This window comes from Lentibacillus halodurans (genome assembly GCF_900112045.1).
Lineage (GTDB): Bacteria > Bacillota > Bacilli > Bacillales > Amphibacillaceae > Lentibacillus > Lentibacillus halodurans.
Genome location: NZ_FOJW01000006.1, coordinates 57,672 through 115,190 on the forward strand (window position 1 = coordinate 57,672; position 57,519 = coordinate 115,190).

61 protein-coding genes, 2 tRNA genes, 1 pseudogene and 2 other annotated features (2 of these 66 running past the window's edge) are annotated in these 57,519 nt (G+C 42.9%); of the genes and pseudogenes, 35 read left to right on the forward strand and 29 right to left on the reverse strand.

Annotated elements, in window-relative coordinates; translation table 11 throughout:
• The 8 genes from hisG to hisC all read left to right on the forward strand — a co-directional run.
• Positions 1-525, forward strand: partial view of an ATP phosphoribosyltransferase gene (hisG, locus tag BM195_RS08475; RefSeq protein ID WP_090236548.1) — the 3' portion only. It extends 102 nt beyond the left edge of the window; 525 of the gene's 627 nt are visible here — the last part of the coding sequence; the start codon falls outside the window, past its left edge; its stop codon occupies positions 523-525.
• Between the two features lie 5 nt (positions 526-530).
• Entirely contained in the window at positions 531-1,811 is a 1,281-nt protein-coding gene (gene hisD / locus BM195_RS08480; protein ID WP_090236551.1) for a histidinol dehydrogenase, read from the forward strand.
• Entirely contained in the window at positions 1,804-2,388 is a 585-nt protein-coding gene (gene hisB, locus BM195_RS08485; protein WP_090236554.1) for an imidazoleglycerol-phosphate dehydratase HisB, read from the forward strand. Before hisD ends, hisB begins: the two co-directional genes overlap by 8 nt.
• A 134-nt stretch (positions 2,389-2,522) precedes the next feature.
• Positions 2,523-3,128, forward strand: a complete 606-nt coding sequence (hisH, locus tag BM195_RS08490; RefSeq protein WP_090236556.1) for an imidazole glycerol phosphate synthase subunit HisH — start codon at positions 2,523-2,525, stop codon at positions 3,126-3,128.
• The gene (gene hisA, locus BM195_RS08495; protein ID WP_090236559.1) at positions 3,125-3,835 is read left to right on the forward strand and encodes a 1-(5-phosphoribosyl)-5-[(5-phosphoribosylamino)methylideneamino]imidazole-4-carboxamide isomerase; all 711 of its coding nucleotides are present in this window, start codon (positions 3,125-3,127) and stop codon (positions 3,833-3,835) included. The genes hisH and hisA overlap by 4 nt, the downstream gene beginning before the upstream one ends.
• On the forward strand, positions 3,836-4,594 hold the full coding sequence (gene hisF, locus BM195_RS08500) for an imidazole glycerol phosphate synthase subunit HisF (RefSeq protein ID WP_090236562.1): 759 nt from the start codon (positions 3,836-3,838) through the stop codon (positions 4,592-4,594).
• 5 nt (positions 4,595-4,599) lie between these two features.
• Positions 4,600-5,244 carry a bifunctional phosphoribosyl-AMP cyclohydrolase/phosphoribosyl-ATP diphosphatase HisIE gene (gene hisIE, locus BM195_RS08505; RefSeq protein ID WP_090236564.1) on the forward strand — a complete coding sequence of 215 codons (645 nt, stop codon included), beginning with the start codon at positions 4,600-4,602 and terminating at the stop codon, positions 5,242-5,244.
• Positions 5,237-6,322 (forward strand): histidinol-phosphate transaminase, encoded by a 1,086-nt coding sequence (gene hisC, locus BM195_RS08510; RefSeq protein ID WP_090236566.1) that lies wholly within the window; start codon positions 5,237-5,239, stop codon positions 6,320-6,322. The genes hisIE and hisC overlap by 8 nt, the downstream gene beginning before the upstream one ends.
• A 185-nt stretch (positions 6,323-6,507) precedes the next feature.
• Here the strand turns inward: hisC and BM195_RS08515 are convergent, their stop codons facing one another.
• The 8 genes from BM195_RS08515 to fni form a co-directional block, all read right to left on the reverse strand.
• Positions 6,508-7,269 carry a SurA N-terminal domain-containing protein gene (locus BM195_RS08515; protein WP_090236569.1) on the reverse strand — a complete coding sequence of 254 codons (762 nt, stop codon included), beginning with the start codon at positions 7,267-7,269 and terminating at the stop codon, positions 6,508-6,510.
• A 215-nt stretch (positions 7,270-7,484) separates the two neighbouring features.
• Entirely contained in the window at positions 7,485-8,423 is a 939-nt protein-coding gene (locus BM195_RS08520; protein WP_090237070.1) for a siderophore ABC transporter substrate-binding protein, read from the reverse strand.
• A 27-nt stretch (positions 8,424-8,450) separates the two neighbouring features.
• Entirely contained in the window at positions 8,451-9,209 is a 759-nt protein-coding gene (locus tag BM195_RS08525) for an iron ABC transporter ATP-binding protein (protein ID WP_090236572.1), read from the reverse strand.
• Entirely contained in the window at positions 9,203-10,153 is a 951-nt protein-coding gene (locus BM195_RS08530; RefSeq protein ID WP_090236574.1) for an iron chelate uptake ABC transporter family permease subunit, read from the reverse strand. Before BM195_RS08530 ends, BM195_RS08525 begins: the two co-directional genes overlap by 7 nt.
• Positions 10,143-11,096: an ABC transporter permease gene (locus BM195_RS08535; protein ID WP_090236577.1), complete on the reverse strand. Its 954-nt coding sequence runs from the start codon at positions 11,094-11,096 to the stop codon at positions 10,143-10,145. The genes BM195_RS08530 and BM195_RS08535 overlap by 11 nt, the downstream gene beginning before the upstream one ends.
• A gap of 299 nt (positions 11,097-11,395) precedes the next feature.
• Positions 11,396-12,121 (reverse strand): DsbA family oxidoreductase, encoded by a 726-nt coding sequence (locus BM195_RS08540; protein ID WP_090236579.1) that lies wholly within the window; start codon positions 12,119-12,121, stop codon positions 11,396-11,398.
• 436 nt (positions 12,122-12,557) lie between these two features.
• The gene (locus tag BM195_RS08545; protein WP_090236581.1) at positions 12,558-13,418 is read right to left on the reverse strand and encodes an MBL fold metallo-hydrolase; all 861 of its coding nucleotides are present in this window, start codon (positions 13,416-13,418) and stop codon (positions 12,558-12,560) included.
• A gap of 311 nt (positions 13,419-13,729) precedes the next feature.
• Entirely contained in the window at positions 13,730-14,785 is a 1,056-nt protein-coding gene (fni, locus tag BM195_RS08550) for a type 2 isopentenyl-diphosphate Delta-isomerase (protein ID WP_090236584.1), read from the reverse strand.
• A 170-nt stretch (positions 14,786-14,955) separates the two neighbouring features.
• Between fni and BM195_RS08555 the strand changes: the two genes are divergently transcribed.
• Positions 14,956-15,495, forward strand: a complete 540-nt coding sequence (locus BM195_RS08555) for an HD domain-containing protein (RefSeq protein ID WP_090236586.1) — start codon at positions 14,956-14,958, stop codon at positions 15,493-15,495.
• 164 nt (positions 15,496-15,659) lie between these two features.
• Here BM195_RS08555 and rsgA read toward each other — a convergent pair.
• The 4 genes and pseudogenes from rsgA to BM195_RS08575 all read right to left on the reverse strand — a co-directional run bounded on the left by rsgA (position 15,660) and on the right by BM195_RS08575 (position 19,258).
• Positions 15,660-16,726 (reverse strand): annotated as a pseudogene (gene rsgA, locus BM195_RS08560) (ribosome small subunit-dependent GTPase A).
• A 174-nt stretch (positions 16,727-16,900) separates the two neighbouring features.
• Entirely contained in the window at positions 16,901-17,755 is an 855-nt protein-coding gene (locus tag BM195_RS08565) for a GNAT family N-acetyltransferase (protein WP_090236588.1), read from the reverse strand.
• A gap of 102 nt (positions 17,756-17,857) precedes the next feature.
• Positions 17,858-18,682: an aldo/keto reductase gene (locus BM195_RS08570; RefSeq protein ID WP_090236591.1), complete on the reverse strand. Its 825-nt coding sequence runs from the start codon at positions 18,680-18,682 to the stop codon at positions 17,858-17,860.
• 99 nt (positions 18,683-18,781) lie between these two features.
• A complete protein-coding gene (locus BM195_RS08575; RefSeq protein WP_090236594.1) occupies positions 18,782-19,258 on the reverse strand; it encodes an ArsR/SmtB family transcription factor in 477 nt (158 codons plus the stop codon).
• 107 nt (positions 19,259-19,365) lie between these two features.
• Here BM195_RS08575 and BM195_RS08580 point away from each other — a divergent pair, with 107 nt between their 5' ends.
• Positions 19,366-19,974: a flavin reductase family protein gene (locus tag BM195_RS08580; protein ID WP_090236597.1), complete on the forward strand. Its 609-nt coding sequence runs from the start codon at positions 19,366-19,368 to the stop codon at positions 19,972-19,974.
• A 54-nt stretch (positions 19,975-20,028) separates the two neighbouring features.
• On the opposite strand, the gene abc-f is transcribed toward BM195_RS08580, so the two are convergent.
• The 5 genes from abc-f to BM195_RS08600 all read right to left on the reverse strand — a co-directional run bounded on the left by abc-f (position 20,029) and on the right by BM195_RS08600 (position 24,197).
• Entirely contained in the window at positions 20,029-21,657 is a 1,629-nt protein-coding gene (abc-f, locus tag BM195_RS08585) for a ribosomal protection-like ABC-F family protein (RefSeq protein ID WP_090236599.1), read from the reverse strand.
• A 137-nt stretch (positions 21,658-21,794) separates the two neighbouring features.
• On the reverse strand, positions 21,795-21,914 hold the full coding sequence (locus BM195_RS19135; protein ID WP_425283902.1) for an RAxF-45 family protein: 120 nt from the start codon (positions 21,912-21,914) through the stop codon (positions 21,795-21,797).
• Between the two features lie 295 nt (positions 21,915-22,209).
• A complete protein-coding gene (locus BM195_RS08590) occupies positions 22,210-22,722 on the reverse strand; it encodes a hypothetical protein (RefSeq protein WP_090236603.1) in 513 nt (170 codons plus the stop codon).
• Between the two features lie 60 nt (positions 22,723-22,782).
• Complete coding sequence (locus BM195_RS08595; RefSeq protein WP_211772919.1) at positions 22,783-23,352, reverse strand: DNA-3-methyladenine glycosylase I; 570 nt, start codon at positions 23,350-23,352, stop codon at positions 22,783-22,785.
• A 2-nt stretch (positions 23,353-23,354) separates the two neighbouring features.
• Positions 23,355-24,197 carry a sulfurtransferase gene (locus BM195_RS08600; protein ID WP_090236608.1) on the reverse strand — a complete coding sequence of 281 codons (843 nt, stop codon included), beginning with the start codon at positions 24,195-24,197 and terminating at the stop codon, positions 23,355-23,357.
• Between the two features lie 165 nt (positions 24,198-24,362).
• Between BM195_RS08600 and pepT the strand changes: the two genes are divergently transcribed.
• Entirely contained in the window at positions 24,363-25,592 is a 1,230-nt protein-coding gene (pepT, locus tag BM195_RS08605; RefSeq protein WP_090236611.1) for a peptidase T, read from the forward strand.
• Positions 25,593-25,789: 197 nt separating this feature from the next.
• On the forward strand, positions 25,790-26,803 hold the full coding sequence (locus BM195_RS08610; protein ID WP_090236613.1) for a D-alanyl-D-alanine carboxypeptidase family protein: 1,014 nt from the start codon (positions 25,790-25,792) through the stop codon (positions 26,801-26,803).
• Positions 26,804-26,847: 44 nt separating this feature from the next.
• Here the strand turns inward: BM195_RS08610 and BM195_RS08615 are convergent, their stop codons facing one another.
• Positions 26,848-27,309, reverse strand: coding sequence for an SRPBCC family protein (locus tag BM195_RS08615; protein WP_090236616.1), 462 nt, complete (start codon positions 27,307-27,309; stop codon positions 26,848-26,850).
• Between the two features lie 620 nt (positions 27,310-27,929).
• On the opposite strand from BM195_RS08615, the gene BM195_RS08625 reads away from it, so the two are divergent.
• Both BM195_RS08625 and BM195_RS08630 read left to right on the forward strand, forming a co-directional pair.
• Positions 27,930-28,280: a MerR family transcriptional regulator gene (locus BM195_RS08625; protein ID WP_090236618.1), complete on the forward strand. Its 351-nt coding sequence runs from the start codon at positions 27,930-27,932 to the stop codon at positions 28,278-28,280.
• 426 nt (positions 28,281-28,706) lie between these two features.
• Positions 28,707-29,393 carry a hypothetical protein gene (locus tag BM195_RS08630; protein WP_090236621.1) on the forward strand — a complete coding sequence of 229 codons (687 nt, stop codon included), beginning with the start codon at positions 28,707-28,709 and terminating at the stop codon, positions 29,391-29,393.
• A gap of 92 nt (positions 29,394-29,485) precedes the next feature.
• Here the strand turns inward: BM195_RS08630 and BM195_RS18540 are convergent, their stop codons facing one another.
• The 3 genes from BM195_RS18540 to BM195_RS08640 form a co-directional block, all read right to left on the reverse strand.
• The gene (locus BM195_RS18540; protein WP_342028028.1) at positions 29,486-30,220 is read right to left on the reverse strand and encodes an ATP-binding cassette domain-containing protein; all 735 of its coding nucleotides are present in this window, start codon (positions 30,218-30,220) and stop codon (positions 29,486-29,488) included.
• A gap of 6 nt (positions 30,221-30,226) precedes the next feature.
• Positions 30,227-31,279: an ATP-binding cassette domain-containing protein gene (locus tag BM195_RS18545; protein WP_244535711.1), complete on the reverse strand. Its 1,053-nt coding sequence runs from the start codon at positions 31,277-31,279 to the stop codon at positions 30,227-30,229.
• Between the two features lie 272 nt (positions 31,280-31,551).
• Positions 31,552-32,586 (reverse strand): PTS sugar transporter subunit IIC, encoded by a 1,035-nt coding sequence (locus tag BM195_RS08640; RefSeq protein ID WP_090236624.1) that lies wholly within the window; start codon positions 32,584-32,586, stop codon positions 31,552-31,554.
• A gap of 415 nt (positions 32,587-33,001) precedes the next feature.
• On the opposite strand from BM195_RS08640, the gene BM195_RS08645 reads away from it, so the two are divergent.
• Positions 33,002-33,562, forward strand: coding sequence for a nitroreductase family protein (locus BM195_RS08645; protein ID WP_090236627.1), 561 nt, complete (start codon positions 33,002-33,004; stop codon positions 33,560-33,562).
• 167 nt (positions 33,563-33,729) lie between these two features.
• Here BM195_RS08645 and ddlA read toward each other — a convergent pair whose 3' ends face one another.
• Complete coding sequence (gene ddlA, locus BM195_RS08650; RefSeq protein WP_090236630.1) at positions 33,730-34,836, reverse strand: D-alanine--D-alanine ligase; 1,107 nt, start codon at positions 34,834-34,836, stop codon at positions 33,730-33,732.
• 145 nt (positions 34,837-34,981) lie between these two features.
• Positions 34,982-35,226, forward strand: a binding site (T-box leader).
• Positions 35,227-35,368: 142 nt separating this feature from the next.
• Positions 35,369-35,659 (forward strand) — a binding site (T-box leader).
• A 66-nt stretch (positions 35,660-35,725) separates the two neighbouring features.
• Between ddlA and trpE the strand changes: the two genes are divergently transcribed.
• From trpE to trpA, 7 genes are read left to right on the forward strand one after another with little or no spacing between them, the layout of a single operon-like run.
• The gene (gene trpE, locus BM195_RS08655) at positions 35,726-37,120 is read left to right on the forward strand and encodes an anthranilate synthase component I (protein WP_425283903.1); all 1,395 of its coding nucleotides are present in this window, start codon (positions 35,726-35,728) and stop codon (positions 37,118-37,120) included.
• The gene (locus BM195_RS08660; RefSeq protein WP_090236633.1) at positions 37,104-37,703 is read left to right on the forward strand and encodes an anthranilate synthase component II; all 600 of its coding nucleotides are present in this window, start codon (positions 37,104-37,106) and stop codon (positions 37,701-37,703) included. The genes trpE and BM195_RS08660 overlap by 17 nt, the downstream gene beginning before the upstream one ends.
• A complete protein-coding gene (gene trpD / locus BM195_RS08665) occupies positions 37,687-38,712 on the forward strand; it encodes an anthranilate phosphoribosyltransferase (RefSeq protein WP_090236636.1) in 1,026 nt (341 codons plus the stop codon). The genes BM195_RS08660 and trpD overlap by 17 nt, the downstream gene beginning before the upstream one ends.
• A 1-nt stretch (position 38,713) precedes the next feature.
• Entirely contained in the window at positions 38,714-39,514 is an 801-nt protein-coding gene (gene trpC / locus BM195_RS08670; protein ID WP_090236639.1) for an indole-3-glycerol phosphate synthase TrpC, read from the forward strand.
• Entirely contained in the window at positions 39,504-40,109 is a 606-nt protein-coding gene (locus BM195_RS08675; RefSeq protein ID WP_090236640.1) for a phosphoribosylanthranilate isomerase, read from the forward strand. Before trpC ends, BM195_RS08675 begins: the two co-directional genes overlap by 11 nt.
• Before the next feature lie 5 nt (positions 40,110-40,114).
• Positions 40,115-41,323, forward strand: coding sequence for a tryptophan synthase subunit beta (gene trpB / locus BM195_RS08680; RefSeq protein ID WP_090236641.1), 1,209 nt, complete (start codon positions 40,115-40,117; stop codon positions 41,321-41,323).
• The gene (gene trpA, locus BM195_RS08685; protein ID WP_090236642.1) at positions 41,316-42,089 is read left to right on the forward strand and encodes a tryptophan synthase subunit alpha; all 774 of its coding nucleotides are present in this window, start codon (positions 41,316-41,318) and stop codon (positions 42,087-42,089) included. Before trpB ends, trpA begins: the two co-directional genes overlap by 8 nt.
• 43 nt (positions 42,090-42,132) lie before the next feature.
• On the opposite strand, the gene BM195_RS08690 is transcribed toward trpA, so the two are convergent.
• The gene (locus BM195_RS08690; protein WP_090236643.1) at positions 42,133-42,327 is read right to left on the reverse strand and encodes an SHOCT domain-containing protein; all 195 of its coding nucleotides are present in this window, start codon (positions 42,325-42,327) and stop codon (positions 42,133-42,135) included.
• A gap of 127 nt (positions 42,328-42,454) precedes the next feature.
• On the opposite strand from BM195_RS08690, the gene BM195_RS08695 reads away from it, so the two are divergent.
• The 7 genes from BM195_RS08695 (at position 42,455) to BM195_RS08725 (ending at position 45,025) form a co-directional block, all read left to right on the forward strand.
• Positions 42,455-42,529 (forward strand) — tRNA-Thr (locus BM195_RS08695).
• 4 nt (positions 42,530-42,533) lie between these two features.
• Positions 42,534-42,623, forward strand: a tRNA-Ser gene (locus tag BM195_RS08700).
• A 220-nt stretch (positions 42,624-42,843) separates the two neighbouring features.
• Complete coding sequence (locus BM195_RS08705; protein ID WP_090236647.1) at positions 42,844-43,062, forward strand: spore coat protein; 219 nt, start codon at positions 42,844-42,846, stop codon at positions 43,060-43,062.
• A 137-nt stretch (positions 43,063-43,199) separates the two neighbouring features.
• Entirely contained in the window at positions 43,200-43,796 is a 597-nt protein-coding gene (locus tag BM195_RS08710; RefSeq protein WP_090236650.1) for a spore coat protein, read from the forward strand.
• A gap of 25 nt (positions 43,797-43,821) precedes the next feature.
• A complete protein-coding gene (locus tag BM195_RS08715) occupies positions 43,822-44,259 on the forward strand; it encodes a spore coat protein (protein WP_090236652.1) in 438 nt (145 codons plus the stop codon).
• A 153-nt stretch (positions 44,260-44,412) separates the two neighbouring features.
• Positions 44,413-44,796: a DUF2642 domain-containing protein gene (locus tag BM195_RS08720; RefSeq protein ID WP_090236655.1), complete on the forward strand. Its 384-nt coding sequence runs from the start codon at positions 44,413-44,415 to the stop codon at positions 44,794-44,796.
• 13 nt (positions 44,797-44,809) lie between these two features.
• A complete protein-coding gene (locus BM195_RS08725; RefSeq protein ID WP_090236657.1) occupies positions 44,810-45,025 on the forward strand; it encodes a hypothetical protein in 216 nt (71 codons plus the stop codon).
• A 107-nt stretch (positions 45,026-45,132) separates the two neighbouring features.
• Here BM195_RS08725 and BM195_RS08730 read toward each other — a convergent pair whose 3' ends face one another.
• The 5 genes from BM195_RS08730 to BM195_RS08750 form a co-directional block, all read right to left on the reverse strand.
• On the reverse strand, positions 45,133-46,410 hold the full coding sequence (locus tag BM195_RS08730; protein WP_090236660.1) for a glycosyltransferase family 2 protein: 1,278 nt from the start codon (positions 46,408-46,410) through the stop codon (positions 45,133-45,135).
• A gap of 1,107 nt (positions 46,411-47,517) precedes the next feature.
• Positions 47,518-48,711, reverse strand: a complete 1,194-nt coding sequence (locus tag BM195_RS08735) for a hypothetical protein (RefSeq protein ID WP_090236663.1) — start codon at positions 48,709-48,711, stop codon at positions 47,518-47,520.
• A 13-nt stretch (positions 48,712-48,724) separates the two neighbouring features.
• Positions 48,725-49,555 (reverse strand): hypothetical protein, encoded by an 831-nt coding sequence (locus BM195_RS08740; RefSeq protein WP_090236666.1) that lies wholly within the window; start codon positions 49,553-49,555, stop codon positions 48,725-48,727.
• Complete coding sequence (locus BM195_RS08745) at positions 49,552-50,241, reverse strand: ABC transporter ATP-binding protein (RefSeq protein WP_090236669.1); 690 nt, start codon at positions 50,239-50,241, stop codon at positions 49,552-49,554. Before BM195_RS08745 ends, BM195_RS08740 begins: the two co-directional genes overlap by 4 nt.
• 11 nt (positions 50,242-50,252) lie before the next feature.
• Positions 50,253-50,627 (reverse strand): GntR family transcriptional regulator, encoded by a 375-nt coding sequence (locus BM195_RS08750; protein ID WP_090236671.1) that lies wholly within the window; start codon positions 50,625-50,627, stop codon positions 50,253-50,255.
• 229 nt (positions 50,628-50,856) lie between these two features.
• On the opposite strand from BM195_RS08750, the gene selD reads away from it, so the two are divergent.
• The 3 genes from selD to BM195_RS08765 all read left to right on the forward strand — a co-directional run bounded on the left by selD (position 50,857) and on the right by BM195_RS08765 (position 53,413).
• Complete coding sequence (gene selD / locus BM195_RS08755) at positions 50,857-51,900, forward strand: selenide, water dikinase SelD (protein WP_090236673.1); 1,044 nt, start codon at positions 50,857-50,859, stop codon at positions 51,898-51,900.
• 15 nt (positions 51,901-51,915) lie between these two features.
• Entirely contained in the window at positions 51,916-52,863 is a 948-nt protein-coding gene (mnmH, locus tag BM195_RS08760; RefSeq protein ID WP_244535712.1) for a tRNA 2-selenouridine(34) synthase MnmH, read from the forward strand.
• Between the two features lie 157 nt (positions 52,864-53,020).
• Positions 53,021-53,413: a hypothetical protein gene (locus tag BM195_RS08765; protein WP_090236679.1), complete on the forward strand. Its 393-nt coding sequence runs from the start codon at positions 53,021-53,023 to the stop codon at positions 53,411-53,413.
• A 258-nt stretch (positions 53,414-53,671) separates the two neighbouring features.
• Here the strand turns inward: BM195_RS08765 and BM195_RS08770 are convergent, their stop codons facing one another.
• Positions 53,672-54,772, reverse strand: a complete 1,101-nt coding sequence (locus BM195_RS08770) for a glycosyltransferase family 61 protein (RefSeq protein WP_090236683.1) — start codon at positions 54,770-54,772, stop codon at positions 53,672-53,674.
• A gap of 166 nt (positions 54,773-54,938) precedes the next feature.
• On the opposite strand from BM195_RS08770, the gene BM195_RS08775 reads away from it, so the two are divergent.
• The 3 genes from BM195_RS08775 to BM195_RS08785 form a co-directional block, all read left to right on the forward strand.
• Complete coding sequence (locus BM195_RS08775; RefSeq protein WP_090236685.1) at positions 54,939-56,081, forward strand: polysaccharide biosynthesis C-terminal domain-containing protein; 1,143 nt, start codon at positions 54,939-54,941, stop codon at positions 56,079-56,081.
• A gap of 5 nt (positions 56,082-56,086) precedes the next feature.
• On the forward strand, positions 56,087-56,824 hold the full coding sequence (locus tag BM195_RS08780; protein ID WP_170848201.1) for a sulfotransferase domain-containing protein: 738 nt from the start codon (positions 56,087-56,089) through the stop codon (positions 56,822-56,824).
• A gap of 69 nt (positions 56,825-56,893) precedes the next feature.
• Positions 56,894-57,519, forward strand: partial view of a glycosyltransferase family protein gene (locus BM195_RS08785; protein WP_090236691.1) — the 5' portion only. 301 nt of this gene lie beyond the right edge of the window; the window shows 626 of its 927 coding nt (coding positions 1-626); its start codon is at positions 56,894-56,896; its stop codon lies beyond the right edge, outside the window.

Sequence of the window (57,519 nt, forward strand, 5' to 3'; positions counted from 1 at the left end):
TCGAGAAAACTTGTCTTCCATGATTCAGTAAACAAGGTCAAATTGATCTTTGTAAAAGCGGTTGATGTGCCTACTTATGTGGAAAAAGGAGCAGCGGATCTGGGCATCGTCGGCAAAGATAACATTATGGAAGCCCGGGCAGACGTTTATGAAATACTTGACCTCAAACTAGGGCAATGCAAATTTGCTGTAGCGGGGTTTAATGGTGATCCATTGACCAAAAAGAAGGTGCTGAAGGTTGCTTCCAAATATCCGACCGTTGCAAAAAATCATTTCAATCAGAAAGGAATCCCGATTGATACCATAAAGTTGAATGGATCAGTTGAACTTGCGCCAATCATTGGTCTGGCTGATGTGATTGTAGACATCGTGGAGTCAGGGAACACCATACGAGAAAACGGACTGTCCATCCTCGAAGAATTGGACTCCATCAGCACAAGGTTGATCGTCAATAAAGCAAGTTTCACCACGAAGTCCGAGCGTGTTCATGCACTTATTCATACCTTACAAACCGGTTTGGAGTGACAAAAATGAAGCGATTGACAGTCCAGCAATTTTTACAGGAAAAACAAAATACGGAGCAAACTGATAGCAGGAGCCTGGATGAATCAGTCCTAAACATTATATCCGGCGTTAAAAAAGAAGGTGACAGCGCACTGGTTCACTTTACCGAGAAGTTTGACGGGATCAGACTTAATCAAATTGCTGTTTCAGAAAATGAATTTCTGGAGGCAGAAAAAGCGGTCGGCAGCCAGTTTAACGCTGCACTCCAAAAAGCCCGTCAAAACATTACCGCCTTTCATGCCGGGCAGAAGGAACAATCCTGGTTCATCAATCAAATGGGTGGTATCACACTCGGTCAGAAAGTTACGCCGATTGAACGAGTCGGTGTCTACATTCCTGGCGGGAAAGCTTCCTATCCTTCTTCAGTGATGATGAATGTCATCCCTGCACAATTGGCGGGTGTGAAAGAGATTGTTTTAACAACTCCACCGCAGCCCGATGGGAAAATCAGTCCGTATGTATTGGCTGCTGCAAAGGAAGCTGGCGTTGATAAGGTTTATAAAGTCGGTGGTGCCCAGGCAATTGCTGCACTCGCTTATGGCACCGAAACGATCAGCAGGGTCTTCAAAATTGTCGGCCCCGGTAATGCTTATGTTGCCCGTGCCAAAAAGTGGGTATATGGTGATGTCGCCATTGATATGATTGCGGGTCCCAGCGAAATTTGTATCATTGCCGACGAAACGGCAGAACCCTATTTTGTAGCGGCAGATCTATTATCCCAGGCAGAACACGATGAACAGGCACGTCCCTTGCTCATCACAACGAGCCGGCATATCGCTGAAACCGTTCAGAACGACATTTCCAATCAAATCGATCAGCTTGAACGAAAAACGATTGCCCGCCAATCATTGGAGCAAAACGGCCGCATCATATTGGCTGATACACTCCCTGAGGCATTCGATACTGCCAACACGATTGCTCCGGAGCATTTGCAGCTGATGATTCGGGATCCATTTGAAAATTTGCCGAACATCACAAACGCAGGAGCGATATTTCTTGGGAATTATTCGCCAGAGCCGCTTGGTGATTATCTGGCCGGACCGAATCATACATTGCCGACCGGCGGGACAGCAACTTTTTCGTCACCGCTGGGAGTATATGATTTTGTCAAAAAATCCAGTGTCATTCATTATCCGAATGATGCCCTGAATCATGTTTCCGAGGATATTATATCACTTGCCAATGCAGAAGGACTCACGGCACACGCCAATTCAATTCAAATCAGAAAGGATGAAGACGATGCGTAAAGCTACGATAAACCGGAAGACTACCGAAACAGCCATTACAGCAAATTTCAGTCTGGATGGCCAAGGGAACGCACAAGTTGATACAGGCATTGGTTTTTTCGATCACATGCTGACAGTGATGACCAAATACGGGCTAATTGATCTGACGCTCAGCTGTGACGGCGATCTTGAGGTTGATCAGCATCATTCAGTAGAGGATACAGGGATCGTTCTCGGGCAGGCATTCAAGGAAGCACTTGGTGATAAATCCGGAATAACCCGTTATGCGTCCGTGACAACACCGATGGATGAGGCGCTTTCATTTATTTCAGTGGATATCAGCGGACGGCCGTATCTCGTCTATCATGTCGATGGACTGAAAGATAAAGTCGGGACATTTGATACAGAGCTTGCTGCGGAATTTTTCCGTGGCTTTATCAATCATGCCGGTGTTACATTGCATATTAATCTGGCTTATGGATCCAACAGCCACCACATCATCGAATCGATTTTTAAAGGATTCGGACGCGCTCTCGGTCATGCTGCCTCTCTGAACGATAGAATCGACGGAATCCCATCGACAAAGGGATCACTATAAGAGTAGTGCGGACTCGGCCTCTTTTATTCCGGAGCATTAAAAGCCGAAGCGGGAGAAATCGGTACGTTAGCCATTTTAATTGAAGCTTTATCATGACATTTATACTGCTTACATTTCAGAAAAGGAGGCATCACATGATTGCTATAATCGACTACGGTGCAGGTAACATCAAAAGCCTGCAGTTTGCTTTAACAAAAATTGGCCTGGATGCTCAGTTGACCACAGACCCGGACATTATCAGACAGAGCACGGGCATGATCCTTCCTGGCGTTGGTGCGTTTCGTGATGCTATGAATACCTTAACCGAATTCGACCTGCCAGAAGTGCTTCGTCAAGAAACATCGAAAGGGAAGCCACTGCTGGGTATCTGCCTCGGTATGCAGCTTTTGTACGATAAAAGTTATGAAGACGGCGAATCTGATGGCCTCGAATTGCTGCGTGGTGAAGTCAGCCGGATTGATCATTCGGTCAAAGTGCCGCATATGGGCTGGAACACCCTGACCCATCACAACGAAGACAGTCTGCTGAACAATATTGCGGATAACGCATACGTGTATTTCGTTCATTCTTATGCTGTCAGTTCCTATATTCCGGATGATCTGATCAGCAGCACCCAATATGCTGGAACGGTTCCGGCAATTGTCCGGAAAGATAATCTGATGGGCATGCAATTTCATCCTGAAAAAAGCGGTGCTGTCGGAATACAACTACTGCAAAATTTTGGAGCGATGCTATCATGATCCTTTTTCCTGCCATAGACATCAGGGATGGTAAATGTGTCCGCCTGATACAAGGGGACTACAACAACGAAAAAATATACAATGATTCCCCTGCTGCTGTAGCTCAGCAGTGGGAGAAATGCCGTGCTGCGTTTTTGCATATCGTTGATCTGGATGGAGCAAAAGATGGTATCTCAGTCAATATGGAGACAATCCGTGACATCACTTCTTCCACTAATATTCCTGTTCAGGTTGGCGGTGGCATACGCTCGATGGAGAGAATCAGCACATACTTAGCGGCCGGGGCTGCGCGTGTCATCATTGGAACTGCCGCCATCAATGACAAAGCTTTTTTGAAGCAAGCGATCAATACGTACGGTGATCAAGTTGCAGTATCAATTGATGCACGAAACGGTTACGCTGCTGTTGACGGCTGGACAGCAACGAGTGATGTGAAAGCGGCAGACCTTGTAAAAGAACTCGAAACAATTGGCGTATCGACCATCATTTATACCGATATTTTAAAAGATGGCATGCTCAAAGGACCAAATTTTCAGGAACTTGAAATAGTCAATCAGCTCACCTCCATCAAGGTGATCGCTTCTGGCGGTGTATCTTCCAAAGAGGATGTCCGTCGGCTCAGAAATATGAATCTTTATGGCGCCATTATTGGTAAAGCTCTGTATGATGGCACCATATCGTTTCAAACATTACGGGGGGAATACTGAATGCTGGCAAAACGAATTATCCCATGTATGGATGTTGATAAGGGGCGGGTCGTCAAGGGCCATAAGTTCCGGAACATTCGTGATGTTGCTGATCCGGTCGAGCTCGCCAAACGGTACAATGAAGAAGGTGCGGATGAACTGGTGTTTTATGATATTACAGCTTCACATGAAAATCGGCCGATATTCCTGGATATCGTGGAGAAAACAGCGGCGGAAATAGATATCCCATTCACGGTTGGCGGTGGTATCCGTAGCATCCGGGATATCCATCAGATACTAAGGGCTGGTGCAGACAAAGTTTCCATCAATAGTGCTGCCGTTCAGAATCCTGCATTAATCAGCGAATCAGCTATAAAATTCGGCAGCCAATGTATCGTATTATCGATTGATGCCAAACAGACCGGACCACAGAAGTGGCACGTCTTTATTAAAGGCGGTCGCGAAGATACCAGTTTGGACGCCATTGAGTGGGCCAAACAGGGTGAGCATCTCGGTGCAGGTGAAATCGTTGTTAACGCGATCGATACGGATGGTGATAAGAACGGCTATCATCTGGAGCTGACCAAGGCAATTGCCGGCAATGTCAACGTCCCTGTAGTTGCAAGCGGCGGTGCCGGATCAGACAGCCATATTGCTGAAGTGCTGACAAAGGCAGATGCTGATGCCGCGCTGGCAGCTTCAGTCTTTCACTATAACAAGATACAAATACCTGAACTGAAAGACTACCTTAACCAAAATGGAATTACCGTCAGGAGGTAAAACTGATGTATGATGAACTGCGAAAACAACTCACCTTTGACCAACAAGACTTGATTCCGGCCATTATCCAGGATGCTCATACAAAGGAAGTACTGACACTTGCTTATATGAACAAGGAGGCACTAAACAAGACGCTCGAAACCGGTGAAACATGGTTTTTCAGCCGAAAACGACAGCAACTCTGGCATAAAGGAGAAGCGTCAGGCAATCGGCAAATGGTCAAAGAAATCCATTACGACTGTGACGAAGATGCTCTCTTGGTAAAGGTTAGGCCGCTCGGTCCAGCGTGCCATACTGGAAACAAGTCATGTTTCTATCATACTTTAAAAGACACTGACGCACCTGAACACGTTGAATTAAACGAACTGGCCGCGATTATCAAACAAGGCCGTAGCGAGGCTAAAGAAGGATCCTATACCACCTATTTGTTCCAGGAAGGCATCGATAAAATGCTTAAAAAGATCGGAGAGGAAACAAGTGAAGTGATCATCGGGGCCAAAAATAACGATCATGACGAAATGGTGTGGGAAATAGCCGATTTGACCTATCATACACTCGTTCTGATGGAATTGATGGACGTCTCTATTACGGATATCAAACAAGAACTGGCAAAACGTCATACAAAAAAGACAGGTGCCGTTGATGAATAAATTTTGGAGCGAAACCGTTAAACGCACAGAACCCTATGTACCCGGGGAACAGCTGGATGATCCGGATATTATCAAACTGAATACAAATGAAAATCCTTATGGCCCATCATCCCAGGTTACTGAGGCGATTCAATCCGAACTGACCCGAAAATTACATTTATATCCGCAGTCCAATGCTGAAGAACTCCGCCATGAAATCGGCCATTATTATGACCTTGATAAGGACCATATTTTCATTGGTAACGGATCTGATGAAGTGCTCGCATTTTCGTTTATGGCTTTTTTCGAACAGCATGGCAAAATACGCTTCCCGGCGATTACGTATAGTTTTTATCCGGTTTACGCCAAACTTTTTAATATACCTTATGAAGAAGTGCCGTTAAACCGTGATTTCACCATTTCGCCAGAGCAATTCTTCGGAGCTGAAGGCGGTGTTATCATGGCCAACCCCAACGCACTGACAGGGTTATATTTAAATATGGAAGCCATTGAAGAAATCGCGCTCAACAATCCGGAGCGTGTGCTCATCATTGATGAAGCTTATATAGATTTCGCACCCGTCTCAGCCGCATCTATGGTTAAACGTTATCCCAATCTTTTGATTGTGCAGACCATGTCCAAATCCAGATCACTGGCCGGTTTGCGGGTCGGTTTTGCCATCGGCGATCCTGGCTTAATTGAAGCGCTTATGCGGATTAAAGATTCAATCAACTCCTATACGATCGATCGACTGGCCATTGCAGGCGCCACAGCAGCCATTAAAGACGAAGACTATTTGCGAGAGACAACGGCGAAAATTATCGGTACAAGGGAATGGATAATCCCTAAGTTGAAAAAGCGCGGATTTCACGTTCTTCCTTCCCAGGCTAATTTTATTTTTATCAGTCATTATAAAGAAAAGGCTGAACCATTATATCAAGCCTTAAAACAGTTGGGAATCCTGGTCAGGCATTTCCAGAAAACGGATATCAACAACTACCTCCGTATAACCATTGGTACAGATGAACAGATGGCACACTTTTTAAGAGCAATTGATCATATTGTCCCAACATCTGCTGTTTTAATTGATCAGGGCTAGAACAAGTGTAAGAATCCCTTGCAGGTTGAACCTTAAAAAGGAAATATCTTTATTCATGCTCGCTGCTTTTGCTGTTTCAGCTACACATGGCCAATTATGTTGATTTATTACCCCCAGAATCTGCCTTTTAAAGTACGTCACCAAAAAACCAGGCTCCGAAACGGAACCTGGTTTTTTAATGGGCTTTATAAATTGATGGTGACGTCTGCATTTTCACGAAGCTGTTCGATAATCGTTTGGGTTGCTTCCGTTTCTTTTTGATTTTTGACCTGTGTTTCAAGTTCAGGTTTCATTTCTTCAAATGAAGGGACCTCTTGCTCACCATCTTCGCTCATTTGCTCCTGTTGAGCTTTAAACTGATCATAAGTTTCCTTCAGCTCTTCCTCAGACGGTTCGGTATCACCCGATTCCTCAGCGATCAGTTTATCGATTTTCACTTGTGTTTTAACCTGTGAAATAATTTCATCTTCACCCATACCCTGATCCTGCAAAGCCGTCATGAACTCATCTTTGGACTCAAGTCCATTTTGTTCTGCTAATTCACTCAATGTTTCATCAACGTCTTCATCTGAAGCGCTATAATCACGCTTGTCTGCTTCCTGTGTGATGAGCTCGGTACCAACCATGCCCTCTGCAAGCTGTTGTTTTAATTGGTCCTGATCAAGCTCCTGTCCGGTCATTTGTGACTGCATCGCCATTTGCTGAAACTGTCCCTCGTAGGTGCTTTCAAATTCTTCTTTTGTGATTTCTTCACCATTTACTTCAGCCACAACATCAGGTATTCCTTCCAGATCCGGCTCAGGCATTTCCTGCTGTCCAGAAGCTTGTTCATCCTGATTTTCTTCCTCCGAATTATTTCCTTCATTATCTTCAGCATCATCACCGTTGCAAGCTGCCAGTACAACGGCTAAACTCAACGCCAACATTAACATGATAAACTTCTTCATGGATGGATTCCCTCATTTCCTTTCATTGTTATTTCATTCAAACATATTTTATGGGGATCTAGCAAGTTTTATTATATATGCTTATTTTGAGTTATCTCCCATCATACCGTCATTGATGGCGGTTATAACATTTCGTTTACAATTTTGCCGGGAAATTTACTTATTTCTGCCGTATAATAAGGGATTGACCTAAGCGCCAATCCCTTACTTTGAAATTAATCCAGGCTACCCGAAATTTCGTTTAACATTTCCTGTACAGAGACTAATCCTCCACCGGAAAGATACCAATAATCCGGATTCAAATAGACAATATTATCATTCTGGTATGCTTTTGTTTTCTCAACCAATTCATTTTCAACGACCTGTTTTGCGGATGACTCCCCTCCGACAACAGCGCCTCGATCAATGACGTAAAGCATTTCCGGATCCTGTTCAACAACGTATTCAAATGAAACGTTCATCCCGTGTGTGGAAGCTTCAATCCCCTCATCAACTGCCGGAACCCCAAACACATCATGGATGAGGCCAAACCTGGAGCTCGGACCATATGCACTGATTTTATCATCATTGGCCAAAACGATTAATGCATTGGTATTGCTGGATGATGCTTTTTCGTTCAGATCAGCTATCGACTGTTCAATCTCCTGCAGTTCCTGGTCAATTTCGTCCTGTTTATCAAAAATAGATCCGATTGTTGTGAGGTTTTCCTTGAACGATTCCATATACCGTGTCGTATCAACACCAAGGTGAATCGTTGGCGCAATTTCCTCTAATTGATCATATAAAGAAGCCTGCCGACCGGAAATAATAATGAGATCCGGATCGATTTGTGCAAGTTTATCAAAATCCGGTTCTTTTAAACTGCCGACATTTTCATAGTCTTCACTTTCATATTTTCCAAGATAAGATGGGATATTGCCCTTTGGAATCCCTGTTACCTCAATGCCGAGTTGATCAAGTGTATCCAGTGTTCCAAAATCAAAGACAACAACATTTTCAGGGTTTTTGGGGACATCCGTTTCCCCCAGTTCGTGTGAAACCGTTACCGTCTCTTGTTCACCAGAGTCAGCCCCGCTGGCATCAGATTCCTCCCCGCACGCTGCAGCAAAGATCATTAACATACCTAAAATAGAAAAAAGTAATATCTTCCGCACTTCCATCATCCTCCTTATGCTTATTTTTTATGCAAAGTAAACACAAATTCGTTGATTATTAACGTATTGAATATCAATGTCCATATCATAAATATCTTTGAGTACACATTCGTCAATCACATCACATGTCGGCCCTTGTTTGACAACCTCGCCGTCTTTCAATGCGACGATATGATCGGAGTAGCATGACGCGAAGTTGATATCATGAATGACGATTAATATGGTCTTCCCAAGTTCGTTCACCAGTCTTCTCAATGTTTTCATAATTTGCACAGAATGCCGCATATCAAGGTTATTCAACGGCTCATCAAGCAAAATATATTCCGTATCCTGTGCAATGACCATAGCGATATGTGCACGCTGACGCTGGCCGCCGCTCAGTTGATCCAAATATTGATCCTGAAGTTCGCGCAGTTCCATATAATCAATCGCCTCATCCACTTTAACCCAGTCTTCCTCATTCAGCCTTCCCTGTGAATAAGGAAAACGGCCAAACGAAACCAGCTCACGGATGGTCAGACGGAGATTGATGTTATTGGACTGTTTCAAAATGGAGATCTTTTTTGCCAATTCATTATTCTTTTGCTTGGTAATATCCTTGCCGTCAATCGTGATATCACCGTAATCCTTGGCGATCAGCCTGCTTACCATGGAAATGAGCGTGCTTTTTCCGGCACCATTCGGACCAATAAATGATGTAATCGTACCTTTTTCTACCGAAACAGAGACATCATGAATAACATTCTTCTGATGATACTTTTTAAAGACACCTTTCAGATTTACCATGATTGATTCTCCTTTAACAAAAGATATATAAAGTAAATGCCACCGATAAAGTTGATGATCACACTGACCGTTGTCTGGAACGTGAACACTTCCTCCACAATAAACTGTCCGCCGAGGAGTGCTATTATACTGATCAGCATCGAACCAATGATTAAGTAAAAATGCCTGTATGTTTTTAAAAACTCATAAGCGACATTAACGACCAATAATCCAAGAAATGTGATCGGACCGACCAATGCTGTGGCAATTGAAATCAGGATGGCAACAATGATTAAAAGCCGCTTCACGACATAATCATAGGGAACCCCCAGGTTAATCGCCTGATCTTTACCAAGTGCCAGCACATCAAGATATTTGTAAAACTGGATAAAGTAAAGGGTAACCAGTACCATTAAGCCCAGCGATAAATAGACAAGATTGTCATTCACATTGTTGATGCTCGCAAACATCCGATCCTGGGCCACCATAAATTCATTCGGATCAATCAGCACTTGCATGAAATCGGTAAAACTGCCAAAGAATGTCCCCAGAATCATGCCAATCAGTAGTAGAAAATAAATGTTGTTATGCTCTCCTTTGAATAAAAACCGGTAAAGCATCAGTGAAAATAACACCATGATCCCGATTGACATAAAATAATTGATGCCGCTGCTCATCATCACCAGTGATTGGGAGCCAAACACAAAGATAATAAACGTTTGCAAGAGCAGATAGAGCGAATCCAGCCCTAAAATATTCGGAGTTAAAATCCGATTATTTGTAATCGTCATAAATATCGTTGTGGCAAACGCAATGGCCGATCCGGTTAATAGAATGGCAAAAACCTCGGTAATTCTCCGCGACAAGATATAGCCGATGTTGCCGGTCAGATCGTATAAAATGTAAATGAGGGAGGTGACTGCTGCGATAACGGCAAGGGTGATTATCTTTTTCTTATAGCCCATATTTCTTTCTCCTCAGCAGCAAATAAATGAAAATGCCACTCCCGATAACCCCGACCGTCAGGCTGATCGGGATTTCATACGGATAAATGATAACCCGCCCGATAATATCGCAAACCAAGACGAAGTTCGCCCCAAGCAACGCTGTATGTAGCAGGCTCTTCTTTAAATGATCACCCTGATAAATGGTGACGATATTTGGAATAACCAGCCCAAGAAACGGGATAACCCCGACCGACAGCACGACGGATGCCGTGACCAATGCAACAATAATCAATCCGATATTGACGACCTGCTGGTAGTTCAATCCCAGGTTTTTGGCAAAGTCCTCACCCATCCCAGCTATGGTGAATTTGTTTGCAAACAAATACGCAATAATCAGGATCGGGAGACTGACATACATGAGCTCATAATTGCCGTTCATAATCATTGAAAAATCCCCTTGCATCCAGGAGGACATGTTCTGGATCATATCATTTCTGTACGCAAGGAATATCGCAACAGAACTGATGATATTTCCAAACATCAGCCCGACCAATGGAATGAAAATAGCTTCCTTGAATTTTATTTTCTCGAGAATTTTCATAAAGATAAACGTACCCAGCAGTGCAAACAAAAATGAAATGAGCATCTTCTGCAGCGGACTGGCAGAGGTGAACACCATCAAGGCTACCAAAATACCCAATCTGGCTGAATCCAATGTACCCGAGGTGGTCGGTGATACGAATTTATTCTTACTTAACTGCTGCATAATAAGGCCGCATATACTCATGCTCATCCCGGCAATCAAAATGCTTGCAAGCCTTGGCAAACGGCTGATCATCAAGATTTCCAGCTGTTCTTCAGATAAACTGAAAACCTCCCATGGCGCAATATCTGATACACCTATAAAAATGGAAGTAAATGATAAAATGATCACTGCCAGTACCAGATGCCAAATCTTCATAAAAAACCCTCGAATACACATTAGAATAATTACTATTTTTTATAACTTCTAATTAATAATGAAAATCATTATCAATTAGAAGTTATAAATCATTATAACAGATTATGGAATAACTGCAATATCATTTTGAAAAAAACTGTGAAAAGAATCAATTTCATCATTGTCCTTTTGAAAATACAGACCTGCAACATGTTAATGTTTTGGATCCCTTGGGATACAAGTGATTTAAATGATGAAATTCATTCAAGAAAAAAACCTTTGAAAAGTCTTATGACTTTTCAAAGGTTTTTTTCGTTTCTTTAATCATCCTCTACTACTTCACAGCCTTCGTCAGTACAGTAAGTAGTTTTGGATTTTTTAGGGGTCAATGATTGCAGTTCAGGTTTTTCATTTTCTTCTTCCCATACTTTTTCCAGCACTTCAGTGAAAACTTCCTGTGGCTGAGCCCCAGATACCGCATATTTGTCATTAAAAACAAAGAACGGTACGCCCTGCACACCCAGTTGTCTTGCCTGCTCTTCGTCAGCGCGAACATGAATGGCATAATCATCGACCTTTAATAAGGCTGTTACTTCATCCTCATCCAGCCCAACTTCATTGGCAAGCCTGATCAATGTTGTATGATCACTGATAAGTTCTGATTCAGTAAAATAAGCATGCATCAGACGCTCCGTCATTTCTTTTCCTTTGCCTATTTCGGAAGCATACTTCGCTGTACGATGAGCGTCAAACGTATTCGTATGCTGCATTGCATCAAAATTATATGTTAAACCCAGCTCTGCCGCCTGCCGTCCAAGATCTTCATTCGAATCTATGGCTTTCTCAACACTCATGCCATATTTACCCGCCAGCAATTCATGGATATTTTTGCCCGGATTCATTTCTGCATCTGGATCCAGTTCATAGCTTTTATATTCTACTTCCACATCATCACGATTTGAAAATTCGTCCAAGGCCAATTCCAATCTGCGTTTACCTATATAACAAAACGGACATACAAAATCTGACCATACATCTATTTTCATCAAAAACACCTCATTTCTGACTGCTATTGTAGCACACAGCCAATATGAATCATAAATGTTATGCTTCATGTAAGAGATCGACTTTGAAGAGGTGAACATTCGGAAGTCTGCTGAAAGGAGGCTAGGGCAAAAGAACGTTTATAAAACAAAAACCGAACAAACAAAGCAAGGTATACCCCGCTGCAGAAATATACCAGGTGCTCGTCGTGTTGAATGAGATTTCGGAGAAGCAGCATTCCTCGCAACTCGCAGTTACTCAGTGGATGTTTTACTCGTCGCTTTCCGCGAGTGGCTGGTGGGCCTCCGCGTGCATTCGCACTGCGGGAGCTCACATAGGCCTTTCCTCCCGATGCAGTCTACGTATATCTCCTCCGCTAAAACGGACGATTGGCTCTCTTGCTTTAGTTATGTCCAGCCTCGCTGCTATTTTAATGGGTTAATGCTTATCCTGCTCATCAACATAACGGCCATAGTCGGGTTTAGCCGTTTGATCAAACGTTTGAACAAGTTTTTTTAAGCCCTTTGTTAAATCTTCTCCTTGCATAGCAGTTCCATGACCAGGTATGACCATATCAGGATTTAATGCTGCCAGTTTCTCCACTGATTTCCTGGCAGCTTCCCAATCGGTCGTTAAATACCTTGGCGGTCCGTTTACTTCATCGTTTTGCATGAGAACATTATAGAAGGAATCCTGCCGCACCGTAATAACAGCGTCTCCGGAAAGCAGCAGGGAATCATTTTTCCGATAAAAAGCTACATGCCCTGGTGAATGTCCGGGGGTATGGATCCACTCCCAGTCATCCAGTCCAGGAATTGTATGATCATCAGGCAATGGCTTCACTGCGTTACCTAAATTAATGGGGTCATTCGGATAAATACCAGATATTTTGGCCAATAATCCGCCTTCAACGCCCGTGTCCGGTTCCGGATACCTTTTTTCACCGGTCAGATATGGCATCTCCAGTTCATGAGCATATACTGGAACACCCCATTCTTCCACAAGCTCGATCAATCCGCCGACATGATCAAAGTGTCCATGCGTCAGAATGATGGCAGACGGTTTGCTATGCTCACCAAAACGATCTGCCGCAGCTGAGCGGATGTCATCAGCTGCTCCAGGCAGTCCCGCGTCAACCAGCACCCACTCTCCCCTGTCCGGATAACCAAGAAAAACGTAATTCACAATCTGATCGGTATAATAAAAGACATCATTGATAACTTCCCTCCCTGAACCACTTGTAATGGATGTCATCGGTATAAACTTATTGTCTCGTGCTTCATGCCTTTCTTCGTCCATATGGAAAACCTCCTTTTTCGTATTAGTATTTGGAGGTTTTGGGATTATAATCAGGATTTTTGGGAAGTTCAATATGTCATATGGCCGTCGATTCGCTTGATTTTCAGGCAAATTGTGAAATTTGCTGTTTTTTTAGTAAAGTCTGGTATTTCCAAGTCAAAGTATGATCTTTGCGTCCACTTTTTTGTCTGTTCAATTGGGAATAGATTCGTTTTCTTCAACCATCATCAATTGACTATATTGATCACATTTTTACGCTGTCTCCTGTTAAAACAACAAAAAGCTGTCCACCACTTAAGGTGAACAACTTTTTACGATTCGTATTCAAGTAATGACTTTCCCATTATGGATACACGTTTAGTATTTTTCAAATCATCTAGTGTTCGGGCGCCAATCCCGAACATGGTCATTTTCAATTCAAGCTCAATTTGCTCCATTGTTTCTATAACCGCTGCATCCGATTCGGTTGCGGCCTCCAGCAGTTTCCTGGCAAAACCGATGACATCCGCGCCGATTGTCAATGCCTTTGCTGCATCCATACCAGTTTTCATGCCGCCGCTGGAAACAATCGGTACATCATCCAGTGCACTCCGGACAGAAACAATGCAGTCCTTCGTCGGGATTCCCCAGTTATTGAATGCTTCCGCTGCCGCTTTTTTCAAAGGATCATTGGAACGGAGTTTTTCTACCTGGCTCCATGATGTCCCGCCGGCACCTGCTACATCAATATAGGAAATGCCGGCATCATATAATTTCCTGGCGACGGTCCCATCGATTCCAAAACCGACTTCTTTGGCACCGACGGGAACGTTTAATGCTGAACAGACCTTTTCGATTTTCGGCAGCAGATTTTCGAAATTCAAATCGCCTTCATCCTGTACAGCTTCCTGAAGGGGATTAAAATGCAATACAATCGAGTCGGCACCGGTCATATCGACAATCTGCTGACATTCCTCTGCTCCATAACCATAATTCAGCTGTACCGCTCCTATGTTAGCAATCAGGGGGACCGTCGGCGCATGCTTTCGGATTAAAAACGACTCCTGATGCGCATCGCTTTCCAAAAGAGCCCTTGTGGAGCCCAAAGCTACAGCCCATCTTTTTTCTTCAGCAGCTTTAGCGAGATTCTGATTGATTTTCGCCGCAAGTTCCGATCCGCCAGTCATTGAACTGACAAGGAATGGCGCTTTAATCGGCTTGTCCAGAAAACGAGTATCTGTCTTTATATCGGCAAAATTGATCTCAGGCAATGCATTATGTATGAATGAAATTCCTTCAAGCCCTGTTGACTTGTTGACACCTTCCACATTATCATCTAAACAAAGTCGTATATGCTCTGTTTTGCGCCTGTTAATACCTTCGTCCATGTTCATTCATCCTAACCCTATATAATTTGAACCTTTTTTCCATCGCAACTATTACCTTTATCATACCAATAATCGATTATCAATCAAATTAAAAGCCATCACTGCTATGGCAATTGAATACCGATTGTGCTATTGCTATACTGATTCTAATCTATTGGGGGTGTAGTGCTATGAAACAAGCTGCCAAACATTTCGCAGCAAAAGCCCATGAAGGTCAAACACGCAAAAGCTCTAATGATCCTTATATTACCCATCCGATCCGTGTGGCAGAACAGCTGGAAGAGGCCGGATTCAGCGACGAAATTATCTGTGCAGGCTATTTGCATGATGTCGTGGAAGACACGCCATACGAAATAGAGGATATTGAAGAGGCATTTGGAATCCGAGTTGCAGGACTGGTATCTGCCCATACGGAGGATAAATCAAAAACATGGCAGGAACGTAAACAGCATACCATTGATACCGTCAAATATGCGGCAAAAGAAGTGAAATATCTGATTGTTGCTGATAAATTGGACAACCTCTTGTCGATGGAAAAGGAATATAAACGCCAGGGTGATGCACTGTGGGACAACTTTAATGCAGGCTGTGAATTACAGAAGTGGTACAATGAATCGATCGCTGAAAATATGGGTGTTGGGCTTGAGGAAGATGAAGTTCCCAGTTATTTTCAGGAATTCAGCGATGCAGTGGAGCGAATGTTTGGGTGACGTTTCCTTTTTCAATTTAATATTGTGTTCTCGATTTTATGTTTGAGCTTTTTTGTTATTTTTCACTCTTTCTGCCGGTTCCTCCGCTCTTCTATCGATGTTCCCCCTCCAGAAAAGATATAATAAGGAGCGCCTTCCTGTCAGAAAAGGAAGGCGCCCCCGGTTTACCGCATTTTCCGAAAATGATGATGATCACGCTGATGTTTTGAGATTTTTTTCCATTTATTTTTCTCTTCCATTTGTGCTTTCTTATCCCGCTTCCTTTTTTCATACGCAAGTTCACGCTGCAGCTTGAGATAGCTTTGAAATCGGTCTTCGGATAATTCGCCGTTTGTCAGCGCCTCTCGAACCCGGCAGCCTGGTTCCGTATTATGTCGGCAATCATTAAACTTGCAGGCTGCTGCAAATGATTCGACATCCTGAAAGGTAGTGTCAATGGCTGATTCGCCCTCCCACAACTGCAGTTCACGCATACCGGGTGTATCAATCAGCAGCGCACCATTTGGCAGCCTGAACATTTCCCGGTAAGTAGTTGTATGACGTCCTTTACTGTCTGCCTCACGGACATCTTTTGTACCCTGCATTTCCTTATCCAGCAGCGTATTAATTAACGTCGATTTACCGACGCCTGATGAACCGAGCAGGGCAGCAGTATGGCCATGCGGCAGATATGCCATTAATTCATCAATACCATCCCGCGTTATATTACTGATGGCAATAATCGGAACATTGATCGCTGCCGCTTCCACCTGTAAAATGGCAGCATCAACTTCCTCGGTTGTACATTCATCCTTTTTCGTCAAAATAATGACAGGCGAAGCGCCACTTTCATAGGTGGATAAAACATAGCGCTCAATACGGCGCAAGTTCAAATCATGATTGAGTGAATTGACAATGAAAACAGTGTCAATATTAGCAGCAATCAGCTGCGCCTCGGTACGTGTTCCGGCTGCTTGTCTGACAAACTGGCTTTTTCTGGGCAAAACCCGATCGATGACCGCCTTTTCCTCATCTATCAGTTTCGATGCACCTTTACCCAATCTCCCACTGCCGGGAAGTCAATTGGGGTTGCCGCTTCATTCAAAAATTTGCCGCTCAGATGACCATGATAATCCGTATCACCGTCTGATATTTGATACCTATTTTTTTGAACTATCATCACACGGGCAACACGTTCCGTTTCAACATCCCGAATGGAATCATTCCATCCAATCTTTTCTAACTGAGTCAAAATAGACTTCCTCCCTTAAAATTGGAGGAAAGTCGTACATTACACGGACTGTTCCTCCATTTTGTTGCGTGTGTTCTGATTTTCTGCAATTTGATTAAATACGATCATAAAACACCACTCCTTTCAAAATGGATGAACCAGAATATTGTTATTTTACTAAAACAGCAAAGAATGTTATAACTTTTTCGTAAAAAGTGCAATTTCATGCTCTGCGGAAAACCCGACCGACTGATATAACCCGAGTGCACCTTGATTATCGGCAGATACACACAACTGTATATCATTGATAGATTTAAACGAGAAAAGCCATTTTACTGCAGCCGCCAAAAGTTGTTTTCCATATCCCCTGCTGCGAAATGGCTCGTCCACTGCAATAAATTCGATTGAACCCTCACCATAATTCGGATCAGCTTCCAGATAAGCATAACCCGCCAAACGGCCGTTATCATGCACCACGAACACTCTTTGCCGGTGACTTATCCGCTTAATGATTTCCTGACCACTATAATATGTCCCGGGAAACACACGATCATGCAGGTTTTTAAATACAGCTATTTCTGCCCGGCTCAATTCGTTCAAATCAGCATTTGGCAAGTCACCCCATCGATCTTTAGAAATCGTGAGGATAACCTGATCTGCCTTCTGTTTAAAATGTAGTCTTTCAGCGAAGCTTTTAACAAGGTCATTATCGACATTGGGAAATAAGCTAAAATGTTTAACAGTCGATGGAATATCCTTTAAAATTCTTTCCCATATTGCAAAAGCTACTTCCGAATCATATCCTGGATCAACAAAAGGACCCCAGATTTCTGCACGATCGTCTTCCGCATCCATCCCAATTAATCCAACCAGTCGATCCTTTTCTGCTGCAGCTGTGATATTGGTTATGTCTTCATTTAGAGCGTCCATAACCTCTTCAGGATCGGTTCCGCAAAAACCAATATGGTACTTTTTCTGTCGATTTAACATTGCTATAAAATTGGCTGCCGCTTTCACTGGAATCTCTTTTCCGTTTATGATGGTATACATAAGTTTCTCCTTCAATATGTCATGACAACATACTTATTCGACACCATCTCAGAAAATCCTTTAAAAAACCGGACGCAGTTTACTCTACGCCCGGTGTAACGCTTATCGCTTATTCATTTCATTTGGCTCCGGACCGTTTCGCAGACCACGATCCAATTCAGCAATTTTGCGCATATCGTCTTGGCTCAATTCAAAATCAAATACATTGAAGTTTTCTTCGATTCGTGATGGTGTAACAGATTTGGGAATCACAATGGCATCTGATTGCAGGTGCCAGCGGATGATGACTTGAGCAGGTGTTTTGCCGTGTTTTTCAGCCATTTCCTGTATCACATCATTTTGTAAAACCTCTTTGCCGTTCATTAACGGACTCCATGCCTCTACATAGATGTTATGTTTACTGCAAAATTCCTTCAACTCATTTTGCTGGAGATACGGATGGCATTCCACCTGATTCAGAACCGGTACAACATCACATTCATCCAATAGACGCTGCAAATGTTCGATGTTAAAGTTGCAAACACCAATCGCCTTAACGCGACCATCATGATACAGCTTTTCCATCGCTTTATATGTCTCCACATAGTCATCAAACTCCGGTGTCGGCCAATGGATTAAATATAAATCAACATAATCAAGTCCTAATCGGTCAAGACTTGCATCAAAAGCTTTTAATGTATTGTCATAACCCTGATCACTGTTCCAAACTTTTGTCGTAATGAATAGATCTTCCCGGTTTATACCACTATCCGCGATCGCTTTACCGACACCATTTTCGTTTTCATACACTTTTGCTGAATCGATCGAACGGTACCCAACTTCAAGCGCCTTTGCTACCGCCGGCGTCGCTTCTTCATCCGGTACCTGCCAGACACCAAATCCGAGCTGTGGCATCTCAAGGCCATTGTTTAATGTTACATTGTTCATATAACCGCTTCCTTTCTAGACATGATGCAGTTTAGTTTATCACAGAGGATATATTTTACAAAAATTATTTGATCAATCGTCAGATATTTCTATTGAAAATTAGTGTTTAAACCCTTCCGTTCCTGCAGCAGTGACTTTCAGTGCACGTGATTGCGGTGCATGCTGAATCCAATTGTATTCCAGAAATTTTTTCAACAGCGCATTTCCCAATGCCCTTGAAATATGGTGGCGTCGTTCACTCCAGTCCAAACACTTGCCACAGAACATGCGCCGTTTTTTTCTCAAACGGTCTAAATCAATCTGCAAACCTTGGAAAAAGTTCTCCCCTTTATTCGTTACCTGGTATCCTTTTTCCTTTTCATAAATGAGTCCTTGTTGAATTAATGAATCATCAACAACATTGGCATGCGTCATTTTCGATAAATGATAGCTTGCTGTTTGTGGTGTAATCCCAGCCATGTATGCTAAATCACTGGCTGGATGAAACCGTCCATCCAATAAAATAGTCAGGATAGTCGCTCTGGACGATTCGCTTACCAGTGTCGCAACCTTTGCAACATTTGCATTTGGCTTCATTATATAAGACTCCTACTGAACAAATCGTTATGCATTCCATATTTCAATGATAATCGAACTTTTTATGATTTACAATTGAATTATCATAAAGAAAGGGGCAGTAAATCATGACAACACAATCCACACGAGCAATTAAACCAAACATTTTGTATTATGGAACACCAGTTATTTTACTCACCACACTTAACGCGGATCACACTGTAAATATTAGTCCGCTCTCCTCTTCCTGGGGGCTTGGACAGTACATTATTTTAGGCATGAGTATGAAAGGTAAAGCCGTGGAAAATCTGCAGCAACATCCAGAATGTGTCATTAATATACCGGAACACTCATTATGGAAAAATGTCGAGAAACTCGCTGCCTATACCGCGAAAAACCCTGTACCAAAAGAAAAGGAAATCATGGGGTTTTCATATTGCAAAAACAAATATGACATCAGTGGCCTGACCCCGGAATATTCGACCAACGTCAAACCAAACAGAATCAAAGAATGTCCAATCCAGATTGAGACTGAAGTACGCCATATTCGCATACCGGACTATTCTTCTCTATTTGCCATTGTCGAAACAGAAATGAAACAGTTTCATGCACATGAATCCATTATCAAGGGCGATCATCATATTGATCCAGGCAAATGGCATCCACTAATCTATAATTTTCGGCATTATTATAGCGCCGACAAGGAATTAGGAAAAACATTCAGAGCTGAAACCTGATCATTTAATCTTATGAGAAAACACACGATGGGCAATCCTCATCGTGTGTTTTCTTCATGAACCGTGTCGTTTTTCACGAGCAATCGTATAATGCCCCTCATATTTCGTCAGGTTTCCGTCACCAAGCCAATACGTAACCGGAAAAAGTTTATCAAGGAAGTAGCGGTCATGAGAAACGGCGATAATCGTCCCGCCAAATTGTTCCAGCGCATCTTCCAGTACTTCCTTTGACTCAATGTCTAAATGGTTTGTCGGTTCATCCAACATGAGCAGGTTGTGATTCTGGTGAACGAGCTGTGCCAGCCGAAGCCGCATCTTCTCTCCGCCACTTAAATTCCTTACCTTTTGAAAGACCATTTTCCCATAGAAAAGAAACTTTGCCAAAATCGACCGGGCATCGCCTTCTGTCACATGTACATGATCACGAAATTCATCCAATATGGATCGCTCGCCATCCATTTCAGCCATATGCTGAGATAAATAACCGATTGATACGTTACTGCCCAATTTAAGCTCACCTTTATCTGTTGGCTCCAAGCCTAATAACATGTTCAAAAGCGTCGATTTGCCGCTGCCGTTTTCTCCAACAATAGCAACCCGCTCCTGAAACCGGACATGCATATCAATAGCTGAAAACAAAGGCAAATCACCAAATGACTTGCTAACTGATTCCATGATCACAACATCCTTGCCACTGCGTTTGTTTATTTGAAAATCCAGCCCGATTTTTTTCTGCTCTAAAAAAGGCTTTTTCTTTATTTCTATTCGGGCCAAAGCTTTCTCCATGCTTTTGGCCCGACGATGGAGACCCGCATTGGGCGGGTTGGCCTGGTTTGCCCACTCTTTCAGCCGCTTGATCGTTTCTTTCATTTTTTTGATCTTCTTTTGCTGGTCTTCATATTGCTGAAATTCACGCAATAAACGCTCTTCCCGTTCTTTCACATAACCTGTGTAGCTTGTGTCATATTTAATCAGCTCTCCCTGATCCATCTCCAAAATGGATGTTACGGTTTCATCCAAAAAGTAGCGGTCATGTGAAACAATGACAACTGTTCCATGGTATTGTTTAATAAATTCAGTGAGCCATTCAATCGCCATTAAATCCAAATGATTAGTAGGTTCATCCAGCAACAATAGATCAGGGGATGTCAGTAACAACTGCGCCAGTCCAACCTTCGTCCGTTCACCGCCACTGAGCAGCTGCCATTCCTTTTTCGCCAAATCGTCAATCTGTAAACCGCTCATGACGCGTCTGATTTGCGAATCAATCTCATACCCGCCGTCCTGCTGAAATTGTTCCTGCAGTGTACCATATTTAGCCATAAGTCGCGTCAGTTTATTGGGATCAGTCTCCTTCGACATGGCATGTTCCAGTTCGGACATTTTTACTTTCAGTGTTTCGATCGACGCAAAGACCTCATAGAGAATTGCTTCTACTGTCTTTTCGCCAGCGATTTCCGGCGTCTGTTCGAGCACTCCCACCGTTAAACCTTTTTTCCACGTCAGAACGCCTTCAACTGGCTCTGTTTTTCGGGCAATCAAATCCAGTAATGTTGTCTTTCCTTCTCCATTCCTGCCGATTAATCCAATCCGTTCGCCTTGCTTAAACTCAGTCGTTATGCCGCTAAATACCGTGTTCGCACCAATAGTCTGTGTCACATGTCGGATACTGCATACAATCATGATTCTCTTCCTTCCGTCAGAAGAGACACTGCTGCGGTCAACAAAAAAGACGGCAGAGATACAGCCTCCACCGCCTTATATAAAAATGCCGTCTGTGGTCAGATGTCTCTTACTGGTATTTTTTCCGTTCAGTTGTCTTAAAAAAGGACATACGTATCCGACATACGTATCCCTTGTAAAGAAACATCGGAAAAAAGCGCATAACAAATCCAAAGGTACTCTCTGAATTTAGATATGCCGCTACCAGTAACATTCATCTGATCCACCCCCTTTTAATAATAGTTTATGTAAAAAATGCCAGGAAGTCAACAGCAGTCAATTTCTAAATGTCTAAAAAACCCTTTTCATATCACATTGGTTAAATATAATCTTCCAGTTCATTCACAAGATAATCGATACAATCTTTTCTAAAACTCATCCTCCGCGAGAAAAACGGTGAACTCTCCCGCAGCCTCATTCATCATAGTCAGTTCAGATAGCAGCAACTATGAATTGGAAAGAACAATTCGACAACTAAAAAAGGCCATTTCCCCCAAACAGAAATAGCCTTGCCTATCCGTCATGCCATACAATTTCACCACATTGTGCCTCATGATCAATTGTCACATCAAAATAATGTTTGCTGTAGAAATGTTTCAGCCGTTTGACATGATCGAAGTCGCGTTTAACAATATCACCGGTAATAAATGGTACATTATCCTTGCGTGCCTCTTCCTTCAAATGCTTCATCAGTACTGATCCATAGCCCTTATTTTCTTCGCCCTTGATATCAGCAATATGCAAATTTTGATGACCTTTATACGCTGCCTGAATGGCCGAATGCCATTTGCCGCGATATGGTTTAGAACAATTGTGCAGCATAATTTGGCACGTTTTGGCATCTTTATGTTCATATATGATGACCCATTCTTCATGATCTGTCTGGTCGATACCTACTATGTCCGCATCTCTGGCGATGTTTTTCATGTTTTCCTGCATCCGGAAAAGTTGTATCTCCAGCGTATCAAGTTTGTCCCTTATTTCATCTTTACTTCTACTATCTTCCAAAAAAGCGCTCTGAACCATATTCGCCCTCCTTTCCAAAACGCACACAATGCCGTATTGTACTAGAAAGGCGGGACGGGTTCAAGGGGTTCCACATGCCCGCAAAAAACAATCCCTCGTATGATCATTAACCATCCCTGTCGCCTGCATAAACGCATAGCAAATGGTTGGCCCGACGAACTTGAAGCCGCGTTTTTTCAGATCTTTGCTCATTTGCTCGGATGCCTTGGTCCACGAAGGAACATCAGCATGCGCTGTCCAGTCATTCACGATCGGTTCACCACCGACAAATTGCCAAATATAGTCGTCAAAGCTGCCGTACGCCTGCTGAATTTCCAAAAAGGCTCTTGCATTGGTAATGACCGAATTGACTTTGCGCCTGTTTCGGATGATGCCTTCATTTTGTATGAGTTCTTCAACCTTATGATGATCATATTGACTGACTGTCATGGGGTCAAACTGATCAAATGCTTCCCGGTAGTTTTCCCGGCGTTTCAATATCGTAATCCAGCTCAGTCCAGCCTGCGCTCCTTCAAGGGAAAGCATTTCAAACAATATCTGATCATCATGGGTCGGTCTTCCCCACTCATAATCATGATAATCAATATAAACCTGATCATCTGTCACCCATTCACACCGTTTCACATCCATTGTCATTCATCCTTTATCTCTATCTTATTGTCATCATAGGAAATCCAGTCGCTGAAACTTCCAGGATACAGTTTCACATTTTCATACCCTGCTGATTTCAACGCCAGTATGTTTGGACATGCCGAAACACCGGAGCCACAGGACACGATAATCTCATCATTCTTTGAAAGTGCAGAGAAATGTTCCTCCAGATCCGTTTGTTTTTTCCATTTACCATTCTCATCCAAAACATGTTTCCAAAAGAAGTTTTTTGCTCCGGGGATGTGTCCCGCTTTCTTATAGAGTGGTTCCGTTTTGCCCAAATACCTGTCTTGTGAACGTGAATCAATTAACGTTGCGGATTGATGCTGCAATTTGTCTTTTACCTCATCGATATCCACTTCTTCATTGTCTCGTATCTCCGGATCAAAATCTTTTGGCTCAAGCGAAGGAATTTCTATTGTCACGTCATAACCCTGTTCCACCCAGCCATCAAAACCGCCATCAAGCACATAAACGTCTTCATGGCCCATATAATTCAACAGCCACCATAAACGGGATGCGAACATGTCATTCTGCTGGTCATAAATAACAACTGTCGTATCATGATCAATGCCAATGTTTCCGACCTTAGCCGCGAACATATCCATGTCGGGCAATGGATGAGTGCCGCCATGTTTGGTCTGTTTTCCGGATAAATCTTTGTTCAGATCCAAATAAACCGCTTGCGGGATATGTCCTTTTACATAAGCTTTTCTACCGGCGTCCGGGTCCGTTAACTTGAAACGTGTATCAACGACAACCGTATTTTCAGGGGTGTTTTCCAATCTGTTCATCAGCCAGTCAGGATCAACAATAACAGACATTTTAAACCCTCCCAGTTTCCTGTTTATCATCATTTAATGATTACAATCGTTTTCTTCCCTTCCTATTTTAACCGATGGAAAGTCCGATGAACAGATCCGAGCTCCCCCCTTCATCTTCTATTGTGAAAAATGGTAAAATAGACTGACAAAGGAGATGGATACATAATGAAAAATGAGTTGATTGAACGCTTCACACAGTATGTCAAGGTAGATACTCAATCAGATGAAGCCAGCGATACAACTCCGTCAACACCGGGACAGCTGGAATTGGCCAATCTGCTTGTGAATGAATTAAAAGAAATCGGCATGGACGATGTCTCAATTGATGATAATGGCTATGTGATGGCGACACTGCCTGCCAACACGAAAAAGGACATCCCGACCATTGGCTTCCTGGCTCATGTCGACACTGCTACTGACTTTACCGGCAAAAATGTACATCCGCAAATCGTGGAAAATTTTGATGGCAATGATTTAACGTTGAACGAAGACCTGAATGTCGTATTATCAGCTGTCGATTTTCCGGAATTGCCGGACTATAAGGAACATACACTGATCACGACAGACGGGACAACCTTGCTCGGGGCGGATAACAAAGCAGGCATTACAGAGATCATGACCGCAATGGCATACTTGATCAAACACCCCGAAATCAAACATGGGAAAATTCGCATAGCTTTCACCCCTGACGAAGAAATTGGGCGCGGACCGCATCAGTTTGATGTGGAACGATTCAATGCCGACTATGCCTACACCATGGATGGCGGACCGCTTGGGGAACTGCAGTATGAGAGCTTTAATGCAGCTGCTGCCAAAATCACGTTTCACGGCAATAGTGTCCATCCAGGCACGGCCAAAAATAAAATGGTCAACGCAGGCAAAATGGCCGCTGAATTTATGAACAAGCTGCCTGAACAGGAAGCACCCGAACATACAGAAAAATATGAAGGGTTTTATCATCTCCTATCGATCACCGGTGATGTAGAAAAAACCGTGGTATCCTATATTATTCGAGATTTCGACAAGGATAATTTTGAAGCACGAAAAGAAACAATGCGGAGCTTCACCAATGAAATCAACGCAAAATATGGGAAGGGATCTGCCGAAATTGCCATGAACGATCAGTATTACAACATGCGTGAAAAAATCGAGCCAGTCCAGGAGATCGTGGATATCGCTTACCAGGCTATGGAGAATTTGGACATCAAGCCACTCGTGAAGCCTGTACGGGGCGGAACTGACGGTTCACAACTTTCGTATAAAGGCTTGCCGACACCAAACATCTTTACCGGTGGCGAAAACTATCACGGAAAATTTGAATATATCTCAGTTGATAATATGGAAAAAGCAACGAATGTCATTATTGAAATGTGCCGATTATATGAGGCAAGATAACCATGATGAGATAGCCAGGTTCTTTCCATCGTGAACCTGGCATTTCACATGGCAAAAATCTGCTCCATGCTAAATTTAATCAAACATGTAATCAAAATAACTGTCATTCATTTTCTAAGTAATGCCATAGACCATTCCGAATAGAGCGTGTTATGATGAATCTTGGAAGTAAAATGAGAATGACAGAGGGGAATTGGATGTGCAAAAAAAGCTTCACGGTTGCATTAGCGCTATTTGCCATGCTGCTTCTGTTCACGGCCTGTAGTGATGAAGCATCAGAAGATCAACAGACCGCTGAGCCTGCACCAACAGATGAAACGGAAAGCAAAAATAAGGCAGAACCGGCTGTAAACCAAATACAGCTGCCTCAGGAGCACTTGCAAAAAAACGATACGGGTGACACCGTACAATCGCTGCAGAAAGCCTTGAATAAAGTCGGCTATTCCATTCGTCCAAATGGGACATATGATAACATAACGACATGGGCTGTCACAGACTATCAAATACAGCAGGAGTCATTGCCTGTCACTGGAATTTACGACGACACGACCAAGGATGCACTCAATCATTCACTCGAAAACAATTCAGACATCAAGCCTGGTGCGGGTCTTGAAGCGCCCGGGGATGAATCTGATCAGGTTGATAACCCGCATGAAATCCTGGTACTTGTAAACAAGGGCAATGCATTGCCGGATGGATTTGAACCTATAAATCTGGTTGTACCGGATGTTCACTTCCCATTTGAAGATTTTTTGCCTAAAAAACAAATGCGGCAAGTGGCAGCCACAGCCTTGGAGGATATGTTCGAATCAGCGGATAATGCAGGACTTGAATTATTTGCCCAATCCGGATACCGCTCCTACGAAAGGCAAGATGCCATTTTTGCTGCCAATGTTCAGGAGCACGGTGAGGAGGCCGCCAACAATTTCAGTGCACGGCCGGGAGAAAGTGAGCATCAGACCGGCCTGACAATGGATGTGACCAGTCCGGATATCAATTATCAATTAATCGAGGAATTCGGTGAAACTGATGAAGGAAAGTGGCTTCAGGAGCATGCTGCAGAATATGGGTTCATCATCCGATATCCGGAAGGCAAGGAAAATATCACTCAATATCAGTATGAACCATGGCATTTGCGTTATGTCGGTGAAAAAGCCGCTGCTGAAATCATGAAGAAAAATATGACACTTGAGGAGTATTTAGGGGAGTGACCGAGAATGAAGGCGCATCGTCGTCAGACACACGCGCCTTCTTTTTATGTATTTGCTTGCTCCTTCTCTGCCACTTGTTTGACGCGATTCAGAAATCGAGTGACAACCTTGTTGCTGGCAGCAAGCTTTACAAGAAGTTTCAGATACCATTTTAACGGCTGACTTGTTGTCTCGTAACGGAAATACGTTTTGTTCTCGCCTAATTTTTTCAGCTCATAGTAGGCTGTTATTTGAAACGTGTTGGCAAGTGTAAAACCGACCTTCATTTCTTTATAATCCGGTTCATTCTTGTAAAGGAATGTTTCGACATCGTATTCCTCGATGCGCTTTCCTTCCTGAAATTTTTGCCTGTAGATGCTGCCTGCACCCTCTTCGGTGACCTTAACCGGTTCATGTGCAACCACATTCGGCATGATTTTTTGCATATCCTCCAGCGAACCATCAAATAGCTTCCAGATATGTCCAATAGGTGCATCAATCTCGATATCATTTGACCATTTTTTCACTAAAACCACTCCTCTAGCTTCCATTATACCAATGGAGGCAACTCGAAAATAGGCCAAAAGAAAAAAGTTTTCCCTGGAAAAGAAAGGCATACTTTTCGTTTAAAATGCTTCAAAATCATTAGTGCAATAATAACAAAGAAAATGATGTTTTCGACCCGTTCATAGAAAAAAGTTGTTTGGATAATTCATAGTATTTTTCAGGTATATATCACCTCTGTGTTTGTTCAGCAATGCTTTGATCGGTCTCGATCTTGGTAATAACACCATCGGACCAAATGCAAGTGCGATCAGGAATAATAGGAGACTCAAAACATACCAGCCTTGACTGAATAAATACGGTTACAGTGTATCAGCAGCCCATCCAGCATACCGCTTCAAAATCACATCCGCTAATCAGCTTATGATCCACTAAATCTATTTGAACGAATTAGCCGATGCCCCCGTAAAAGCAAAATACTGAATGTTTGTATGATTGTATCTGTTCTTTATTTGCTGAGAATAATTCAATCAAATAAGACATAAACAAATAAAATTCAACTATTTATGCATTGTTATGGAAAAAATTGCTTATAGCGGAAATGGAAGATATAATGTACCAAAAATGATAAGGAGAGAAAAGCATGTTAACTGTTAAAGAGGTTGCAGAAAAACTGTCTATCGCACCATCTACAATCCGTTATTATGACGATCAGGGGTTGCTTCCTTTTATTCAGCGCGATAAAAATAGCTATCGTCTTTTTAAAGAAGATGAATTATTTTGGCTGGAGTTAATCGAATGTATGCGATCAACCGGAATGCCTATCAAAACCCTCCGCCATGTAGCGCATTTACATATGCAAGGGAAAGAAACATTAGCAGAGAGAAAACGAATTTTTAAAGAGCATCGTGAAAAACTGCATAAGCAAAAACAAGATATCGATGTAGCATTGGGAAAACTAGAAGTCAAAATGAAATTGCTGGATTCTCTATAATTTGGTGAAAACCCATTTATTTTTATTTCAGCTCCCTGCAATGCTTCTTAGTTTCTTGCTCACATATGATCCCTTTCACCAACACGATATTGATTGATATCTCATAACATTAAACGACATATTTTGTTTCGGCTAAAAATAATTTCACCACCTATCATTTTTCACATTCAAAGATCTTGCATTAAAGTGAACTTTAACGTTTATTCTGTATAAACAATGAGACAGTGGCAGACATAAATTTTAAAAGGTTTCAAAGCAGAAATAAAGCTAGGAAAGATGTCATCATTTACGACAATAATCTGCTAAAACAAAAGAACACGGTGCTTATCCCATTATTTATAATTAACAACTGAATCAACTACATGTAATGGGTACATCAAGCTGTCTGGAATAGTCAGAAGATATATGAGGGGGATTCGATTCAGCATGAATCAATTGAAATATTTAAATTTCGGACACATAGAGGGATTTAACAGCTTATCTGCTGAAAACAAAGATTTGTTTATTGATGTATATAAAAAGCATATTAGCAGTATTCATGTTGAAAAGAGAGGGGAGTACTCAGAAACCAATATAAAATCGGTATATCTTAATCAGGATGGTAACTTTTGGACAACCTTCAAAAATGGTACAACACTTACGTATAAAACGGACAGTTCATTTATTGGAGAACCCTTTGCCGATATCGGGATAACTAAAGATGAAATAGCAAATCTCAAGAATGTCATAACGGGTTTCAAAAACCTTGAGACTGTATCTCTCAATATCATGGAAATTCTCTTCCAGGTGATACAGAAATGTTCTGCATCACCAAATCATAGCAGTGTTGAGACAAAAATTATTAATGAATCCTCAGAAATTGGAAGTGGATTAACATTTATCAGCAGGCTATTACAGGATAAAGACACATCAAAATCATCACTTGATGAGGATATCATGTTACCTGTTATTGAAGATGCAATATTCTTTATGAATAGCAGTGTTTTGTCTTTTTTAAACGATAAGGCTAGTCATGAACCGGAAAGTCCAGATAAACATATACAAGAGGGAATTACTATATTTTATGATTATTTAATTAAGAATGGTCTCCTAGTCAAGACATTTAAAGATTAACATAAAATCTAATATCTGGCTGAATAGAATGTGTCTGAATCGTTATAAGATTTATTTTCACCATGTTACAGCACCATGATGACCCAATCTGATCATGTCACCCCCCTTCGTCTTTGAAGTTCCTGCTGTATTTCCTTAATTTCCTTAAGAATCTGTTCCTGCTCCTCTTCACTTTCCGCCTCCATACTCATCAGCCGGGTCAGTCTTAACTCAAGTTCTTGTATGTCATTTTCCGAATCGCCCGGTTTTCGTTGTTTATGTTCCAAATATTCATCGTAACTTCCCTCATAGTCAAGTACTTGGCCGCCTCCAAGATCAATCATCCGATTGGCGGTTTTTTCAATCAAGTAACGATCATGGGAAACGATCATCAATGCTCCCGGATAGGCTTGCAGGACATCCTCAATCACTTCTTTTGTGTCCACATCCAAAAAATTTGTCGGCTCATCCAGCACAAGAAAGTTGGCACTGCTGAAATATAAATGGATAAATGCCACTCTGCATTTTTCACCCATACTGAGCGCCGAAATGCTTTTGAAGACTTCTTCTTGTGAAAACAGAAAACAGCCAAGAATCGTCCGTGCTTCTGACTCGGTCATCCCGGGTAATTCAAGTAAACTGTCCAGTATCGTTTTTCGATCATCCAAGTTGTCGAGCTCTTGGGCAAAGTAGCCGATGTTTGTCTGCGGGTTCCTTATTATTTGGCCTTCATCAGGCATAAGGTTTCCGGCAATCAGTTTCAGCAAGGTGGATTTGCCAGAGCCATTTGGACCGATGACGCCAATACGATCACCCCGATAAATAGACGTATCCAGATTAGAAAACAGCCGCTTTTACCTACCGTAAGCAAATGATAATTGCTCAATACGCACAAGCCTTCGTGCCGAAAAATAAGCATCATCAAGACGGACATTCACTTTTTGATCTGCTTGCGGTTTTTTGACCTGATTTTTTTCGAGACGTTCCAATTCTTTTTCCTTTGCCTTGAAACGGGAAACGTTTTTCTTTGCTTTGGAGCGTGCGAAATCATTTTGTCCCGCTGCCTTATGTGCCTGCTGAAACCATTGCTGATAATTGCGGATAGTGTTTAATAATGCTTCTTTTCTTTTTTGCTGTTTTTGATAGAGCATTTCCTGTGTCCGCCGTTCGACTTCCTTCTGGTTTCGGTATGCTGTATATCCACCTTCATAGCGCTTACAGGAATCCGGACTGAGCTCTAATATCGCATCGGCCGTCCGATCCAGAAAATAACGGTCGTGTGAAACGAACAATACAGCTCCGGAATAATGCACCAGCCATTCCTCCAGCCATTCAATGGTTCCTTTATCTAGATGATTGGTCGGCTCATCCATGATAATACACTCAGGTTTCTGCAAAATAAGCCGCGCTAACTGTGCCCGAGTTTTTTGGCCTCCGCTCAACTGATCATAAGGTTGATCCCAAACGGACGACGGAAGCTTCACCTGATGCAAGGCATTTTCAGCTTCCGGCTCCAGCTGATAACCATCATGATCCAAAAATGCACTGTAAATGTCTGTATATTTTTCCATATCCATTTCAGATTGCATGTGTAACGCTTCCATCTGCCTTTTAAGTTCAAAAACTTTGCCGGCTGCACTTTGGACAAATGCCATGACAGTTATCGAGAGGCTATAATCCGGATCCTGCTCAAGAATCCCCCAATGATCGGCTGGCACAAACCGCTCGACAGTCCCAGCATCAAACGGCACTTTTCCGAGAAGACCATTTAAAAGGGTTGTTTTTCCCGCGCCATTCCGGCCAAATAGCGCCAAATGTTCACCTTTCCTAAATGCTATATCAATATTGCGGAACAGTGTTTTACCATTCCACTCTTTACTGAGCCCTTTTCCTTTCAAAATAAACATATCCATACCCCCATTTGTTGAGCCTGCCTGTGGGCAAACGAAATGGGGATATGGATATACTTGTTCCTGGAAATGCTATGCGTTTATTGTCCGAAAAAAGTACACACATATCCCATCCGTTCCTAAAGGCAGAAACGTTTTGCTTGATCATTCAAACATGCGGAAAATGTGTGTTTACTTCATTTCGGACGGGTTCCTCCTCGAATTCATTTCTTTCTACTATCTTAATGGGATTGATTCATCATGTCAATGTTGCTTATAAACGCGCTTGTTTATTCATACGCTATTTTCATATCGCCAGGTTTGATCCATCCTTTTCGCCTGAACCATTCAGCAATCAGCAGACTGATAATTGCAGGCCCGACAACATGCAGCGCAACCATTGACCAAAAAACGTCCCATGTGAAGCCCATTGATTCAAACGTCATGATCTGTCCAACCAAACCGCTCGTTCCCATGCCTGCACCAAGGTCATTATTCGTTAACCCGAGCCAGACGGTTGCAAATGGAGCGAGAACAGCGCCGGCAATGGTTGGCGGGAGGATGATAACCGGCTTTTTTAAGACATTGGCGACTTGTAGCATTGATGTGCCAATACCCTGTGCCAAAAAACCGCCAAATCCATTATCCCGGTAGCTAGCTGCTGCAAAACCGACCATCTGTGCAGCACATCCGATTGTAGCCGCTCCCGCTGCCACCCCGTCAATTGAGAGCATAATCGCAATCGCGAGACTGGATATAGGCGCCGTTAAAGCCCAGCCCATCAGAACGGCAACGAGTATGCCCATAATAAACGGCTGCTGTGCAGTCGACCAGTTGATGATTTCACCAAACCAGACCATGAATGTATTGATCGGAGGGCCAATGAACGTCCCGACTACAAATCCGATAAAAATGGTAACAAATGGTGTCACGATAATATCGACACACGTTGTTTTATAGACAATTTTTCCAAATTCCGTTGCAAACAATGCCGTCACATAACTTCCAGCCGGTCCGCCAAGTTCCGCACCAAACGCCCCGGCAAACAGCGCTGAAAAGAGTACAAGCGGTGGTGCCTTCAAACCATACGCAATCGCCACTCCAATGGCGCCGCCCATGATTTTAGTCTCCATGGCATATCCGCCCATCTCAACCATAAATTCAAAGCTTTCAAACCCAAGCGCAACTGCCTGCTCCCCTACCGTCTGAATAATAAGACCAATAATTAAAGATGAAAACAGCCCCAGTGCCATGTAGCTTAACGCCGTAATGACGTACGCTTTAATCGACAAGGAAACCCCTTTTTGATACAAAAACGTTTTCATTTTTCTCTCTCCCTATTTGTGAAATGATTCACATTTATCTGGATGGTAATCCTTAATTATTTAAACTTCCTTACTTATTATTACGTGATTTTCTTCACATATCAAGGGATTTTCAGAAACAATTTGACTTTCCACATCCCTTATGTTGAATGCCCTTATTTTTTAGTAGTCAACCATCATTCATTCCCGTACTTGGCAGCATTCCCCGCACGTCCGTAAAGGTTCGATTTTGCTCAGCAAACATTTAAAGTTCGTCATATCCTGTGCGGATATATCGGCTTGCTGAATCAGGTTTGGCTTTATAATTCCGGCGTTTAATATTGCGATTTTGTATTTTATCAGCTACAATTTAATTGAAAATGATTATCAATTGTCAACATATATCACATTAAAAACCATTCTGGGAGGTTCTCACATGAAACCAATAAGGCAGGCAACAGCGTTGCAAAAGGTAATCAGCGAGCGCAGAGCTGTCAAAAAGCATTATAATAATAAACCTGTAGCAGAGGAAACCGTCATGGATTTATTGGAAAATGCTGTCTGGGCACCTAATCATGGCATGCGGCAGCCTTGGCGTTTCATTTTTGTCGGACCTGAGCACGCAGACGCTTTTGCTGAAAAAATCGCAGCCACCTACCCGAATGAAAGAAAGCAAAATCGTTTAGAATACCTTAGGGAGCCGACTGCTTTTCTGATTATCGTGATGGACAAAGCCGACAGTCAAAAACAGTATGACGAAAATTTCGGTGCAACTGCATGCATGATTCAGAACTTTTGGCTGCTCGCCTGGGAACAGCAGCTTGGTGTTGTCTGGAAAACCAATTCACATATTTATGATCCGAAAGTCAAACGAATATTAAATGTAGAGGAACATGAAAAAATCGTTGGCTTTCTGCATCTTGGTTATTTTGATGAAAAACCTGCCAAACAAGATCGCATATCAGCTGTAGATAAATTCACCAGGTTCGAAGGTTAATGGCATGAAAAAGGCTGTACCATTAAGGAGCAGCCTCACTTTTGTGCTATTGTTTTCATCTGCTGATATTCCTGCTGTTCTGTTGATTTCTCCTATCTTCTGCAGATATTTCCACCCTTCTGCAGTTACTTCTGCTCTATAAGCATATTCCGGAACAGGTCACACCACTATTCCTCATCCCATACAGCACTCTTCAATTTGCTGTTCTGCTCATGACGTTCAATGGCCAGCTCGATCAAATGGTCAATCAGCTCCGGATAGGCAATACCGCTAAGTTCCCATAGTTTTGGATACATGCTGATTCGAGTAAAGCCAGGTAATGTATTCACTTCATTTACATAGACTTCCCCATCCTCAGTCAGGAAGAAATCCACACGAGCAAGGCCCTCACATTCAAGTGCCTTGAACGCTTCTACAGCTGTTTTTTGCAGTTTTTCAATTTCATCATCCGACAATTCAGCCGGTATTTCCAGGACTGCTCCGGTTTCATCGATATATTTGGATTCATATGAGTAAAATTCGGTTTGTGGTAAAATTTCACCTGGCAGCGACGATTTAGGTTCATCATTTCCTAATACAGCACACTCGATTTCCCGGCCCACCAACGTTTCTTCAATAACCACTTTTTGATCATACTGAAACGCCTCATCAACCGCTTGATCAAATTCCGCTTTTGTTGATACTTTGCTGACACCGACAGATGAACCTTGATTGGCCGGTTTGACGAACATCGGTACACCTACTTGCTCTTTCACCTCTGAAAAATCAATCTGATCTCTTTTGGCACGTGAAAATGCCAAGCCATCCGCCACCTTGATTCCAGCAGCCTTCAGTAATCGTTTGGCAATATCTTTATCCATGCAAATCGCCGAACCCAATACACTAGTCCCGACAAACGGCAGATTCGCAATCCGCATCATTCCCTGCAGACTGCCGTCCTCACCCAACGTGCCATGAACAATCGGAAACACCGCATCCAATTGATCAAGCATTCCTGCGTCTGCTGCCTTAACCAGCTGGTGATCTGTTTCACCAGGCACGATGGCGACTGCCTCATTGGATTTGTTCAACTGAATCAATTTTGGATTTTCCGCATTAATCAGGTAAGATGATTTGTCATTGATATGCCACTTCCCTTGTTTATCAATCCCAATCAAAACAACATCATATTGATCTTTATCAATCGCATCGACAATATTTTTAGCTGATTGCAGTGACACTTCATGCTCAGCAGATTTGCCGCCAAAAATAATTCCGATCTTTCTCTTTGGCATCCTCAGAACTCCCTTTTAAGAAAAGATGTATATATCTAAAATAGCATATTACAGCATGTTTGAAACAGCATATTTCATTATTTTTCAAAAACCTCTTGACACCAGCAGAAATCAGCCCTATTATAGTTAACAATAATTTTATTCGAATGAAGCTATGATGAAGAGTAGTAATCTGTCAATTGCACTTAAGAGAGTCGGTGGCTGGTGCGAACCGATGTGTATGATAGATGAATGGACTTCTGAGCTCCCAAACCGAACCAATTTTGCAGTAGGCTTTGGCGATCAGGTCTCATCGTTACACGAGACAACTATTAAGCTGATGCTTGATAGTGCCAGAGTGAGCTGTTTTTCAGCTAATAAAGGTGGTACCACGGGTTCCTCGTCCTTTTCGGATGGGGAGCCTTTTTGTATTTGGAGACGGTGAAGCATCCTGCCAGAGGTTAGCGGTCAGATTGATGGAAATCGTCGAGTCAGCCGATTCCAACAATAGTGCTTCATCCCCTTATGCTGGGAATTTTTTAAAACTGTATATACCAAATTGTCGAGCAAGAGAAGTAGGCTTTCGTGAAGCGTACAAGAGAGCCGGTGGTGGTGTGATACCGGTACGTGAATCATAGCTGAATGGACTTGCGAGAGGTTTCCTGAATGACAGTACGGAAACACGGCGCTCCGCCGTTACACGGATAGGATATAGGAAGATAGTACCGGCAGGCAGCTTGGATGAACAATGCTTGCCGGCCAGAGTTTCCCGTATCTGAACAAAGGTGGGGATCCACTTATGATCTCCAAAAGAGGTGGCACCGCGGTCACAATCGTCCTCTGCAACACATGTCATATGTGTTGCAGGGGATTTTTTTATTTTTTAAGACCATGAAAGGAGTTTGCGGAGATGAAAACACTGCCCTATAAGTATATAAAACAAAATGCTGACACATTGACCCCCATTGGCATTTACGAAAACCTCTATGGCAGGAAAAAATTTTTATTGGAAAGTTCATTTCAGCATGAAGAAAAAGGCAAGTATTCCTTTATCGGGGCGAACCCTTATAAAGAATTCAAAGGGAGTTACGATGCCACAACGATTCTGCATTGTGAAAAAGAAACCGCTGAGTACCGAAACGAACCTGTTCTATCTGTTTTACAGCACGAAATGCCCAAATGGAATATTGAACTGCCATTTCCGTTTTTAGGAGGTGCGGTCGGTTATATTGGATATGATACAATCCGAAACTTTGAAAACATTGGAGAGGATTTACGTGATGATATTGACATGCCGGATATTCATTTAATGCTTTATCAAAACATCATCATTTATGACCATCGCGATGAATCGGTACTTCTAATAGCGACAAACCTGGATCAGCAGCCGGAACACGTGCTGGATGAAAGGCTGACAACTTTAAAAAAAGCATTAATTCCGTTCCCGACGGCAGGTGTATCAGCTGATGACGATATTGTCTTCCAGCCCGAAATGGATCAACAACATTTCATGCGCAACGTGGAAATCGCAAAAGACCATATCAGGCAGGGAGATATATTTCAGGTTGTGTTATCACAACGGATGAAGGCGGAAATGCACAGTGACCCTTTTACATTTTACCGGAAACTGCGAAAGGCCAATCCATCTCCTTACATGTTTTATATCGATTTTGAAGATTATGTCGTGTTGGGGGCATCACCGGAAAGTCTGGTTGAAATAAATGGTCGGGACGTGATCACCAATCCGATCGCCGGAACGCGTCCGCGCGGGAACACTAAAGAAGAAGATGATGCTCTGACAAAGGAACTGCTGTCTGATGAAAAGGAAATATCGGAACACCGGATGCTTGTTGATTTAAGCCGGAATGACCTTGGCCGTGTTTGTGAAATTGACAGTGTCTCAGTACCAACGTATATGAACGTGGAAAATTATCAGCACGTTATGCACATCGTATCGAAAGTTCACGGGAAACTGGCTTCCCATTTCACAAGTATTGATGCTCTGGTCGCCTGTTTGCCTGCCGGTACGGTTTCAGGTGCACCCAAAATCCGCGCTATGCAAATCGTCAATGACCTGGAAGAGGCCAGACGCGGTGTTTATGCCGGTGGTGTCGGATATATCAGTTTCAATTACGACTTAAACATGGCGCTTGCGATTCGGTCACTCGTTGTAAAGGGCAATTTTGCCTATTTACAAACTGGTGCAGGCATTGTCTATGATTCAGATCCGGAAACCGAGTACAACGAAACTTTAAACAAAGCCAAATCTTTAATGGAGGTGACAAGCTATGATGTTACTCATTGATAATTATGATTCGTTCACTTTCAATATCTATCAATACGTTGCCAGTGAAGGTGCTGAAGTTAAAATCTTTCGAAATGATCAACTTACCATTGAAGGTATTTCGGAAATAAACCCGGAAGCCATCATCCTGTCGCCCGGACCCGGTACACCAGATCAGGCTGGTATCTGTCCGGACATTGTGAGAGCTTACTACGGGAAAATTCCAATCCTCGGAATCTGCCTGGGGCATCAAGTGATCGCTGCAGCGTTCGGAGGATCGGTTATCCAGGCAAACACGATTAAGCACGGAAAAACGTCCCTGATTACACATAATGGACACGGCCCTTTCAGTTATCTCACACAGCCGCTTGAAGTGATGCGCTATCATTCACTTGTCATTGACCGAAGCACACTGCCGGATGAGCTAAAAATTACCGCCACATCACTGGAAGATAATGAAATCATGGCCATTAAACACCGACAGTACCCTGTCTATGGTATACAATTTCACCCGGAATCGATAGGCACATCTACCGGGAGAAAAATGATTCGAAACTTTTTACAGGAAATCGGAAAGGAGCCTACTTATGAAAAACTATCTTGAAAAATTGCTGAATCAGGAAAATCTCACCTTACAGGAAATGAAGGATGCTGCCACCATATCATTTGATGATCACATAACCGAAAATGAACTCGCATCATTTCTGACTGCATTAAGCGCTAAAGGGGAAACACCTGAAGAAATCGCCGGTCTTGTGGAGGTTATCCGGAAACAATCCAGCCAAACAACCAGCAGGCTGGCTGATGTGATGGATAACTGTGGTACAGGGGGGGATGGCTCACACAGTTTTAACATCAGTACGACTGCAGCATTTGTGCTGGCCGGTGCAGGTGTAAAGGTTGCCAAGCACGGCAATCGCAGCATCTCAAGTAAGACCGGCAGTGCTGATGTACTGGAGCATCTGGGCATCTCGCTATCTTTTGCAAAAGAACATGTGGAGGAGATCCTAGAGGAAAATCATATTGTCTTCTTATATGCTCCCCACGTTCACCCTGGTATGAAGCGATTTATGACCGTCCGGAAGAATCTAGGTATCCCAACAATCTTTAATCTGATTGGGCCGCTGACAAATCCGGTAACGCTGGACACGCAGCTCTTAGGGACTTACCGGCGAGATATGCTGCCCTCGCTTGCAGAAGCATTAAACCAGCTGGGAAGAAAACGCGCACTTGTTATCAATGGTGCAGGGTACATGGATGAAGCATCACTGGCCGGCGAGAATCATATGACTTTGCTGGATAAAGGGAACATCACGTCATTCACCCTGCATCCGTCCGAGGTCAATTTGCCTGTCTGTCCTAACGAAGCAATCCGGGGCGGGGACGCTAAGGAAAATGCTGCCATTTTACTGGATGTTCTAAACGGAAAACCAGGACCTTATTACGATACAGTTCTCCTCAATGCCGGCCTTGGTTTATTTGCGCAAGGCACTGCAGCTTCGATTGAGGATGGCATAACGAAGGCAGATGAAAGCATTCAAAGCGGTGCAGCGATGGAAAAACTTCAGCGGCTGATTGACTACAGCAGCAAAATTTCAAGTGAGGTGATCTGATATGACAATTTTAGAAGACATTCTCCGACAAAAGAAGAAAGAAGTTGAACAGCTGAAAAAACAGCCGATTGTTGAAACACCATCAGCCAACAAACCAGTACAAACTGTTGTCCATACGTTTCATAACACAGATCGTATGAATATCATTGCCGAAATTAAACGGGCGTCGCCTTCCAAGGGATCAATTGACATGGAGGCTGACCCGGCCGAACAGGCAATCCTATATGAAGCATGTGGGGCCGGAGCTATATCTGTTTTGACCGACGAAGCATTTTTCAAAGGCTCACTGGATGATTTGCGAGCAGTTCGCAATGCAGTAGACATCCCTATCCTTTGCAAAGATTTTGTCATTGATAAAGTTCAAATCGATCACGCCAAATCTGCAGGAGCGTCCATCATTCTGTTAATCGTCGCAGCCATGAATCCGTCCAAGCTTAGTGAGCTTTACACGTACGCCACTCGACAGGGATTGGAAGTGCTTTGCGAAGTACACAACGAACCTGAGATGGAAACAGCCATTGATTTAGGTGCTGACATGATCGGCATCAACAACCGGAATTTAAAAACATTTGATGTAACACTGTCCACTACCGAACGTTTAGCATCAATGGTGGTCAATCCTGAGACAATTCTGATTAGTGAAAGCGGCATTAAAACACGTGACGACGTTATGGAAACAGCAAAAAGCGGCGCGAGTGGCATTCTGGTCGGTGAGACATTGATGCGCTCCAATAACTTGCAGGAATTGTTCAATGAGTTGAAGATCCCGTTATCAGAAGGAGGACGCTCACATGCTCGTTAAAATTTGCGGCATTACAACCATCGAAGCAGCACAAGAGGCTGTTCAATCGGGTGCTGATTTCATCGGATTTGTCTTTGCACCGAGCAAGCGGCGGCTGAAACCTGCAGAAGCTGCTGAAATCAGCGCTGCCCTGCCCGCTGCTATCAAAAAGGTCGGTGTTTTTGTAAATGAAACAAGAGAAGCGATCATACAAACTGCCGAACAAGTGGGATTAGATGTGATTCAGCTTCACGGGGATGAACCGCCGGCTTCTGCTGAACAGCTTCCATATCCTGTCATCAAAGCATTCGGGATCGGAAAACAGGACATGGCGGAGATAAAGGCTTATCCGTGTAACTATTATTTAATCGACAGTCCTAAAGGGCCCAATCGCGGCGGCAATGGAACCACATTTGATTGGACACAGCTGAAGCATCATGATCTGGACCCGCATAAAATCATTCTGGCTGGAGGCCTGACTCCCGAAAATGTGCAATCAGCCATTTCGATTGCCAAGCCAGCCGGGGTGGACGTATCAAGCGGGGTAGAAACAAACGGTACAAAAAACGTTGAAAAAATTAATCAATTTATCAAAAATGCCAAAACGAAAGGATGATAACCATGACAACATATACATTACCGGACTCAAAAGGAAGATACGGTCATTTCGGCGGACGATTTGTTCCCGAACTGTTAATGCCAGCCCTGCTTGAACTGGAAGAAGCTTACGAGGATGCGATGAACGATCCTGCTTTTATCGAGGAACTGGATGATTATTTAAAAAACTATGTCGGCCGGGAGACACCGCTTTATCACGCAGAGAATCTGTCACAGAAACTTGGCGGACCATCCATTTATTTGAAACGTGAAGACCTGAATCACACAGGTGCACACAAAATCAACAATACGATCGGCCAGGCTTTGCTGACACGGCGGATGGGCAAAAAGAAAGTTGTTGCCGAGACCGGTGCAGGCCAGCACGGTGTTGCAACCGCAACGGTCTGTGCACTGCTTGGACTTGAGTGTGTTGTTTTCATGGGTAAAGAGGATATTCGCAGGCAAAAACTGAATGTCTTTCGGATGGAACTGCTCGGCGCAAAGGTCGAAAGTGTACCACAAGGAAGCGGAACATTAAAAGATGCGGTAAACGAGGCATTACGCTACTGGGTAAGCCATGTCGAGGATACGCACTATATTATCGGCTCTGTCGTCGGACCGCATCCTTTTCCAAAAATGGTGCGGGATTTTCAGTCCGTCATTGGAGAGGAAACAAAACGGCAGTATCAGCAGAACACAGGCAAATTGCCCGATGTGATTGTAGCCTGTGTTGGCGGCGGCAGCAATGCGATGGGGATGTTTTATCCGTTCATTCAGGAAGAGAATGTCAGGATTTATGGCGTGGAAGCTGGCGGAAGTGGCATTGAAAAGAACAAGCACGCCGCAACATTAACGGCCGGCAATATTGGTGTTTTGCATGGAACGATGACGCATCTGCTACAGGATCAGCATGGTCAGATTGAAGAAGCGCACTCCATTTCTGCGGGGCTCGATTACCCCGGGGTAGGTCCTGAACACAGCCATCTTCATGATACCGGCCGGGTGCAATATACATCTGTCACGGATCAGGAAGCAGTCGATGCCTTTAAGCTTCTGTCCCAAACAGAAGGAATTATACCTGCTTTGGAAAGTGCTCATGCAGTAGCCTTCGCGATGAAACAGGCAAACGAAATGGATGGAACAGCGTCTCTCGTTATCTGTTTATCCGGCCGTGGCGATAAAGATGTTGAATCGGTTAAAGACATATTATTGGGAGGAAACGCTGATGTGTAATCATCAATTAGCAAAAGCATTGGAAGCAAAACGTTCGGCAGGTGAAAATATTGTTATCCCATATATTATGGCCGGCGATGGCGGTCTGGATATCCTGGAAGAGCGGATCGGATTTCTTGAAGAATGCGGGGCGGCAGCTGTCGAACTCGGTATTCCCTTCTCAGATCCGGTAGCAGATGGGCCGACGATCCAGGATGCTGGCCAACGGGCACTGCAAAATGGCACAACACTGCAAAGCGTTTTAGAAGCGTTGGAAAGCTTTAAAGAAAAACGTTCGATTCCGGTTATTCTGATGACATATATCAATCCAATCTATACTTATGGAATGGAGCGCTTCGCCAAAGACTGTACAAACACCGGTGTGAATGGTGTCATTATTCCTGATTTGCCAATGGAAGAGGAAACCATGATCACTGGCTCCCTAGAAAAACATGCGATTGCCAACATCCGACTGGCTGCTTTGACCAGCCCGGATGAACGGCTTTCCGAAATTGCCCAACGTACAGAAGGCTTCCTTTATGCCGTCTCTGTCACGGGAACGACCGGAGCCAGAAACACACACGGCAGTAACGTTAAAACATATTTGCAGAACCTAAAGAAAATGACAGATACACCAGTTCTCGCCGGATTCGGTGTGTCCACCCCGGAGCAGGCCCATGAACTGGGTTCCAACTGTGATGGCGTGGTTATAGGGAGCAGAATGGTAGATTTATTTCACAGCGGCAGGACGGATGACATCAAGCAGCTGCTTCAAAAAAGCATTTAAAAAATTGTCGCCTGCTGGTATTTTCGGCAGGCGGCAGCAGCATTTATTTCCCCTGCTTTTTCTTAGCCGCTTCGTATTCTTCCTTCGTGATCTCACCTTTTTCAAAACGTTCTTTCATCATTTCCAGCGAAGTTTGTCTTCTATTGCTGGTACGAGCATTAAACCGGTAGAGAATAATCGCTATCATAACCAAAATAATGATGCCCAAACCTAACCTGATATAACCTTCAGTCGTCATTAGATCACCTCCATTATTACTTTTCCCTGTCATAATCGATTTAAGCACTGAAAAATTTCCAAACAAAACCATTGAATCAACACACAAAATGTATTATTATTTTCAATGGACTTATTACATGTATTTTGCTGGTGTGGCGCAATGGCAGCGCGGCTCACTCGTAATGAGTAGGTTGGAGGTTCGAATCCTCTCACCAGCACCATTTTGGAGGAGTACCCAAGTCCGGCTGAAGGGGACGCACTCGAAATGCGTTAGGGCGTGTGAGCGCCGCGTGGGTTCGAATCCCACCTCCTCCGTTTCAAAATGTCACTCAAAGATTCAAGCAGGCGCAGTTATCAAAAACTACGCCTTTTTATTGTTTAACCCTCTTCACACAACCTCCACCCTTTTGACGTATAGGAATAGAGTCTATCTCCAATCCCCCATTTCCATCCAACATCATAGACAACAATACAATCAAAATTTACTGTGAGCCATAGTATAAACTAAAACTTACAGAAAGCAGGTGACATGAAAATGGACAGTAATTCATCCAATCACAATGCATTCCCCGACAAGGTTGTGAAAGTCATGATTGATGATATATTCCGACGAAACAATGTAAAACCTGAAGAAGTGAAAAACAATATATCGAATGAACAGAAACAAATGCTGCAAGAAATGGTTGAGGATTTAAGAGAACAGGTGGACCAATTTAATAAAGGGGAAAAAAATACGACAAAATCAGATGAATAAAGAGTCTATTAAAGAAAACACCCATTTCATAGGTGTTTTCTTTAATTTTGCCAAAAAACGAGAATCTAGTGAATGTGTACAATCTGATTAGTAGGACCATCCATAGAGTAATATTAACTAACGAAAGGAGTGTTAATATGACATCATATAAAAGACACGATACCACGAACCCCTTCGGAAACAAAAGCAAGTATTTTTACCTTAGGGATAAACGCAAACACGGTCATCAATGCTGTCAGGATTGTGGAACCACCAACTGTGCCCCTGGCTGCAACCAATGCGATAGATGCAGGGATGAACACAAGCACCATGATCGTCATGATCAGCATAACCAATTTGAAATGGTCGAAGTTGATCCCAATGCAACCGTTTCCCAAGAAGGCGGACAATACGCTTTTATGGACCAGGAATCCGCAGAAATAATCTGGGTGAAGGAGTCCTGTGATATTACGGTTGATTCAAGAGACACACAGATAGGTGTTTCCCTTCAGGCAAGTTTGCAGCTGGCAATCGCACTGGTACTGAATATTGCTATTGCAGACTCGGGAAGAAGTGAAGCCGTATCACAGGACCTTATGCAGTATTTTAATGCCGATCAAATCAATAAACAAAAAATCTTCATCTATAACACCAAAGACGCTACTGTCACAACGAGAGACACAGATCTTGCCATCAATATTCAAGTTCTGCTGCAATTACTCATCACCCTGGTCGTCATGGTTGATATTTTATAAAAATAATGGAAGGAGTTGTAAAACGATGAGTCATATGACCAAAACAAAATGGCGTGCACTGGATCATTGTGATGAAAGTGATCGAAATAATGCAACTGTAACGCAGGACGCGGATCAATCGGTATCCAATCAGCAAGTATCAGACGAGTGGATTATCATTAAGGACTCCCAGAATATCGATGTCACAACCACCGACAGACAAGTCGCTGCCTCCTTACAGCTTGGTATTGAGGCGGCCATTGCAGTCGTTATTAATATTGCCATCGCCGACGGAACTCAATCAGAAGGCATCACACAAGACTTCAGACAAATGATTAATACAAGACAGGGCAACCGCCAAAAAACAATTGTTGAACAATCAAGGGATATTCAAATCACCACAACGGATACGGATATTGCGATTAATATCCAATTGTTATTCCAGATTCTTGTTGCTATCGTTGCCAGCTTGGATATTCTTTAATGTCATAAAAACATTCCGGGGAAATTGGGAGATTGAGGCAGGGAAACTGCTTAAATAAACTATCAACAGCCAACCCCCTCCCCCGGAACTCATGATTTCTCTCAATATTTTGCAGAGATCACTTACAATTAATAACGAAAGGATGAGTGAAAAATGGCTAATCTGACAAATCGCCAGCGAAATCTATTGCAACTGGCTAATCAATTATCTCAAAATTTAGTTGATGTCAACAATACGAATACAAATACGAACACGAATAGCAGCCTGAATAATAATGTTTCCATTGATTTGCCAGGCTTCGATTTAAATGCCGGATTAAACTTGGGTCTTGGCAGAGGAAATGGAACAGATACCCCGACAACCCTCAGGGAAGTGCTGATGGAACTGGTAAACGAGCAAGTGGAGGTTACCACCCCGTTTGGCCCGGTATCCGGGACATTGATCGCTGTAAGGGATGACTATATTGTTTTAATTGAAACGAACGGCAATCAAGTACTGGTCCGTATTGAAAATATTGAACTGGTCAGTGAATTATAAAGGAGGGATTCAAATGTTTCAGGATACGTTTGCAAACGAATTGGCTACACGTGTCGGTTCAATGGTCGAAGTAGCTACCGATAACAATTTAATAGAAGGCATTCTCTCTACCGTTACGGCAGATTTGGTACTTGTTATTGAAGTTAATGGTGGTTATGGGGAAAATACGACACTATACCTGTCAGTAGATGCTATCAACTTCGTCCGTTTTCCTTCTGCTACAGCATAGCTCCAGGCACATGACCAAGCACCTAACATTGCCTCCCCCGGTTCAACACTGCCGGGGGATTTTCGTCTTAAAACCAGTGGTTAAAAAAATGGCCAGTATTCCTTCCATTATTCAAGTGATTTTAAAAATTTTTCCCAGCTGACGTGGTTTTGTTTGGTAATGCTTTCTTTGTGTTCCCGGACATTATATACGGTAAAATCCCGATATAGAAACCGGCCGTTGCTGATTAACCGGTTTAAAACACTGACATCTTCGTATAGCCTGCCATCTGCAAAATCAATAACCGGAAAGCCATCTGCCTTTTTGAGTGAAGAAGTACGATAGACGCGCGGTCCCAGCGGAAAACGGTATGACAAAAGGTCCTTTCTCCCCCTGATGAAGTTTCCTTTAGCAATACCTTTAAACAGCACGTCATCTTTCAACTGTTTCCATTTTCTGAGATTGCCGTATAAAACCGACACATCATTCGGAAGATCCGCGAGATGTTTGTTGATGACTGAAACCGCATCAGGATCAAGCCAGTCGTCAGCATCCAGTTCCAATATAAAATCAGTTGTAACATAAGGCAGTAACTCATTTAATGCCCGAGCCTTTCCCCCGTTCTTTTTACGAAATACCTTTACCCGCCGATCATCATGATAGTACAAAAGCCGCTGATGGGTACTGTCAATGGATCCGTCATCCATGATCAGTAACTGCTCTGGCTGTTCGTTTTGCAACAGACTGGAAACAACAGCCGTTTGGACATATGCTGCCATGTTGTAAGCTGACATGATAATTGAAAGGCTGGGGTGGTGCGTTTTGACTTTTTCAAGCTGGTATTTTTGGATGATTGTTTGTTTTTCGATCGTATTTCTGGCGTTACTTTTCCTGGCTTCCTTAATGAGACCTTCTTTAAAATGTTTCTTTGAATTTTCAACCCGAGAAAGCCAGACAGGAAAAAGCATCTCCTTGAAAGGCAGCTCTGAAGATGACATCAACGGATGCTCTTTTAGAAATGACGTCCGAACGAGTAAAGGGTGCTGAATAGCCATGTTCCGGTTATATTTAAAAGTGCCTAAAACAGACTTGTTCTGGGTAAGCTGCAGAGAATTAGACGTGTTGGCAGCGGAAAGATAATCAGTGCCGGTCAGCCACAACACATAGGTTGTATCGATCGTATGGATGAAATCTTGCAATATGTCTCCGGCGTCCTGATCTTCAATTGGCACAGAGCGAATTCGGTCGGACCAATCAATCTCAGGCACGAGCTTAAAAGCGCTCTCTCCTTGCTGAAAAACGATCACCGAGTTCAGTCTGGAACGAATGGGGGTTAGCGACATAAGTGCTTTAGACAATACTGCCTGATCAGCATAATGAACGAGGATGGCCGTTATATCGTTCAAACTGAATTCCTCCAATCATGTGACATACCTCTAAAAAACTTATAATACCCAAGTATAATTTGTATGAACCGGAACAAATGTATATACCACTTAATCTAATTCAACATTTTTCCAATATTTGTATCATTATCACCTTTCCTGAAGAAATATGTCATCTGTCCCGGTATACTAGAAGATGTGCCAATCTCTTGGTAGAAATGCCGATTCAATTTGGTATGCGATTCATAACATATAGTAATCGATACAAGGCCTTGTTGAGAGTCACATCCCATGAGTTTTACCCTTGGAAGCCGGCTGACCACCGGCTTTCCAAACTCACACTTTATTTAAAGTTTGATTCCAATGCCGAATACGAGTCGTTTTGGCAGTATGAATATCCCTTTTCACATAGAGTACAAATAACATAAGCGTTAACCGTAAAATGTGTATAAAAAACACTCAGAATTGTGAAGGGCCAATCGTTTTAAGCTTCCTTTTTCTACTTTTAACGGGGATTATTAATAAGCAGGAAATTTTGGCAAGGCTGGGACACAATTAAAACTTTCCACGCTAAAGACGAACGATTACAAGGCAGGAAGTGCAGCATTTTACTTTTTCAACAGTCACATCCAATTCATCGTTGATACCACTGCGAAAGCGTGACAATTTGTTCCTTCCATTCTGATGTTAGTTGCGTACGATCATTCGCTCCGGCAGCATACTGCGCTCATGTTGGGGTGCTGATTGTTGAAAGAAAAGAACTTATAGAACGATATTCATTGAACTTGCTGTCACCTGATGAGAACACGATTCTAAGCTGCGGAAAAATGCAACACGCCTGGGGGAACAGCGCGAGCCGAAGATCCACTTTGCCAAGTTTTCTTGGCAAAGTTAGCTGAGGCCGTGCCCCCAGAAAGGGCGTATTTTTCCGCAGCGACCATCATGCACTCACCAACAAAAGCATGGAAGAATGCAAATCTAAGACCAAGTGACTTCTCAGTTGATGGATCATGCGCAACAAATGTTCAAACATACCTCAAAAGATAAATCCGAACTGTTCCCATCATAGTGGAATCATCGTTCGAATTTATCTTTGGCTTATATCCTTTTATCCCTGCCTCGCCCATTTTACTCAACAGATAATTCATAAAAATGAAGCGAAGCATCCTGTCCAACAGGTTCGTCAAGCTTAATTTTTCCTTCAAACAGGGTATTACCGGATGTTAAATCAAGCACGAGCAGTCGTCGCGGAGCTTGCTGATTTCTTGTCAGCATATACGCCTTATCATTTTTGATGCGGGTGATACTTCCAAGCTTTTCAGTTTCTTCATAAGACGTCGGAACCTCTATTTCACTGGTGATTTGTTCTGTTTCCAAGTCATACTGTACAATCTGTTGCTGACTCCCGAAGTAAAGCGTCGTATTGTCGCGGTCCAAAATATCTTGATCCACTAATGATTCCGGGAGTTCCAACGATCTCGTTTCTTCTGTCTCCGGATCATAGATGATATAGTTGTTCGTTACGTCTTGAGCCGGCTGTTCTGCTCCCGAGTTCTGATCATCGTCCAGTCCACTCGTCCGTGTCGTTTTTTTAAAGATTACATCATCATGGGAGGCTGTCTCATCAGAGTCGGTTACCATGTTAAAATACGTTCGTTCACTCTCCTGTATATCACCAGATATCATCGTATCATCACCGGTAATATCCTGATCAGGAATATCAAACCGGTAAAGGTGTGCTTCTTCTCCTCCATCCCTTGGATAATTGCGCGTCATAACATGTAATTCATCATCCGTCATTTGCACATCTTGCACCTGTACTTGGGCATACATGGCTCTGTTCGGGACAGGAACTGTAAACGACGTTGTTTCGTCATTTTTTTTATCCAAAACCGCAATATCAAACTTGATTTCACCTCGTCCAGGCATCGTTTGATTGATCACGTTCGCATAAGCGAGTGTATCTGCTGTTTCCATGTAAGAAGAAATACTTCCGCCTTTACCACGCATAAAATTCCTGTGTGCTTGCTGCAACTGAAGAATCCTTTCATGGAAAAAACCGTTCCTGAAACGTTTGAAAAAGGATTGTTCGCTGCCGTATGTGGTTCCTTCTACATCGACCTGTACAGACTCATCCATGGCATTGCCAAGCATGTAGCTCCCGCTTATCGTAACTGGCTCCATTTCATCCTCGTTTCCGCTCACTTTTTCAACCGTTATATCCTGCAGACCATTTGCTGCGATAGCTGATTGGATATAAAACGTCCCAATCGTCAGCACAACTAGCAATATGACTGCGATTAATCGCCAATATCGTTTCATTCAATAACCCCTCTCATACTGTGATTTTTTTCGTCAGTAAGTAATGACCCATCCAAAGAGTCAAGGCTGTCAAGATCAGCCCCAATCCAACTTCAAGGCCGAATGTTTCCAACGGATACAAGTAATAATGATCCATAAAAGCAGTGGCCAAAAGCGGTGACAGCATGATGATAGCGGAAATAGCAGCATACCCGATCCCAAGAAATATCCCTTTCCACTTGAAACTGCGCTCGAACAATATAGCTGTGAACAAAACGGATACCGCCATAAACCCGGCACCATAATACAGGATAAATTCTGTAAAGGATTGCGGAACGAGTATAGATAAATAATCCCACTTAACAATCTGACCAACTGTCATATCCGTTCTGAAATCCGCCGGAACCATCCACTTCAGCACACTATTTTCCAGAGGCAGGATAATAAGCTGTACGGATACAAGCCCGAGCACCATCAACACAATTGAAGTCGCTTTGGCAAGGTAAACATTCAGCCGGGCTGTCGGCAGCATCAGCAATCGATAAATGAACGTGTTTTTTCCAAGCCAGTCACGATACCAGATCATAAAAATATAAAATAACAATGCTGCCGCACATACTGCAATCGGCCCCGTGAACCATAGACCCCGGGCAAAGTCCAAAAATGACATGGCACCATATTGTTCAATAAACTGTGCTGCCGATAGCATTTCTTCATTGATGGCCTGATTGGCTTTATCCATGTACGCATTGGCTGTCACGATCACGCCTGCAGCCTGAACAATGACCGTCAGCGCAATCAGCACCAGGTATATGTTCATAAAGCGATTTAATTCAAAGTTTACTAATTTCAGGAAACGATTCATTGCTGATACACCTCTCTCATCACATCAACGACTGATTTGCCTTCTGTTTCTCGTACTTCCTCACTGTTAAATTCCGTTAACACCTTCCCTTCATCCAAAAGCACTGCTTTATCAATCAAGTGCTCAATATCATTGATTTCATGCGTCGTAATAATGACGCCCCTATCTTCAACCAAGTGGCTCGTAAACACTTCAGCAATCTGCTCCCGGCTGAAAATGTCGATCCCTGAGAATGGCTCATCCATCAGTAAATAGTCAACATCGAGCGCCAGTCCAAGCAATAAGTTAACTTTAGCCCGATTCCCTTTCGACAGATTATTGATTTTCTCACTTTCCTGCAGCTTGAAAAAATCTAGCAATTCCGTTGCGCGCTCCTGATTCCAGCTGTCGTAAAAGTCCGTCATAAACTGCATCGATTCAGCAATCGTCATGTTCGGCTGCATAATAATAGCATCCGGAATAAAGGTGATTTGTTCATAGCTTTGTTTACCAATGGACTCACCATTCATAAGTATCTGACCGCCATTAAGCGGTGTCAGGTTCATGATCGCATTCATGATTGTCGTTTTGCCGACACCATTTATCCCGATGATACAAGTGATTTTACCTTTTTCAGCCGTAAAGGATACCCCATTCAGAACCTGTTTGCGTCCGAATTTTTTCTTAATATCGTTTACTTCAATCATATATAAACCTCCTATTTATCGTCCTCGTTTTCAAATGTCTCTTTAACCAAATCCAGCACTTCGTCAACCGGAACATTAATCGACCGGATCGAACTGACAAAATCATCCACCGCTTCCATAATCAGTTCCTGCCTGACAGATTTGAGGATCGCTTCATCTTTCGTAATCTTACTCGGCAAATTCCGTTCTGTGTAAATCAAACCCGCTTCCTCCATTTCTTTGTAAGCCCGCTGTGCGGTATTTGGATTGATTTTTAATCTGTTCGCCAGCTCCCGCCGTGACGGGATTTCCTGCCCCGATTCAAACATACCAGTCGCAATCTGCTCCTTGAAATACCGGATGACCTGCACATAAACCGGATCCCGTTTATTAAACATTACATTCATAATCACATCTCCCACTAAACTCAGATGGACGCCAGTGTATTAATAGATTAATACACTATGGTTAAAAAAATGTGTATTAAGTGTGTAATACATCCTTTGGTGTGTATTATATGGTTAATACACCAGGAAGTCAACAGCTCATTCAAAATTTTATCGCGTGCCAGTAAACAGCAGCCCGGACATATATGCTAAAATGTAGGTACATGAATGCGTTGAAAGGATGATCGAAATGACAAACGCCGTCAAACTCACATCTCTCTCTTCAAAAGGCGGATGCGGGTGCAAAATCGGACCAGCCGACCTGGAAAATGTACTGCGCTCACTTCCGCAGTCTCTACCGAATCCGAATTTACTTGTCGGATTGGACACAAGTGATGATGCAGGCGTTTATAAATTAACCGATGACCTCGCACTCGTTCAGACAGTTGATTTTTTTACACCGATTGTCGATGATCCATATGCTTTCGGTCAGATTGCGGCTGCCAATGCGATCAGTGATGTGTATGCAATGGGCGGAACCCCGATCACAGCACTGAATATCGTTGCCTATCCTATTTCTACACTGGACGAAAGCATCCTTGCCGGTATTTTGCGCGGTGCAGGTGATAAATTGGAGGAAGCTAATGTTTCCCTTGCCGGCGGTCATTCGATTGATGATCAGGAGCCAAAATTCGGACTTGCCGTCACAGGGACAGTGCATCCCGACAATTTGCGAACTAACTCTGGGGCCAAACCGGGGGACAAGCTGATTTTGACCAAACCAATCGGGGTCGGCATCAAGACCACTTCCCTGAAAAATGGACTGCTTGAGCAAGATGAAATTGATCGTGTGACTGACGTTATGACCACATTGAATAAAACGGCTGCCGAAACGATGAAAGATTTCAAAATAAATGCCAGTACTGACGTCACCGGTTTTGGACTGCTCGGCCATGCTTCTGAACTGGCGGCTGGCAGCGATGTTGAAATCCATATTGATTCAAAAGCGGTCCCTGTACTTTCACGCGTGAAAGAACTGGCCGAGGCAGGGTCCGTTCCCGGAGGCACGAAAAATAACTATGATCACATAAAGGATATCGTTACGTTTCCGGAAGATTTCGATCAGTTGGACAAATGGATTTTGTGTGATGCGGTCACATCAGGCGGACTGCTCCTGTCAGCAGATGGAAACGATGCTGATACACTTTTGACAGATTTGCAGCATAAAGGTGTTGAAGCTAAAAAAATCGGTGAAGTGACTGACGGCCATAATGGACGAATCACGGTTGAGTAATGAGGAAGTGATCATTTGTTTCAGGATATAACGTTACAAGCGTTAATGGAAAAACAGCATAACGAAAACCATACCGTTATTGATGTCCGCTCCCCTCAGGAATTTAACGAAGCGACAATCCCAGGCAGCATCAACATCCCCGTATTTACCGACGAGGAGCGGGCAGAAGTGGGTACCCTTTATAAACAAGTGAGTAGAGAGGCTGCCAAACAGCGCGGACTGGAAATCATGTCTGCCAAGCTTCCTAATTTCATTGGTGAATTCCGGCAGATCGACACACCAAAAACTGTTTTTTGCTGGCGGGGTGGCATGCGCAGCAAAACAGCCGCTACTGTTGTGGACTTGATGGGCATTGAGGTGAACCGGCTGCAAGGCGGAATCCGGTCCTATCGCCAATGGGTGATCGGTGAACTCGAGAAAGCGGAATGTTCACCAGATATCATTGTATTGAACGGCAATACAGGCACAGGTAAAACCAAACTGCTGCACCAATTGTCTGATAAAGGCTATCCGGCTATTGATCTGGAGGGAATGGCTGGACACAGGGGATCCATTTTCGGGCACATCGGACTTGAACCAAACAAACAGAAAAAATTTGAATCACAGCTTGTTCAGGCAATTCAAAAATACAACGATGCACCATTCGTTTTAATGGAAGGTGAAAGCAGACGTATTGGCAACGTAACCATGCCGGTATTTCTGCACACGAAGAAAGAACAGAGCACACAACTGTTTATTGATTTACCGATGGAACAAAGAGTACGGAACATTATGGATGATTATCAGCCCTGGAACCAGCCTGAAAAATTCATCGAAGCATACCAGTACATCAAAAAAAGGATCCATACCCCAATCGCCAAACAGATTGATGCAGATCTGAAAGAAGAAAATTATCAACAGGCTGTCCAAATGCTGCTCGAATTTTACTATGACCCGAGATATGAGCACATGGCTGAAAAATAATTGCATCGCAATATTAAAACCATTCAGGTATCCAATATGAATGATGCAGTCACCCGGATAGAGCGTACACTTCATGAGATGTATCCGCAAAAAGGCTGAGTGTATATGAACATCTTGGAACCGTTACAGGCAAATAGAACATAAGGGAGAGATCAGTGTGAACCAGTACAGTAAGATGTTACTCAGATTTTCCGCCATATTCGCCGTGATCGGTGCATTTATCGGCTCGCACATGGCAGGAGCAGGCAGCCCGGCATTCAAAACGGTACACGCCCACATTCTGGTCGTCGGCTGGCTGACATTATTCGCATGGGCTGTCTACTATAAAATTTTTACTCCTGTCAAAACGATCATCGCCACACTGCACGTCTTAACAGCCATTATCGGAGCAATCGGCCTCACGACAGGCATGTGGCTCTATTATTTGCGGCCATTTGACCTGGCTGACGGATTTGTGACCGTATTTTTTATTGTCGGCGGCTCCATAATGCTTTTGAGCTTTGTGCTATTTGTCGTGCTGACATTTATGAGGACGGATGAAGAAACATAACATGCAGCTTGATCGGTTAATGAAATAGCACATCAAATGACACAAAGTTTGGTGTGCTGCATTTTTTCGAAAGCAAATTCGCTTTTTAAACAGCTTTATATGGCTTTCTTTCTTAAATTAGTCGTTTAATAATCCAGAAATGCTTGCTAACCACAGTTGCCTATGACTAGCATAACGAATAATGACCTGAATAATCATCTTCCAAATGCGTCGTAAATTGTTATGCATCTTTACCTCATAAGATCAAGGACTGCCTAACTAATTTATCCCCTCATCCTCCAGAATCCTTGATAATTTTTTCACATCAACCACAAGGTTTTTGATGATTTCATGTGCTCTTGATCCGGGGTTCGCATTCCTGCACTTCAGAAAATAATAATCCAAACCTAAATACTGTCCAATTTTCAGGAATTCATCTGACGTTGAGGTGAATAACTGAATGACTTTCGTTCCAGGCTGACAGAACATAATATTTGCAAGCCCGGCACCATTCGGACTTATAATAACATTGGCTGAAGAAAAAATGTCGATTTGTTCCTGGACGGTTAAAGAACTCAAAACAATTTTTTTAAATCCTTTTTGGATTAAAAGTTTCATAAGCTTAGGTTCATTCGCAACCTTTCGCCACGAGGCATCTTCCCGGCTGATATAGATACGTTCATAGTTACTTGAGCTTGTATGGCGGTCCGCTTTCAGAAATGCGTCTCGAAGGAATTCAACGGTCCAATTCACACATGTTCCTGCGTTAAATGGGACAGATGGCAAAATCAAATTTTCTGCCTTCAAGTGCTTTCCCGACGTAAGCTGTAAGATTTTATCCTCAGGGATACCAAGCATGTTAACCGTTTCCCGCTGAAACGGCAATGTTAGAGGCGGCAAGACATATTTATCAATCTTAAAACCGCTGAGCTGCAGCAAATGATAACGTCCCAACGTATCGTGTAACCAATGCCAGTAATTAGCGTGCCCAGCCCAGGCCAAAACGCCCAATGTTCCATAATAAGGAGAGGCGGAAGGGATTTTATGCACTGCAGTCTTTTCAAAATATCGCCAATATAAATGAAAAACCATATCATGCAAACATGTTTGATCAGGTGTTAATGCATAAACCATGCCACCCCCTTTATCACACATCCATATACTGCCGTTTTCTATCTTTGAAACGTAAGACTTGCGAAACTTGTGATTCTCCCCAAATCGTGGTGGATATACCCAATCAACCCATTGCGGCTGGTCCCCTTTTGGAAGCGTATATTTTACTGTTTCATTTGTATAGAATTCTTTATAAAAATCTTGTATATCTGATTTTGGGGTCGTTTTTTCAATCCAATCTTTCGTATGAATATATAAACCCGACATACCTATACATCCCCCTTTTCCATTAACGACCTTGGCCCATGCCCTATTTTTGCACGTATCCTAGCGTACTCCATAATATGTAGAAAAGTCTTCAACAGTGTTGAACGACTGCCCCACTATACCAACTGGATCAATGCGTGGTGAACAGAAATGGGAGGATCATGCCATGATAAACGTACTCGTAACCGGTGCAGGCGGATTTATCGGTAAAAATCTTATCGAAAGATTACAAAGGGAAAAAGGAGTCTCTGTCAAACCGTTTTATCGCGGGGATGACCTGTCACTGCTGTATAAACATTTAGACAAGGTGGATATCATCTATCATCTGGCAGGGGTGAACAGACCACAAAATAACGAGGAATTTGCAAGCGTCAATAGAGGGCTTACTGAATCAATCGTCAGTTATTTAAGGGCGCATCAAAAGACACCGAAAATCGTTTTTTCATCTTCAACTCAAGCTGAACTTGATACACCCTATGGTTTAAGTAAAAAAGCTGCCGAAAAGGTACTGAAAAGCTATAGTATGGAGACCGGCGCAGACGTATATATTTACCAACTGCCGGGTGTCTTTGGCAAGTGGTGCAGACCGCATTATAACTCCGTTGTTGCGACTTTTTGTCATGAATTGGCACATGATCGGGATATCGACATTCACGATGCGAACAAAACGCTTGAACTCGTATATATTGACGATGTTGTGGATAGTTTCACGTATTGTCTTAACCGGAAAAAGACGGAAGAGACATTCTATGATCATATCCATCATACCTTCCATACAACGATAGGGGAACTGGCTCACAGACTTCACAAAATAAAGGACATGCGACAATCGCTAATCATCCCTGACCTATCCGACAAATTAACAAAGTACTTGTATACAACCTATTTATCTTATTTAGATGAGAATATGTTTTCATACAGTTTGCCGGCACATCAAGATGAAAGAGGAAGTTTGGTTGAATTAATCAAATCACACCAGGCCGGTCAAGTATTTATGTCAACATCACGAAAGGGCGTTATAAGAGGGAATCATTATCATCATACAAAAGTGGAAAAATTTTGCGTCATTAAGGGGTCGGCAAATATTAAATTAAGGAAGATCGATTCCGATGAACTGATCAACTATACGATCTCAGACGAAAACATCGCATTTGTCGATATCCCGCCTGGTTATACCCATTCGATTGAAAACGTAACAGACGGTGAGATCATTGTTTTGTTTTGGGCCAATGAACTGTTTGATCCGGATAACCCAGATACCATTCCATTAAATGTTCAGCCGAACGAAACTGATGAAAAGAAAGGATGATAACCGTGTCAACAGATCGGACATATACATGTCAGGAAGACGATATTTGCCTGGTTGCCTATCCTAAATCAGGGAACAATTTCTTATTGTTTCTCGTCGCCATGTTATTATATCGGAAAAAAATGGATTGGGCCACAAAAGGTAAAATGATCCAAAATGTATCAAGCGAACCAATCGAAAACTTGCCACCCCCTCATCTTGTATGGAGCCATGACAGTTATGATCCATCCTATCCCAAAGTCATTTACCTGGTAAGGGATCCCAGGGATGTCGTCATTTCCTATTTTCATCATTTTCAGAAGTATTATGGTGAAAGCCGTGATTTTGATGAGTTTTTCGAGGTGTTTATGGAAGGCGGTATTGGGCCCGGAATGTGGGATGCGAATATAGAAAGCTGGCTCGACAATCAGGAAAAGGTTAAAAATGGTTTCCTGCTTGTTAAATACGAAGATCTTCTTGAAAATCCTTCTAAAGAAGCAAAAAGGATTATACGCTTCTTAAACTTAGACAGGTCAGAACAAGAAATCAACGAAGCTGTCAGTTGGGCTTCTTTCGATAATATGAAAGCATTGGAACAGAAACAGCATTCCCATTTAAACCACAATTCACCGTTCGTCAATCAAAACATCCCTTTTGTAAGGGAAGGCAAGGCGAATAAATGGAAATCTGTTTTGAGCAAAGCGCAACAGCAACAAATCAATCAGACATTTGATAAGACTTTATCACGATTAGGGTATAAGTAAAACGCCATTTTAAGCGCCTTCTGATCATAGAGGGCGTTTTTTATTTCAGGAAAAAGGTGTGATTAACCGATGCTCAAATTATTGCTGATTGCAGCCAATACCTCTCGTTTTACCAATAATAATTATGACGATTTGGAGAAGGAATTAGCAAAGGTGACAACCTTGATGGTTTATCGAAAATCCGGTCATATCAACAAAATATTACGAAAAACCTCTGAAAAACCGGATTTCATTTTAATCATCAATGACGTAGGTAAAACATTTACGCCTGTTGTCACCGGTTTATCCGATATCAGTATACCTGTAGGACTGATGGTAAACGACGCTCACCGATTTGTGGAACAGCGAAGAAGGTATATAACAGCTAATCATATCAGGACATTCTTTGTCATATGCCAGCATAATTTTTACAATTATTATCCACGACAAAAGAATGATCAAGTGTTCTTTCTCCCGCAATTTGCCAATACATCAATATTTAAAGACTACGGTGCTGAAAAAACGGTCGATTTAATGATGCTGGGAGAAGTTTCTCTTCCGCAAATCTACCCATTAAGAGAAAAGATATTACAGCATTACAAAAATAACCCCAAATTTTTCAACCGTCCTCATCCGGGATGGCGAGATTTTACAAAGGAACAGACAGAAAAGGCATTAATCGGGGAAAACTATGCGAAGACCATTAATCAGGCTAA

What these genes read in the sequence shown, in the direction of transcription:
- BM195_RS08725 (WP_090236657.1), top strand. Translation starts at nt 44,810, where the DNA reads ATGTTTCAGGATACGTTTGCAAACGAATTGGCTACACGTGTCGGTTCA.
- BM195_RS08645 (WP_090236627.1), top strand. Translation starts at nt 33,002, where the DNA reads ATGAAACCAATAAGGCAGGCAACAGCGTTGCAAAAGGTAATCAGCGAG.
- hisH (WP_090236556.1), top strand. Translation starts at nt 2,523, where the DNA reads ATGATTGCTATAATCGACTACGGTGCAGGTAACATCAAAAGCCTGCAG.
- trpD (WP_090236636.1), top strand. Translation starts at nt 37,687, where the DNA reads ATGAAAAACTATCTTGAAAAATTGCTGAATCAGGAAAATCTCACCTTA.
- hisD (WP_090236551.1), top strand. Translation starts at nt 531, where the DNA reads ATGAAGCGATTGACAGTCCAGCAATTTTTACAGGAAAAACAAAATACG.
- BM195_RS08770 (WP_090236683.1), bottom strand. Translation starts at nt 54,772, where the DNA reads ATGTCGGGTTTATATATTCATACGAAAGATTGGATTGAAAAAACGACC.
- fni (WP_090236584.1), bottom strand. Translation starts at nt 14,785, where the DNA reads ATGGACGAAGGTATTAACAGGCGCAAAACAGAGCATATACGACTTTGT.
- hisB (WP_090236554.1), top strand. Translation starts at nt 1,804, where the DNA reads ATGCGTAAAGCTACGATAAACCGGAAGACTACCGAAACAGCCATTACA.
- BM195_RS08530 (WP_090236574.1), bottom strand. Translation starts at nt 10,153, where the DNA reads ATGGGCTATAAGAAAAAGATAATCACCCTTGCCGTTATCGCAGCAGTC.
- BM195_RS08545 (WP_090236581.1), bottom strand. Translation starts at nt 13,418, where the DNA reads ATGGACGAAGAAAGGCATGAAGCACGAGACAATAAGTTTATACCGATG.
- BM195_RS08775 (WP_090236685.1), top strand. Translation starts at nt 54,939, where the DNA reads ATGATAAACGTACTCGTAACCGGTGCAGGCGGATTTATCGGTAAAAAT.
- BM195_RS08640 (WP_090236624.1), bottom strand. Translation starts at nt 32,586, where the DNA reads ATGAAAACGTTTTTGTATCAAAAAGGGGTTTCCTTGTCGATTAAAGCG.
- BM195_RS08750 (WP_090236671.1), bottom strand. Translation starts at nt 50,627, where the DNA reads ATGAATGTAATGTTTAATAAACGGGATCCGGTTTATGTGCAGGTCATC.
- BM195_RS08535 (WP_090236577.1), bottom strand. Translation starts at nt 11,096, where the DNA reads ATGAAGATTTGGCATCTGGTACTGGCAGTGATCATTTTATCATTTACT.
- trpB (WP_090236641.1), top strand. Translation starts at nt 40,115, where the DNA reads ATGACAACATATACATTACCGGACTCAAAAGGAAGATACGGTCATTTC.
- BM195_RS08690 (WP_090236643.1), bottom strand. Translation starts at nt 42,327, where the DNA reads ATGACGACTGAAGGTTATATCAGGTTAGGTTTGGGCATCATTATTTTG.
- BM195_RS08595 (WP_211772919.1), bottom strand. Translation starts at nt 23,352, where the DNA reads ATGGATGTGAAACGGTGTGAATGGGTGACAGATGATCAGGTTTATATT.
- BM195_RS08735 (WP_090236663.1), bottom strand. Translation starts at nt 48,711, where the DNA reads ATGAAACGATATTGGCGATTAATCGCAGTCATATTGCTAGTTGTGCTG.
- BM195_RS08740 (WP_090236666.1), bottom strand. Translation starts at nt 49,555, where the DNA reads ATGAATCGTTTCCTGAAATTAGTAAACTTTGAATTAAATCGCTTTATG.
- abc-f (WP_090236599.1), bottom strand. Translation starts at nt 21,657, where the DNA reads ATGATTGTATGCAGTATCCGACATGTGACACAGACTATTGGTGCGAAC.
- BM195_RS08745 (WP_090236669.1), bottom strand. Translation starts at nt 50,241, where the DNA reads ATGATTGAAGTAAACGATATTAAGAAAAAATTCGGACGCAAACAGGTT.
- BM195_RS08600 (WP_090236608.1), bottom strand. Translation starts at nt 24,197, where the DNA reads ATGTCTGTTATTGTTGATCCTGACTGGCTGATGAACAGATTGGAAAAC.
- hisC (WP_090236566.1), top strand. Translation starts at nt 5,237, where the DNA reads ATGAATAAATTTTGGAGCGAAACCGTTAAACGCACAGAACCCTATGTA.
- BM195_RS19135 (WP_425283902.1), bottom strand. Translation starts at nt 21,914, where the DNA reads ATGAATGTTACTGGTAGCGGCATATCTAAATTCAGAGAGTACCTTTGG.
- hisA (WP_090236559.1), top strand. Translation starts at nt 3,125, where the DNA reads ATGATCCTTTTTCCTGCCATAGACATCAGGGATGGTAAATGTGTCCGC.
- hisF (WP_090236562.1), top strand. Translation starts at nt 3,836, where the DNA reads ATGCTGGCAAAACGAATTATCCCATGTATGGATGTTGATAAGGGGCGG.
- BM195_RS08525 (WP_090236572.1), bottom strand. Translation starts at nt 9,209, where the DNA reads ATGGTAAATCTGAAAGGTGTCTTTAAAAAGTATCATCAGAAGAATGTT.
- pepT (WP_090236611.1), top strand. Translation starts at nt 24,363, where the DNA reads ATGAAAAATGAGTTGATTGAACGCTTCACACAGTATGTCAAGGTAGAT.
- trpE (WP_425283903.1), top strand. Translation starts at nt 35,726, where the DNA reads ATGAAAACACTGCCCTATAAGTATATAAAACAAAATGCTGACACATTG.
- BM195_RS08675 (WP_090236640.1), top strand. Translation starts at nt 39,504, where the DNA reads ATGCTCGTTAAAATTTGCGGCATTACAACCATCGAAGCAGCACAAGAG.
- BM195_RS08515 (WP_090236569.1), bottom strand. Translation starts at nt 7,269, where the DNA reads ATGAAGAAGTTTATCATGTTAATGTTGGCGTTGAGTTTAGCCGTTGTA.
- BM195_RS08570 (WP_090236591.1), bottom strand. Translation starts at nt 18,682, where the DNA reads ATGAACAATGTAACATTAAACAATGGCCTTGAGATGCCACAGCTCGGA.
- trpA (WP_090236642.1), top strand. Translation starts at nt 41,316, where the DNA reads ATGTGTAATCATCAATTAGCAAAAGCATTGGAAGCAAAACGTTCGGCA.
- BM195_RS08625 (WP_090236618.1), top strand. Translation starts at nt 27,930, where the DNA reads ATGTTAACTGTTAAAGAGGTTGCAGAAAAACTGTCTATCGCACCATCT.
- hisIE (WP_090236564.1), top strand. Translation starts at nt 4,600, where the DNA reads ATGTATGATGAACTGCGAAAACAACTCACCTTTGACCAACAAGACTTG.
- BM195_RS08710 (WP_090236650.1), top strand. Translation starts at nt 43,200, where the DNA reads ATGACATCATATAAAAGACACGATACCACGAACCCCTTCGGAAACAAA.
- trpC (WP_090236639.1), top strand. Translation starts at nt 38,714, where the DNA reads ATGACAATTTTAGAAGACATTCTCCGACAAAAGAAGAAAGAAGTTGAA.
- ddlA (WP_090236630.1), bottom strand. Translation starts at nt 34,836, where the DNA reads ATGCCAAAGAGAAAGATCGGAATTATTTTTGGCGGCAAATCTGCTGAG.
- BM195_RS08580 (WP_090236597.1), top strand. Translation starts at nt 19,366, where the DNA reads ATGACAACACAATCCACACGAGCAATTAAACCAAACATTTTGTATTAT.
- BM195_RS08630 (WP_090236621.1), top strand. Translation starts at nt 28,707, where the DNA reads ATGAATCAATTGAAATATTTAAATTTCGGACACATAGAGGGATTTAAC.
- BM195_RS08610 (WP_090236613.1), top strand. Translation starts at nt 25,790, where the DNA reads ATGTGCAAAAAAAGCTTCACGGTTGCATTAGCGCTATTTGCCATGCTG.
- selD (WP_090236673.1), top strand. Translation starts at nt 50,857, where the DNA reads ATGACAAACGCCGTCAAACTCACATCTCTCTCTTCAAAAGGCGGATGC.
- BM195_RS08565 (WP_090236588.1), bottom strand. Translation starts at nt 17,755, where the DNA reads ATGTATACCATCATAAACGGAAAAGAGATTCCAGTGAAAGCGGCAGCC.
- BM195_RS08705 (WP_090236647.1), top strand. Translation starts at nt 42,844, where the DNA reads ATGGACAGTAATTCATCCAATCACAATGCATTCCCCGACAAGGTTGTG.
- BM195_RS08660 (WP_090236633.1), top strand. Translation starts at nt 37,104, where the DNA reads ATGATGTTACTCATTGATAATTATGATTCGTTCACTTTCAATATCTAT.
- BM195_RS08715 (WP_090236652.1), top strand. Translation starts at nt 43,822, where the DNA reads ATGAGTCATATGACCAAAACAAAATGGCGTGCACTGGATCATTGTGAT.
- BM195_RS08720 (WP_090236655.1), top strand. Translation starts at nt 44,413, where the DNA reads ATGGCTAATCTGACAAATCGCCAGCGAAATCTATTGCAACTGGCTAAT.
- BM195_RS08575 (WP_090236594.1), bottom strand. Translation starts at nt 19,258, where the DNA reads ATGAAGCCAAATGCAAATGTTGCAAAGGTTGCGACACTGGTAAGCGAA.
- BM195_RS18545 (WP_244535711.1), bottom strand. Translation starts at nt 31,279, where the DNA reads ATGTTTATTTTGAAAGGAAAAGGGCTCAGTAAAGAGTGGAATGGTAAA.
- BM195_RS08555 (WP_090236586.1), top strand. Translation starts at nt 14,956, where the DNA reads ATGAAACAAGCTGCCAAACATTTCGCAGCAAAAGCCCATGAAGGTCAA.
- BM195_RS08540 (WP_090236579.1), bottom strand. Translation starts at nt 12,121, where the DNA reads ATGAAAATAGATGTATGGTCAGATTTTGTATGTCCGTTTTGTTATATA.
- BM195_RS08590 (WP_090236603.1), bottom strand. Translation starts at nt 22,722, where the DNA reads ATGGTTCAGAGCGCTTTTTTGGAAGATAGTAGAAGTAAAGATGAAATA.